Source organism: Pseudomonas sp. 22490, from assembly GCF_052044465.1.
GTDB classification, from domain to species: domain Bacteria; phylum Pseudomonadota; class Gammaproteobacteria; order Pseudomonadales; family Pseudomonadaceae; genus Pseudomonas; species Pseudomonas aeruginosa.
Genome location: NZ_JBQENS010000036.1, coordinates 1 through 57,671, shown reverse-complemented (window position 1 = coordinate 57,671; position 57,671 = coordinate 1). Strand labels below are relative to the sequence as shown.

Genomic DNA, 57,671 nt, shown 5'->3' with positions numbered 1-57,671 from the left:
CGCTTGCAACGGCTGCTCCGTCCATGTCTTGCCGCCATCCTCGGTGGTCAGCACCAACGACCAGAGCCCTACCGCAACGCCCTGCCGGGCATCGAAAAAGTGCACGGCGAACAGCGGCCGGTCTTCTTCGCTCGACAGGTGCTGGACCTGCCAGGATTCCCCGCCGTCGGCGGTGGACAGGATCGCCCCCCAGTGACCCACCGCCCAGCCGTGCCTGGCATCCACGAAGGACACACCCGTCAATGGCGTGGATAGTGGGACCGAGCGTGCCTGGCGCCACTGCCTGCCCTGGTCGTCGGACAACAACACGACACCGTGGTCGCCCACGGCAACCACCCGCTCTCCGGCCCAGCCGGCGGCCAGCATGGTGGCCTGCGTGGCATTGCCCGCCTGCACGGCCGGCACGGCCTGCAACGGCGCGGCCTGGAGAGACATCAGCGGCAATCCTGCTGCGAGCAAGGCCGCGGTGAATGAAACCCTGAACTTCATGCTTCTCTCCTCAGTGCACCAGCGCGCCGATCATGCGCACGGGACGTTTGCGCGGGAACGCCCGCTCCAGCCATACGGCGAAGGCCGGCAGCACGGTCATGGCCATGACCATGTTGACGACGAACATGAAGGCCAGCAGCTTGCCCATGTCGGCCTGGAACTTGAGCTCCGAGAAGGCCCAGGTGGCCACGCCAACGGCCAAGGTGATGGCGGTGAAAATGGTGGCGACGCCCACCTCGAGCAGCGCGTACTCCACCGCCTTGGTGATCGTCTGGCCATGGGCCAGGTGCAGTTGCAGGCGGTTGTAGATGTAGAAGGCGTAATCGACGCCAATGCCCACTGCCAGCACCATCACCGGCAAGGTGGCGATGGTCAGGCCGATCTGCAGCTCCTTCATGAACCAGTAGCCAATGAAGGTGCCGATGGTCAGCGGCAGGCAACACACCAGGACTGCCCGCAAGTCGCGATAGACCACGAACACCAGCAAGGCGATGGCGGCATAGACGTAAAGCAGCATGGGGGTTTCGCTCTTCTCCACCTCTTCGTTGATCGCTGCCAGGACGCCGGCGTTGCCGGAGGCGAGGCGAATCGAAATGCCTGACATCGGATACTCGCTGCGGAAGGCCTTGGCGGCGTCCACCACTCGGTTGATGGTCGTGGCCTTGTGATCGGCCAGGTACAGGTGCACGGCCGACATGCTGCAATCGGTGCGCATCAGCCCGGGGGTTCGCGCAACCTCGGTGGCCAGCGCGGCGTAGTTCATCGGGTCGATGGGCACCGCCGCCATCTTCGGGTTGCCTTCGTTGTAGCCCTCGTTGAACTGACGCATGGTGGTGGAAAAGGACGCGACCGAGAGGACGCCGGGCACCCCCTGCATGGCCCACACGAAACGATCCTGGTACTGGCCCAGGGCAACATCCTCGCAGGCCACCTCGGAAGGAGCCTTGTCGACTTCGAACACCACGCTGAGCCAGTCCAGGCCAATGTCGTAGTTGCTGGCGATGGAGACCGCGTCGCGATTGAAGCGCGAGTCCTCGCGCAACTCCGGCGCACCCGCCTGCAGCGTGCCGACGACGCGGTCATGGCTTTGCCAGATCGCCGCCAGGAACACCGCCAAGGCTGCGCCGAGCACCCACTGCGCCTTGCGTGGCTCGGCGAGCCGGGCCAGGCCCCGCAGCCAACGGCTGCGACGCTGCCGGGAAACCTCCTGGGCGGCTGCGTACTTGTCGTCGACGCGCAGCAACGACGCCATCAACGGCAACATCACCAGGTTGGTGACGATCTTGTAGGCCACGCCAAGCGAAGCCGTGATCGCCAGTTCCCGCACCATCGGGATCGGGATCAACAGCAGCGTCACGAAGGAAACCAGCGCGGTCACCAGCGCCAGCGTCCCGGGAACCAGCAACCCGGTGAAGCTCGAGCGTGCCGCCTCTTCGGCGCTCTTGCCGATGGCGATCTCGCGCACGATGAAGTTGATTTGCTGCACGCCATGGGAAACCCCGATGGCGAACACCAGGAAGGGCACCAGCACTGCCAGCGGATCGAGCCCGTAGCCCAACAGGCGCAGGCTGCCGAACTGCCAGACCAGCGAGGCCAGCGAACAGACCAGTGCCAGCAAGGTGAAACGCAGCGAGTGGCAATACCAGTACACCGCCCCCGCCGTCAGCAGCAACGCCAGCAAACAGAACTCCAGCACGGCTGAAGCTCCGTCGGCGATGTCGCCGATCTGCTTGGCGAAACCGATGATCTGGATTTCGAAATCGCCGTCTTCGAAGCGCTGGCGGATCTCTTTCTCCAGCCGATGGTTGAAGGTTACGTAGTCCAGATGGGCGCCCTGGCTATCGTACTCGTTGAGTTCCACCGTGATCATCGCGCTGCTCTGGTCCCGGGAAACCAGCGTACCGATGAAGCCGCCCTGGGCAGTGGAGTTGGCGATCTTCGCGATGATCCGGTCATCCAGGTGCTCGGGAGAAACCGTTCCGGGTACCAGCGGATCAGCACGAAAACCTTCCTCGGTGATTTCGTTGACGAAGGCGTTGGGCGTCCACAGGGAGCGCACGCTGCTGCGCGATACTCCCGGGAGGAAGGTCACCGCCTGGGTGACGTCATACAGCCGCTTCAGGCCCGGGGCGCTCCAGATATCGCCCTCTCGGGCCTTGACCACGATGGTCAGTCGGTTCGCCCCCAGCAGGTCATTGCGGTAGGCCTCGAATGTCTCGATGTATTCGTGGCCTACTGGCAATTGCTTTTCGAAGCCGGCATCCATGCGCAGCTGTACGGCGAACCAGCCCATGATCAGCGTGAATACCGCCAGGCTCGCCAGCACCAGCCGGCGATGCCTGAACAACACACCTTCGACATATGACAACAGGCCACGTGTCGGGGCCTCAGGTAGCTTTACAGAACCGTTCACGGCAAGCCTCACAAGGTGCGGGAGATCGCGATGCCGACATAATCGCGGTCACGATAAAGCTGGTCGTAGGGCGTCTCACCGCCCATGAACTTCGCGTAGTTGAGGGAAATCTGCCAACTGGCCGGGTTCCGCACGAAGTTCAGGTACAGGTTCATGCTGCTCGCGTCCTCGGTGAAGGTTGCGCTGAGGTTCGGTGTCCGTCCTCCCAGCGACCGTGCATAGAAGACGCCCGGCGTGACCTGCCAGCCCGGCAACAAGGTGCCGTCATAGGTCAGGCTGAAGTCCAGGTTGATCCCTGAAGAGGTCTTGTCGCCACGGGACTTCGGCGCTCTGGCAGGATCCAGCTGCCAGGCATTGAGTCCCGCGGCGAGCGGTTCGCCATTGACCTCGTCATGCAGCCCCGGGTACTTGATGACCACCAGTTCGGTCAGCAAGCTGCCCGTGCTGGCCCCGCTGAAATCCAGAAGCGTCGGGGAATTGGACGGCGTGAAGCTGTACAGGCCTGTCAGGTGCCACTGGAATTTCTTCTCGTCCTTCCAGCATTTGCCGCCGTTGCCGGTACACAGGTCGATGACCGGGTTGAGCATGACCGAGTCCTTCGGCCGGTACGACAGCTCCGTACCGACGGCCCAGTCACCGATCGGCATGTTGGCACTGATGCCGTACATCATCCGGTCTTCCTGGTACTCCCAGGTCGGTGCCGCCGCGAAGGTGTTCGGGTCGAGAATGGCGACACGCAACGATGGCAACTTGTCGTGATAACGCATCACGTAGAAGCCATAGGCGACGTCGCTGTCCTCCGGCTGCCAGCGCAGCGAAAGGCCCCACTGGCCGCTGTCGCGGGCGTCCTTTTCGGAGAATCCGTAGTCCCCCCTGCCCTCACCCAGCGCGTTGGTGGTGGACCAGTAGCTGCCCACCGGCGGCAATTCGCTCTTGTTCCAGCGGAATTGATAGTAGGCCTCGACGTTGACACCCGAGCCCAGGCCCGACGCGACACTGAGCATCGGCGCCGGCAGCACGGCCTCCTTGAGCTGCACGCCGGGGCGCGCCAAGGCCTGGTAATCGTAGGCGTTGGTATTGTTGATGCCACCGGCCACGAACAGGCTTTCGCCCCAGTTGATCACCTGGTTGCCCAGGCGTGCGCGGACCCGCTGCCCGCCCACGTCGAAGCCTTTGCTCACCCACAGGTCCAGCAGGCGGGCCTTGAACGCGAGGTCGTCGCGGGCGTCGTCGCTCAGCCCGTTGCTGCCGACGCTCTCCGGGGTGTTGAACGACAGCGTGCCGGTGGTATCGGTGGCAGCGAAGTCGCGGATCCAGGTGCCGCGCGCCATGAAGGTGATGTCCTCGGGCATCTTCAGCAACAGCTCATGGGTGCCCTTGAGGTAGTTGGTGAACATGTCGCCGCGGTCGTAGTTCAGGTCGCCCTGGTCGGCCACGCCGGAGCTCTGCGCCAGGCAGCCGGAGGGCGCGTTGTGCCCGGTCGGTCCCTGGTTGATCAGGTTGCAGCCCCGTGACTCGGTACGCAGACCCATGCCTGCGGTGATCGTGGAGTCGAAGGAGCCATTGAGGGTTTCGGTTTCGAACGTGAATCCCATTGCCAGTGGGGTTGTGCACGCGATGACAAGGCCTGAGGCTTTCGTAATTATTTTTTTCATGCTGGCTCTCGATCTGGCGTCGGTTAGCGCTCGCTGATGGCTCGCAGATTGTCGGAGGTGAAGAAGTCACGCTTCAGGCGGGGGGAGCCATTGTCTTCGGTGAGCCAGCGAATATCGTTCTTGCCCGCACCGATCGAGGTCATGTCGAAGAGGTAGCGGCCATCCGCCAGGTTGTACTGGACCTGGGCCTGGACGTCGCAGGCGCCTGTCTCGTACACGGGAATCGAGAACCCTTCGCGCACTTTCCAGATCTGCCCTTGCTTGTCGTAGTCCACGGCCAGCAACGGGTTCCAGCTGTCCTCGTCGATGTAGAACATGCGCTTCGGCGCCTGATGGCGCATGCCTTGACGGACATTGGCCTCGACGACCCAGACCCGATGCAGCTCATAGCGACGCGACTGCGGCGCGATCGAGTCGTTGCCGGCAAACGTCTCCACCTTGGCGCCAGTGTCGTAGGCACCGAAATCGTTGTAAGGCACCAGCAACTCCTGCTTGCCGATCAGCTTCCAGTCGAAACGGTCCATGGTGCCGAAGAAGACGTTCGCCTCGTCGACGGTGTACTGGTTATCCAGGCCGATCTGTGGCGCATCGTAGGAGTACGACGGCATTCGCCGCACGCGGCGCTGGCCGGGGAAGTAGTAGAAGGTCGTGGCCTGTTCGCCGGCCACGGCAGTCTGTACCGCGGACTGGCCGGCCAGAGCAGCCGGCTCGAGGTAGTTGAAGAAGGTCGCATTCTCCAGGCGGCCAACTGACGAGAAGAGCGCACTCCCCTTTTTCCCCCAGGGCGTGAAGAAGAAGGTATCTGTCGACTGACGTAACCATTCCCCCCCTTTGCGTGGAGAAATTCCGGAAATGGTCCGGGGAATTTCGACGCCAACGCCGCGGTAGCGCATCTTCATGTTCCACATCACCTCGGCACCGGTACTCGGCATGGGGAACGGGATGCCCGGAACGTGAGCCTCGTCCAGAGCGAGGCCGGCAGCATCGAGCTTGGCGAAACCAACGTTCTGCCGGGTGTTCTCGACCACGAAGTCCGGAGCGCTACAGGTCCGACGGGTCGGATACACATCCATGCGATAGCCGGGAATCCTCTTGAACAGCTCGACCTGTCCGGGGGACAGCTTGCTCGAGTGTTGCGCGAGATTGTTCGCGTCGATGCTGTAGAGCGGCTTGTCGCCCTTGAACTTCCAGTGCTCTCCTCGCACCTGGCCGTAGCTCCATCCCTCGTCCTGCTGTCCAGGCTGCGTCCAGGCAGGAATATCCCCGCTTGCACTCGCTGCGATCTCCCCGCCCAAGGGAGTCAGTTTCGACCCCAGCGCCTCGGGGCCCTGGGGCGCAGCCTGGACCGAACAGAGCACGGTCGATACCGCGAGGGTCATGAACAACTGCTGCTGGAAAACACGACGGGTGGGCGCTTCACCTTCCAGCCGTTCAGTTACATCTTTCATTGGATGGCTCCTCACACAGGGCATGGACCGGTTGCTCGACCTCCCAAGGGGAAGAAGTCGGCTCCTGTCGATAATGATCATTTGACCTGATCAATTGACCATGTCGGACGATCATGAGGCAAACCATATGCCAGTTCTCTTTCATGTTTTTTTAATTGTTATAAATCAGGCGGTTATGGAAAAAGTTCTGTTCCAGGCCCAGTGCCCTGTGCACCACCTTGGGAAGTAAAGAAACATGTGTTACCTGGAGATGCTTGGTAACAGGGCACAAGAGAGCTTGAGGGGAACTTTCGTAGATATCGGCTCGGGCATTTTCAATTGTCGTTTCGCCTCGGGTCAGAGGGAGCGATCGGATATGACCGGTCATGAATCGAGCAACTTTATCCGACAATGCACGCTCCGCGGCGGAGCGGGACTATAGCGGATGTAATGCCTGCAAAAAAAACCGCCCCGAAGGGCGGTAAAAGGCAGGGCCAGGGCCTGCCATGGAGTTACAGCAGAACAGTTCTGCCAGGTTATCGGGTCAGAAAGAAAAACTTGTCGCGCCGTATTGTTTATCGCGGACGAGGAAACGCTTGGCCGTATACCTTGTTCGAACGCTCCAGCGCACCATAGGCATAGTACAACTGCACCATGGAATAGGACCAAGCCAGGAAGGCCATGGTCATGAAGACCATCTTCGTGTCGTCTCCCGGAATCGGGAAGAAGTCATATCTGAGCGCTACTACCAGGCCCGCCAGCCCGCCAGCGATGGTGGCCAGAGTATGGAGGGCTTCGCCTGCACGGGCCAGTTGCAAGGTGAAGTAGCAAAGATACAAGGTATAGGCTGACCACATGAATACATAGAAATAAGGGAGGAATCCCTCGATGATTCCAGACAGGAAATAGACGCCGGTAGCGGCAAAGCCAGCTACAAAAATGAGGATGTCCTTGGCGGGCGACGGTTTGTAATCGTGGGTAACTGCCATTAGCCCGAGCGTAGCGATAACTGGCACTCCCACCCCTCGCGAAAAGGCGTCGAGAAAGATCGCGATGTTGTAGTTGGCTTGCCAGCCGGTGGCTATGAATGTAGTGAAGTTCGATGCCGAGATACCTACGATCAAGAACTCCAGGCCAAGCAAATAGTTTTTCCGCCTGATGAATGCAGCGCCATAAAACAATCCGGAAATCACCAGGAGAATACATGAGAGCAGAGCGAACAAGTCTCTCGGTTCCACGTTAACTGCCCCTTCAGATAGAGTTGTATCGATGCCTTGTGTCTAATCGGTGCAAGGGAGTACGGGCATAACCCCATTAACTCCCCGCATCGTTATCAGCCGTTCAAGGCTTTGTCTTTGCGCACTTTCTTGTCGGTCCATGCATCCAGTAGCCTGGCGGCCGCAAAGGCCGTCTTTATGGCGCACCATTGAAGTGGTTCGGGTAGCATGGATGGCGTCTTGTGTTCCAGCGCCGCTAGCAGCGGAGGCTCTCCACCGCCGATTCGCTCGGCGAAAAGCGCGCCCATGAGCGATTGAGTGGCAAGGCCATGCCCTGAACATCCCGCCGTATAGAAGATGTTCTGCCTGGCCCCTGTCACCCCGACCACGGGGAGGAAGTCGTAGGCCCCGCTGATATACCCGCTCCAGCAATGCCGAATGGCAAGGCCCTGCAAGGAAGGAAAACGCTCGCGCAACACTCTCGACAACGCGGCGTAGGCGGCGTGGTCCGGAACATTGGGTGTCTTCGAGCCGTAGGCATAACCCAATTGCTTCACGGTCAGCAGCAGGGTGTCATGGGCCGTCAGGCGATGACTTTCCATGGTGTAGTGCGGCGTAATGAGGCCTTCACGCTCTTGCCAACCCAGGGACGCCAGTTGCTCCGCCGATAGCGGCTGGGTTTCGATTGCCGAAACCCGGATCGGTGCAACCTTGTTGCGGAGCACTCCCAGCTGAGGCGTGTAGGCGTTGGTCGCCAGAACCATTACAGGGGCGGTGGCGATACCCTGGGCCGTATTGCAGGTAATCACCTGCCCTTCACAGTAGGAAAGCACCGGCGTGCGTTCGTACAATTTCACGCCAGCCTTGATTGCCGCACGACGCAGGCCGTTGACGTACTTTCCCGGATTCAAGGTGCCGCCACGCTGCTCGCTGCCAAACAGGAATGCGGGCGGTATGCCTCGCGCGCGCATCTCGGCGCTATCCACGAAGCGCGTGACAGAGCCCAGCGCGTGGCCAAGCTCCATGTTCGCTCGCAGTCGCTTTTCCTGGCTGGGATGGACGGCGGCCCGGATGATTCCCGAGGGCGTGTAATCGCAATCGATGTCCAGCGCAGCCAAACGCTCTTCCACATAGGTGACGGCCTCGTCATAGAAACCGACGAACTTACGTGCCTGCTCAAGCCCCACTCGCTTGACGAAAACCTCGCATTCTATGCCCATGCTGCCGAGCAGATAGCCGGCATTGCGCCCGCTGGCCCCGAAGCCTGCGAACTGCTGTTCCAGAACGATGACGTTCGCTCCACGCGCCCTTAGTTCCAGCGCCGTTGACAGGCCGGCGAACCCGGCGCCGACCACGACTACGTCTGCGTGCTCGTGGCCTTTCAGCGCCGGCTGCAGGTCGTCTGGCTGCTCCACCCATCCGCCAAGGCTGCGGAATCTCATGGGTTCTGCATTGTTGCGTGCCGCTCCGTTGAAGGCATTCATTCACATCACTCCCGGGTTGCCGGACGTTGTTCCTCTCATGGGCCGATCCATGGCAGTGCCGCTAGAACCCCTTCCCCGCCTCGGAAAAGGAGGGCATGCCCAACAGCTCTTGCGGGTCACGCATCTGACCATCGATCTCCACCCAACCCAGTAGCGTGGAACTGGCACTCCATCCCAGCAGACGCTGCATTTGCGAGGGGAGCTGCCGAACGCGCTCGACGGGTATGGAAAGGAAGTGGTTTTCTTCCAGGCGCAGGAAGGCCAGGTCATAGGCCATGGTCAGGCCTGTGCGAGGAGCGTCGGATCTGTTGGCGCCACCACCGTGATATACCGATCCCAGCCAGAGAAGCGCAGTGCCTGCCTTCATTTCTGCGCCGATGGTTTCTTCCTGGGTGGGCATCCGTTCGTCATCCCATTGATGACTGCCAGGAATGACCCGCGTCGCGCCGTTCTCTTCGGTGAAGTCGGTAATCGCCAGCATGAGCTGCAAGCGAGCCTCGCGACCATACTGCGGATGCCGCCAGAGCGAAGTGGCATCGTCGCGATGCAGGGGTTGAAGACCTTGTCCAGGCCCGATCTGTATCGCCTGGGTCATGCTCAGTTGGATATCGGGCGTGATCTCGACCCGATCGTTCCCTACCCAGACATGGGTGGGAGTCTGCAATACCTGCTTTGCCGTCTCGAGGAACAGGGGGTTCAGTGCCACTTCCACGGCGGAGTCGCTTTTCGCCAGGATCCGCGCGGTACGTCGAGTCTGGGTGCCGGCGAAGTAAGGGTCCATGCCGCAGGGGGTAACGCCCAGATAGCTGTCCAGGTCCTCGGTAAGAGACTTCAAGGTTTCTTCCGAGACGAAGTTGCAAATAGCGACAGCGCCATCACGCCTGATGATTTCCACTACCTGCTCGATCGGGGTGTCGCAGCTGACTGTCGTCAATCTTCGCGTACTCATCTGATGCCTACCTGTGTGGTGTTGTCATTGTTCTGCAGGGCTTCCGCAATCAACCTCAGCCCATGAGCGTTCACTCTCATGCGGTCAGACCGCCCTCTCCTTGCGCCTGGCGAGGAAAGGAGGTTTGATCATACGACATGATCACGTGATCAAGTCAAACGATTAATAATTCTGCGTGGCATCTCGGCGCTCAGGAAAGGCCAGCCGAATCAAGATCCGGCTCTACGCGGGTTCGCGCTGGCGATAGCGGATTGCCCAGGCTCGATCCTGTTCCGCTTCGGCTACGCATCGCCGGCGGTCGGAGCGAAACATCTGGAGAGACAAAGGGTCGCTGCCTCGGTCCTCAAGCGTGTCGACTCATGGATTGGGGGACGGCCATGCGTTAGCATTCGTCCCGGTCGACAGCGGACCAGTCGCCTGGCGGCAACACCGAAGAAGGAGAAGCTGAATGGCTCGAGTGGGCGCCGAAGTGCGCAGGCAAGACTTTATTGAGGCCGCCGTGAAGGTGATCGCGGAATATGGTGTGGCGAATGCCACTACCCGTCGCATCGCGGCCGCGGCGAATTCTCCATTGGCCTCCCTGCACTATGTCTTCCACACCAAGGACGAATTGTTCGACGCGGTCTATGAGTCCCTGATAGACAAGCCACAGCAGTCCTTGCTGCATGTTACGGCGGGAGCCACGGCGGCAGACTCGGTAGCAGAGATATTGCGCCAGTTGGTCGGGTGGTTCACCACGCATCCGGAACTGGCGACTACGCAGTTCGAGCTGTTTTTCTGGAATCTGCGTAACAACCCCGCTATGGCGAGCAAGATCTACACCGATTCCGTCGAAGCGACGAAGCAGGCCATTGAACAGGTCGCTGGCTCGGTGCTGGACCAGGAAGCGCTGGCCACTGTCAGTCGCTTGCTCATCAACCTGTTCGATGGCTTGCTTCTCGCCTGGTCCGCCCATGGTGACCAGGAGCGGCTGAATGCCGAGACCGAAGCCGCCTGCCAGGCTGTGAAGCTGTTGGTGGCCAGCTTCTGATCTTTTCGAAGGCGCATCTCTAGAGAGGGGCATGGTGACACGGTTCGCCGTGCCCCTGCTCTTCGGGCCTCTTGCCAGTTCAGGTGCGGCGCCTCTTCTAGTTCTCCTCTCCCCGCCTCCGCTTCCAGCGGAATCCTGGGCGGCTATCTCGCCGGTCCTTCCCCCTCATAGTCCTGCAAGTTGACTGTGCGCTTCTCGTCCATGCAACAGGCCTTCCGCCATGGCCTGGCGGGAACTGGCTGCGGCACCTAGGTGCAAATAAACCCAAACCGATGGAAACCTGGTGCATTTCGCACCTTGTACCAGCAACTCGCTCGCGCCTATTCTGGTCAAACGATCAAGTCAAAAGATCAAGTCTCTATAACACAACAATAGGAGGCGACATGTCCTCTCACACTGCTCTTCCAATTGAGCCGCTCGATGTTCTGATCATAGGAGCCGGTGTGTCTGGCATCGGCGCTGCGGCTTACCTTCGACGTCACCAGCCGCACAAGGTGTTTGCGATTCTCGAGTCCCGGGAGCGAATGGGCGGCACCTGGGACCTGTTCCGCTATCCCGGCATACGCTCCGACTCGGACCTGTACACCTTCGGCTTCGACTTCAAGCCTTGGACCAAGGCGAAATCTCTGGCGGATGCCGCCGACATTCTCGAATACCTGCGAGAAGCCGTCGCTGAATACCAGTTGGACCCCTTCATCCAGTACCGGCAGAAAGTGGTCTCGGCGAATTGGCAGAGCGACAAAGGGCTGTGGGCAGTATGCGTCGAGGACGGCCACACGGCAGAAACCCGCACCATCGAATGCCGCTGGCTGTTCAGCGCAGGCGGCTACTACCGTTATGACCAAGGCTTCAGCCCACGCTTCGAGGGCGCGGAGCAGTTCAAGGGGCAAATCATCCACCCGCAACACTGGCCCGAGCGCTTGGACTATCGGGGCAAGCATGTGGTGGTCATCGGCAGCGGCGCAACGGCGGTGACCCTGATTCCCGCCATGGCCGACGAGGTCGCCAGCATCACCATGTTGCAGCGGACGCCCTCCTATATCGTCAACCAGCCCGCCAACGATTCCGTTGCCGCTTTTCTTCGCAAGATTCTGCCGGCGCAAACCGCCTACTCACTGACGCGCTACAAGAATGCCAAGATCACCCTGGTCTTCTGGCGATTCTGCCAGCGCTTCCCCGGGCTCGCCCGCAAGCTGCTCATATGGCTGACCCGTAGAGAATTACCGAAGGGCTATCCGGTCGACGTTCATTTCAACCCGCCCTACAAGCCCTGGGACCAACGCTTGTGCTCGGTTCCCGAAGGCGATCTTTTCAAGGCCATCAGTGCAGGTAAAGCCTCGGTCGTTACCGACCATATCGAGCGCTTTACCGAGTCCGGTGTCTTGCTCAAGTCCGGCACGGAACTGAAGGCCGATATCATCATCACGGCCACCGGTCTGAACGTGCAGTTGTTCGGCGGTATCGCCCTGCACAAGGATGGCGAGCCGGTAGTGTTGAGCCAGACGCTGGCGTACAAGGGCACGATGCTTTCCGGCGTACCCAATTTTGCCTTTGCGGTGGGCTATACCAACTCATCCTGGACGCTGAAAGTATGCCTGCTGTGCGACCACTTCTGTCGCTTGCTGGGCTTCATGGACAGCCAGGGCCATAACGTCTGCGAGCCGAAGGCGCCGGATGGTGTCGAAACCCGTCCCCTGCTGGATTTCGGGGCCGGATATGTCCAGCGGGCATTGGATAGCATGCCGCGCCAGGGGCCTCGCGAGCCCTGGGTGATGTCGATGGATTACTTCCGTGACATCAAGCTTTTGCGCCGAGGGAAGGTCGCCGACGAATGCCTCCGGTTCAGCACGGTGCCTGACGCCTACCTGCACAGAAGCGTGGCGCTTCAGACTCAGGGCGGCGGGCGATGACTGCGGATCGGTTCTGCGAGCTACCGGGCAAGCGTAGCCTCTGCTATCGCAGCCACGGTCCGGAAACCGCGCCTGCGGTCATCCTCATCGTCGGCCTGGGGCTGCAATTGATCTACTGGCCTGAAGCGCTCATCGCCGGCCTGGTCGAGCGGGGCCTGCGCGTGATCACGCTGGACAACCGTGACTCGGGCAGGTCTTTCTTCACCGAGGTCACCCCGCCCTCGACCCTGCAACAGTTCTTCCGCAAACCGACTGCGGGGTATGACCTGGGCGACATGGCCGACGATGTGATCGGCCTCATGGATGGCCTGCGCCTGGGTGCGGCGCACGTCGTAGGGATGTCGATGGGCGGCATGATCGCCCAGACACTTGCCGCTCGTTATCCGCAGCGAGTCATGAGCCTGGCGTCCATCTTCTCGACGACAGGATCGCTGCGAGTAGGCCAGCCAGCGTTCAAGACCATCTTGCAGCTTCTCCGGCGTCCTCCCCGGAACCAGCGGGAGAGCGTTCGCGACTATGTGGAGATCATGCGTTCCGTCGGTACGACGCTGGAATGGGACGAGCAGGCCCATCGCGACTACGCCATGCAAGCCTGGGAGCGAGGCGGCGGGGAAGCGAGCAACCTCGGGATGGCGAGGCAGATCGGCGCCATCATCAACTCGGGCGACCGAACGCAGGAACTCCAGCGAATTCGCTGCAACACGCTGGTCATCCATGCTGAGAAAGACCTCATGGTCGCCACCAGCGGAGGCTTCGCCACGGCGGCGGCCATTCCCAGGGCACGCTTGGTGCTGTTGCCGGGAATGGGGCATGACTTCCCCGCCTGCCTGACAGGAACGCTGCTTTCCCTGCTCGCAGGCCAAATGCATTAGTACGGAACATCCCTTCAGGGGCGGGTGGGTGCCGCCCCTCTTTTTACACCTCGGGACTTGCATGGGGCTTTTCGAAGTTCGTGCTTATCCAGGCCCACATAAGACAAAAAGGTTCCCGGTTGATTCTCGACCGCAGAGCCATGCATCACACGCCGGAGCCGTTGGTTCGCCCTGCGCGTGAATTCCTCCACTGCCGTTCAACAACGACAAAAATCGAGCAAGAGGTACGTATGGAATTCAAGTTCTTACTCCCCGCCAAAGTCGTGATGGGACCCGACCTGCGTGAGCGCACCGGCGAATACCTGCGGGAACTCGGCATGGCGCATGTGCTGATCGTGACGGACGCCGGGGTAAAGGCCGCAGGCCTGTTGAATGGCGTGTATGCCAGCCTGAATGAGTGGGAGATCGCGTTCGACGAGATATCGGACGTCAAGGCAAACCCTCGCAGCGAAGACATCAACCAGGCGGCGCAGCTGTATCGCGGCAAAGGTATCCAAGGCCTGCTGGCCATCGGCGGCGGCAGCGCGATGGACGCGGCCAAGGCGATCAGCCTGCTGCTGACCCACGAGGGTCGGATCGAAGACTACGAGGGCTCTTTCACCCTCAGGCACGCCATCCCGCCTATCGTCGCCATCCCGACCACCGCCGGAACCGGCAGCGAAGTGACCTGTTTCTCGGTGATCACCGATACCGCCCGGCATTTCAAGATGAGCGTCCAGGACTACCGGGTGGGCCCCGTTCTGGCATTGCTCGACTCCCGCATTCTCGACACGCTGCCTGCATCGATTGCCGCCGCAACCGGCATGGATGCCCTCACCCACGCCATCGAAGCCTACACCTGCCGTGTGTCGAATCCGATCAGCGACGGGCTGGCGCTGCATGCCATCCGCCTGATCAGCCAATACCTCAGGCCCGCCGTACTGGAGCCGGGCAACCTGCATGCACGCGAGCAAATGCTGGTGGCCAGCCTGATCGCCGGCATGGCCTTCGGTAACGCGGACGTCGGCAGCGTGCACTGCATTTCCGAAGCCATCGGTGGCATGTACGACACGCCACACGGCGTGGGCAACGCGATCTTCCTGCCCTTCGTGTTCGGCCATAACCGCGACGCCGACATCACCCGCCACGCGCAGGTCGCCTACGCATTGGGTATCGACCCCAACCTCTCGCCGGCCGAGGCCGCCGAGGCCGCCGTTGGCTACCTGTTCCAGATGAGCAAGGACCTGGGCATCCCCCGCTTCGCCGAGGTGAAAGGCGTGCGCGAGGAAGACTTCCTGAGCATCGCCGAAAAGTCGAAGAAGAATTTCTCCGACGGCAGCAATGCCAAGCAAATGACGGTGGAGACCTACCGTGAAATCGTCGCCGCCGCTTACCACTACGTAGCGTGAAGGAGGCCCGTCATGAGCGAATCAATCGCCGGCGCTTCATTGAAGCGCACGCTGGGTCCGTTTTCCGTTCTGCTGTTCGGTCTGGCGTTCCTCGCTCCGTTGATCGTGTTCGGCACCTATGGCGTGATCACGCAGGCCAGCGGCAACACCACTGCGATGGCCTACCTGATCGCGGCAATCGGCGTGGTGTTCACGGCCTTGAGCTATGGCCGGCTGGTCAGGGTGTTCCCGGTCGCCGGTTCGGCCTACACCTATACCCGCAAGATGCTGAGCGCGAACCTCGGCTTCATGGTGGGCTGGGCCGCCCTGCTCGATTACTTCTTCATCCCGATGCTGATCTGGCTGCTCGGCGCCAGCTACCTCAACATGGCCTTTCCAGAGGTGCCGCAATGGGTGTGGATCATCGGCTTCATCGTCTCCACCTCGCTGCTTAATATCCTGGGCATCCAGGTCGCCAACCGCTTCAACGTGCTGTTGATGGTCGCGCAACTGGCCATCATCGTCGTGTTCATCAGCCTGTGCGTGCACTACATCGTCGCGGCCAACGGCCCTGGCGGGCTGCTGTCGGCCAAGCCGTTCTTCAACCCGGACGTGTCCTTCGCCACCAGCATGGCCGGCGCCGCCATTGCCGCGTACTCGTTCCTGGGCTTCGACGCGCTGTCCACGCTCAGCGAGGAGACCCGCGACCCGGGCCGGACACTGCCGCGCGCGATCCTGCTGGTCGCATTGATCGGCGGTTCGGTCTACGTCGGCTCGTCGTACTTCATGTACCTGGCGCACCCCTCCCCCGCCTTCGAGCATGTGGACGGCGCCGCCTTCGAGATCGCCCGCATGATCGGCGGCGACCTGTTCTTCGCCGTGGTCCTGGCGGGGATCATCATCGCCCACTTCGCCGCAGGCATGTCGTTCCAGGCCAGCGTGGGCCGGCTGCTGTACGCCCTGGGGCGGGACAACCAACTGCCGCGCAAGCTGTTCGGTGTCCTGCATCCTCGCTACAAGACCCCGGCCTTCAACATTCTGCTCTGCGGCATTTTCGGCTGCGCGGGTTTTGCCCTGACGATCGCCACCGCGACGTCCCTGGTCAATTTCGGCGCGTTTCTCGCCTTCAGCGCAGTCAACCTTTGCGCGTTGCGGCTCTCCTTCGATACCCGCCTCGGAGACGGGGCGGGCTTGTTGCGCGGGGTGCTCTGCCCGCTCGTTGGCCTGGTCACGGCCGGGTGGATGCTGGTCAGCCTGGATAAAGACGCGCTGATCATGGGCTGTAGCTGGCTGGGCCTGGGGGCGGTCTATCTCGCTTGCCGGACCAGCTTCTTCCGCAACCCGGTGCCCGACGCGCTGGCGTAGTGACCACCCTTCTATGGGGTCATGCCGAGATAAAGGAAAATTAGGACATAGTGGTTCTATCCTATTGATATAAATAGAATTTCACTTGGCCTGTTTGTCCCGCCTGCCTCATGCCCGGAAGCGTCTATGCTGATCTATTTGCATGCATAGGGGCTGAGCGATGGCGGCTTTGGAGAGAACGGCATATCCACGACTAGCAACTACCCTCAGTGCGAAGGACTTACACCGCAACTATTCGCTTTCCTCAGGAGAGCTTGACTGGATTTCCAGGACAGCTCGTAGCCCAGCCCTTTCCCTTGGGCTGGCAGTCCAGCTCAAGGTATTCCAAGAGCTCCATTACTTTCCTCCCCTAGACGAGATACCTCCAGAAATCACTGACCACATCAGGAATACACTCGGTTTTGGCCCTCGTATCACTTCCCGCTATACCAACTCGCGTACTTTTTATAGGCATCAGGCGGCCATTCGTGAGTACCTCCAGATCAAGGCTTTCTATGGTAGTGAAGCGCTCACCATAGCTCTCCACCTTGCGCACGAATCTGCCGAGGTACTCGACCAGCGGGCGGATATCATCAATGTGCTGATCGGCGAGTTGCTGCAGCGCAGCTACGAACTCCCAGCCTATTCCACCCTCAATGACGCTGCTGAGGATGCCTTAGTTGCAATGCAGGAGCGGCTATTCAATCTCGTTGTGACCAGGGCGCCAATTGAGGTGGTCTACAAACTGAAAGAACTGCTCGAAACGGATTTCGGGCGACGCCAAAGTGACTTCAACGCCCTCAAGCAGGCACCCAAGAAGCCATCCCGCAAACACTTGGAAGTGCTGATAGATCACATGGCTTGGCTCGAGAGCTTTGGGAATCTAGATGCCATTTTTGATGGAATCGTCGATACCAAAATCCGCCACTTCGCTGCCCAAGCTGCGGCGTCGGACGTCGCCGAGCTTAAGGACTGTTCGCTGCCGAAGCGTTACACGCTGATGCTTGCCTTGATCTATCGGATGCGCGTGCGGACTCGGGATCACCTAGCCGAGATGTTCATCCGGCGAATCTCTACGATTCACAAACGTGCCAAGGAAGAACTAGAGCAAATCCAAGCACGGCAACGTCAGAAGCTGGAGCAGCTGGCGGCCACCCTGGACGGTGTGGTGCAGATTTTGGTTCAGGAACCGGATGACCAAGAGGCAGGTAGCCTGATTCGGGAATACCTCTCCCCCGACGGCAACCTGGAACGGTTACGCGAAACCTGTGCCGAAGTCCAGGCTACCGGCGGTAATAACTACCTGCCGTTGATCTGGAAGCATTTCAGGTCCCATCGCTCGCTGTTGTTCCGTCTCAGCCACCTTCTCCAACTGGAGCCCACGACTCAGGATCGGTCGCTGGTTCAGGCACTTCAACTGATACAGGACAGCGAGAATTTGCACCGCGTGTGGATCGACGAGCACGTCGACTTGTCGTTTGCGTCGGAGCGCTGGGTCAAGGTCGTTCGTCGTCCTGCCAGTGAGGGGCCACCGACCAACCGGCGCTATCTGGAAGTTTGCGTATTCTCCTACCTGGCCAACGAACTGCGATCCGGTGACATGTGCGTACAAGGGTCGGAATCCTTCGCCGACTATCGCAAGCAGTTGCTACCCTGGGACGAATGTCTCCAGCGACTACCAGCCTACTGCGAAAAGATGGAACTGCCTGGCACGGCGAAGGAATTTGTTACCTCCCTCAAGACCCAGTTGGAGGAAACCGCGCAGCAACTGGATGACAAATTCCCCTCTTGCCGAGGGGACGTATCGATCAACGAAGCCGGCGAACCGGTATTGCGCCGAGTGACGGCGCGCGACATCCCGCCATCGGCCATCTCGCTACAGACGGCCCTCATGCAACGCATGCCGGCCAGGCACGTACTCGACATCATGGCCAACATCGAGCACTGGATTCAGTTCACTCGACATTTCGGGCCGATGTCCGGCAACGAGCCAAAGCTCAAAGAACCTGCCGAGCGCTACCTGATGACGATCTTCGCCATGGGTTGCAACCTCGGCCCCAGCCAGGCCGCGCGGCATCTGGCCGGTAATGTCACCCCCCACATGCTTTCCTATACCAATCGCCGTCACCTCTCGCTGGAGAAACTGGACAAGGCTAACCGCGAGCTGGTGGAGCTCTACCTGCAGCTCGATCTGCCCAAACTCTGGGGCGATGGCAAGGCGGTGGCTGCGGACGGCACCCAGTTCGACTTCTATGACGACAACCTGCTGGCCGGCTACCACTTCCGCTACCGCAAGATGGGAGCCGTTGCCTATCGGCATGTGGCCAACAACTACATCGCTGTATTCCAGCACTTCATCCCCCCGGGCATCTGGGAGGCAATTTATGTAATCGAGGGGCTGCTCAAGGCCGATCTCAGCGTCGAAGCTGATACGGTGTATTCCGATACCCAGGGCCAGTCGGCCACGGTGTTCGCCTTCACTCATCTGCTTGGTATCAACCTGATGCCACGCATCCGCAATTGGCGCGACCTGGTGATGTGCCGGCCGGATCGCGGCGCTGCGTATAAGCATATCAACCGCCTGTTCACCGACACCGCCGACTGGCACCTGATTGAAACCCATTGGCAGGATTTGATGCAGGTCGCGCTATCGATCCAGGCGGGCAAAATCTCCTCGCCTATGTTGCTGCGAAAACTCGGTTCCTACAGCCGGCGTAACAAGCTCTACCACGCGGCACAGGCACTGGGCAGCGTGATCCGTACGATCTTCCTGCTCACCTGGATCGGCAGTCGCGAGTTGCGCCAGGAGGTTACCGCGAACACCAACAAGATCGAGTCCTACAACGGATTCTCCAAGTGGTTGTCCTTCGGTGGCGACGTGATCGCCGAGAACGATCCGGACGAGCAACAGAAGCGACTGCGCTACAACGACATGGTGGCCTCGTCGGTGATCCTGCAGAACACTGTGGACATGATGCGGATCCTGCAGAAATTGGCCCGCGAGGGCTGGCAGTTCACCGATGAAGATGTGTCCTTCCTCAGCCCCTACTTGACCAGCAACGTCAAGCGTTTCGGCGAGTTCAACCTCAAGCTCAACCGGCCGCCGGAGCCCTGGATCAAAGACTCGGTGTTCCAGCAGGCAGCCGGGTCCATCCGCACTGGCAAGCTCGGTACTGCGGAAACCGAGGAGATGACCTGATGAACATTCCTCCTGCGTCATTTCGCGTCACGCCCTACGGCGAGGTAGATGCCGAGGCGCTGGAGCGTTTGCATGACGACTACGACACCATCCAGTTGCTGCGTCTAGTCGATGGGCTGGATCTGCTGCTGAAGGAAATGAACAACATCGGCGGCCTCAGGGATGGCCTCCTGCGGGTACATGCCATGGCGAAAACGGTGCTCGATGGTGCGGCACTATCGGTGTCTGTGACGGAAGGCGGCAGTATCTGGGAGGAAGCCGAGTCGCTTGATGAGGATCTGGTGGAACTGGGCAATTGGCTGGCCAGTGTCAGAGTTCAACTGAAACCCTTGATCGAACTCATGCCGGTCGATCCTCATTAACCAGCTAGTCGCCAGCGACACCGAGCAAGCTACTGACTTCTGAACGGCTCGACAATCTGACCCACATAGCCTGTCGGATAGTCCCGGTCACGCAGTCCTACTTCGGCGCTGCTGGGCTTGCTTGCGCTGTCATAGAAGGTTCCAAGCAGTTGATCCCACACCAGCAAGAACTCACCAAAATTGACCTGCGCATCCTCGAAGTCGCGTTTGTGATGCCAGCGGTGTGTTTCTGCAACGCCGATGACGCGCCGTAGCCAGCCCAACGAGTAGTCCAGATTTGAGTGCTGGAAGGCCAAATGTACCGTCAGGATGCCGAACCAGGTGGCCACGAGTGCAGAAGGAGTGCCCATCGCAAAGAGCACGAGCAGCCCAGGCCCTGCCATGATGGCGGCATGCAACGGGTGCCGGCGCTCGCCGTTCATCCAGTAGAGCCGCTCAGCGCTATGATGTGGCTCATGCAAGCGCCACAGCCATGGAACCTGATGGCTGAAGCGGTGCATGGCGTACAAGCTAAGGTCCAGCACGGCGGCGACAATGACTAGCTGAGCTCACAGCGGTAACTCTGTTGGGAAGACACGGAACTCTGCGGGCACCCAATCGCCCAGCCGGGCCAGCACGGTCGCCGTAATCTGGATCACGGACAGGTTCACGACCATATGGATGATATCAGTAAGGGTATCCTGGTGGTCCTCCAACCAGTCGTCACGGAACGGCTGCACGCGTTCCAGCAGCGCCACCAGCAGAATCCCTAGGGCGGCAATGATCGGCGTGCTGGGCCAATACGGAATACCCGTGTAGAGCAACCAGATCATCCAAGCTGCGGCCCCGCCAAAGATTGTTGGGTAGCTGAGCCAGCGGATCATGAACCTGAGTGAATTGCCCATCGTGAAGCCCTCCCTGAGATGACTCCACTTTGTGCCAATCACCTGTGATGGCGCTTGAACAGAAAAGCTGAATTCAGCCTTTCAGACTGACATGACCCAAGGCAGATGAGGGGTCGAGGCCAAACAGGTCGCGGAAGGTGCGGGAAAAGTGGGCAGCGTCAGCGAAGCCGGCAGCGTGGGCGGCCGCAGTCAGGTTGGCGCCGCTGGCGATATGCTGGAGCGCTATGACCAGGCGATTCCATTTCCGGTAGCTGCGCAGCGGCAGACCGGTCTGTTCGACGAACCAATGTGAGAATCGGGTAGGCGACAGATGAACGCGCTTGGCCAACGCCTGCCTGCCATTAATCGGCTCTTTTAACGCAGCGAGGACCGACTGCAGTCGCGGATCGGAGGCCGGCGGAGTCGTAAGGTTGAGAACAAGGCGCACCATTTCCCGAATTTGCTGGGCTGACGGATCGGAGCTGCTCAGCAATTTTCGCAGCGATGCTGTATCGCCCATCTGAATCGGAGTGATGCCCTCCCCGATGTTATCGGGAAGTGCTCGCGCCTCATCGGACAGCGCGTCGAGGTAGATCGACAACACTTCGTCAGCTTCGATCTGATGGGCCACCCCTGCCCTGATGCAGATGGCCCTTGCCGTCACCGACGAGGATGTACACTTCACAGTCAAGCTGCCGTTCAAGCTGACGGTAATTTGATGCGCCATGTGGCTATGCCAATCTTGGCTACCCGCCTGCCCCAGAAAAATGCCCAGCCCGGGTGAAATCCAGGCTCTGCCATGCCAGCCGATACCCTGCGTTGCGTTCATTCAGCGGCACCTCAGGGTTCCACATCCCGCTGCATTTTGTGCACTAATGAGCTTTATAGCTAATTGTGGAGTGATTATAGAATCCTCTTTGGCCTGAACTCTATCGCTTGCTCGATTGAAATCTCACCCGCTACAAAATCAGCTCGCCCTGTGAGACTAGACACTCTATTTGATCCAAATCAACGAAGTGCTGTTATCGTCAAAAGGAGCATTCATGGCTCGGGGGCAATCTGGTATCGTCGGCCTATTGCCCCGACTGGTGAATTGCTGTGCGTCGGATTGGATTGATCCTGCTAATGATTGCTAGCCTCGTGCTGCCGACCTTCGGCGGTGTGGCTTTCAGCATGCCGGCACAACCTTGCCCGATGCAGAGCGCCGATCATCAGGGCCATGCAATGGCCGATGCTCCGTGCTGCGAGCAAATGGACACGTCTGATGGGGTGGCCAATAAGTCCCCCTGCAAATCCGGCCAGGAATGCAAGACCGGAGGACTTCTCCAGACCACCGTGATCAAGAGCATATCCCCTCTCCCCTCACGCCCCGAGATATTGCTGACCCAGTCGGTGATTAAGCGAGAGCCCGCAGGACTCTGGCGCCCTCCTCGTTTCGTCTAATGCCGTGATCATCCCGCGCCTTACAGTCAGGCGCATCGTCGCGACCACGTTTCGTAGCTGCGACCTCGATCAATCGCATTGGAGGCGAAAGCATGTCCGCTTTCCTTTTTCCACGCCGTGGCTATCTCGGCGTGTTGGCTGCCGCATTCTGGGCAGCTCCCTGGCTTGCCGCGCAGGCACAGCCCCTAACCTTCGAACGAGCCCAAGCTCTGGCCGAACAGAGTGCCCCTGAGAACCTCGCGCGCCAGGCGCAGGTGGCATCGGCACAGCAGGCTGTAGGGCCCGCAGACGCCTTGCCCGATCCCAAGCTGATTATAGGCATCGACAACCTGCCGATCGAAGGCCCTGACCGTTACACACTTAATCGTGACTCCATGACCATGCGCCGCATTGGACTCATGCAGGAGGTACCAAACGGCGACAAGCGTCTGGCCCGTCGCCAACTGGCCGAAGCCTCCATGACGCGGGCCGAGGCCGAGCAGCGTGCCATGCAGTTGGAAATCAAGCGCCAGACGGCAGTGAGCTGGCTGGACGTATACTACGCCGAACGCAGTGTTGGCCTCTTCGATCAACTGGACCGTCAGATCGAGATGCTCCGCTCGACCGTGCAATCGCTGATTGCCGGCGGTAGTGCTCAGCCTGGCGAGCTGTTGCAGGCCGACCAGGAAGCTTTGGCGTTACAAGATCGGCGAGATGAACTGAATCGCGATGTGGCAGTAGCTCGTGCCAAGCTGCGCCGCTGGATAGGCAACGAGGCTGACCAGCCTTTGCAAGGAGATGTTCCCAATCTGAACCTGGTGGCACCGCACCTGCAGCAACGCATTGCCTCACACCCTGAGTTGCGCGCTGCCTCCGCCCGAGTCGGCGAGGCTAGCGCCGAGCTGAACGAGGCCATCGCCGAGAAGACCCCCGACTGGGGTGTTGAGTTTGCCTACAACAATCGCGACAACCAGTTCGGCGATATGGTGATGGTGCAATTCACGTTCGACCTGCCGTTGTTCGTAGGCACACGTCAGGGGCCCAAGATCAACGCCAGACAACAAAGCGTGTCGCAGATGGAAGCCGAGCAGGAAGCATTACTGCGCGCCCATCAGGCTGAGCTGGAAGGCGGTATTGCCGAGCTTGAGCAACTGCGCAGGACCTTGTCACGCACCGAAAAAACCTTGATCCCGCTTGCAAGCAAACGTGCCGATCTCGAACTGGCCGCCTACCAAGCCGGTAACAGCCAGCTCACATCCGTTATTACTGCCCAGCGCGACCTGATTGATGCGCAACTGCGGCAGATTGAACAGCAGCGCAAGTTGAGCCAGCTCTCCGCAAGCCTGTACTACGCCTATGTGGAGGGCCTGAAATGAAGATATCGACATTTGGTTTTGCGGTCGCCGTGCTGACCGTGGGCATTGGCGCGGCGGGCGGTGGCTACTGGCTGGCCCAGCGGCAAGCCAAACACGAGCTACTGCCTAGCTCCGCACCGACGGACGAGCGCAAGGTGCTCTATTGGTACGACCCGATGCAGCCTGAGCAGCGCTTCGATAAACCGGGCAAGTCACCTTTCATGGATATGGAGCTTGTCCCTAAATACGCAGGATCCGAGCAAGATCCGTCTGTCCTGAGCGTCCCCGCTCAAGCCGTGCAGAACCTCGGAATGCGAACCTCGACGGTGATCCGCGGTGTACTGCCCTCGGATATCGAGGTGGTCGGCTCCCTGGCCTATAACCAGCGAGAGGTAGCGAACCTCCAGGCCCGCGCTGGCGGATTCGTCGAGCGGGTTTACGGGCGTGCCCCTGGCGATGTACTGCCAGCTGGAACACCCCTGGTCGACCTGCTGATTCCCGAGTGGTCCGCCGCGCAGTTGGAGTTCCTCGCGGTACTGCGTACCGGTGACGCCCGCTTGATCACTGCGGCCCAAGAGCGCCTCCGCCTGCTCGGCATGCCACAAGCGTTGATAGAGCAGGTTCGCCGCAGCGGCAAACCGCGGGCAGTGCAAACCCTCACCACACCTATCAGCGGCGAGCTCCAAGCCTTGCAGGTACGCGCCGGGATGACCGTTGAAGCCGGGCAGGATCTGGCGTTGATCAACGGGCTGTCCAGTGTCTGGCTCGATGCGGCGATACCCGAGGCCATGGCCGGAAGTATCCAGGTCGGGGACGAGATCCGCGCCAACCTGACGGCCTTTCCTGATCGACCGCTGCTGGGCCGCGTCATAGCCTTGCTGCCGAGTGCCGATCCGCAAACGCGCACGCTCACGGTACGCAGCGAGCTACCCAACCCTGCCGGTAAGTTGCGCCCCGGCATGTTCGCCGCCGTACGCCTGAACAGTGCCGTCGAACAATCCACGCTTCTTGTGCCGAGTGAAGCCGTGATTCGCACCGGCAAGCGTGCATTGGTGATGCTGGCCGAAGGCGACGGACGCTACCGCCCCCAGGAAATCACCTTGGGCCGCGAGGCCGATGGGCGTCTGGAGGTGTTGTCCGGTCTCGAGGAAGGTCAGGCGGTCGTTACCTCCGGCCAGTTCCTCATCGATTCGGAAGCCAGCCTGCAGGGCATCCTGGCCGGCAATGCAGAACAGGACAGCACGGAGGGGCTGCATGTGTCTCACGGTGTGATTCGTGCTCTGGACGCGGAGTCAGTCACCCTGGAGCACGGGCCCTTCGAGAGCCTGAATATGCCAGGTATGACCATGGCTTTTCCATTGGTCAGCTCAGAAGTAGCTGTGGGACTTAAGCCAGGAGATCACGTACGTATCGGCGCCCGCCAGAAAAACTCCGGCCTGATGATCGAGCAGCTCAGCAAGGAAGGAGACCAGCCATGATCGCACGCCTGATCCACTGGTCTATCGGCAATCGCTTTCTGGTGCTGCTGGCGACCCTGTTCATCACCGCCCTGGGCATCTGGTCGCTGCGCAACACGCCGTTGGATGCACTGCCGGACCTATCTGACACCCAGGTCATCATCAGAACCAGCTTTCCCGGACAGGCACCGCAGATCGTCGAGAACCAGGTGACCTACCCACTGGCCACAACCATGCTCTCGGTACCGGGGGCGAAGACGGTGCGCGGCTACTCGTTCTTCGGCGACTCCTTCGTCTACGTGCTGTTCGAGGACGACACCGACCTCTACTGGGCGCGCTCGCGGGTGCTGGAGTACCTCAACCAGGCGCAGGAACGCCTGCCCGAGGGTGTTACCACCACCCTTGGGCCGGATGCCACCGGCGTGGGCTGGATCTACCAGTACGCCTTGGTCGACCGCAGCGGCCAGCATGATCTTGCCCAGCTGCGGGCACTGCAGGACTGGTTCCTCAAGTACGAACTCAAGAGCCTGCCCAACGTAGCCGAAGTGGCCACCCTCGGCGGCATGGTCAAGCAATACCAAGTGCTGCTCGATCCGCAGAAGCTGGTGGCTTATGGGGTAACTCAGCAGGAGGTCGAAGCGGCGCTGAAGAGCGCCAATCAGGAAACCGGCGGCGCCATCCTGGAGCTGGCAGAGCGCGAGTACATGGTGCGGGCTTCAGGCTATCTAGAGAGCCTGGCGGATTTCCGCAATGTGCCGCTGCGGGCTTCGGCCAGCGGAGTTCCGGTGCTGCTGGGTCAGGTGGCCACCATTCAGCTGGGGCCAGAGATGCGTCGTGGCATTGCCGAGCTGGATGGCCAGGGTGAAGTGGTAGGCGGCGTGGTCATCTTGCGCTCCGGAAAGAATGCCCGCGATGCCATCGCCGCGGTGAAGACCAAGCTGGACAGCCTGAAGGGCAGCTTGCCGGCCGGCGTCGAGGTGGTCACCACCTATGACCGTTCGCAATTGATCGACCGCGCCATCGATAACCTCAGCTACAAGCTGCTGGAAGAGTTCGCGGTGGTTGCCCTGGTTTGCCTGATCTTCCTCTGGCACCTGCGCTCGTCGCTGGTCGCGATCATCACCCTGCCCCTGGGCATCCTGATGGCCTTCATCGTCATGCGCTACCAGGGCGTCAATGCCAACATCATGTCGCTGGGCGGGATCGCAATCGCCATCGGCGCCATGGTCGATGCCGCCGTGGTGATGATCGAGAACGCGCACAAGCACATCGAGGCCTGGAAGGCTCGACACCCCGGTGAACCGCTTCAGGGCGAGGCGCACTGGCGGGTGATCGGCGAAGCTGCGGCCGAGGTCGGGCCGGCGCTGTTCTTCAGCCTTTTGATCATCACCCTGTCTTTCCTCCCGGTCTTCACCCTGGAGGCCCAGGAGGGTCGCCTGTTTGGCCCGCTGGCATTCACCAAGACCTATGCCATGGCTGCCGCTGCTGGCCTCTCGATCACCTTGGTACCGGTGCTGATGGGCTACTGGATTCGTGGGCATATCCCCAGCGAACAACAGAACCCCTTGAATCGTTGGCTGATCGGTGCATACCGGCCGGTGCTGGAGTGGGTGCTGGCTTGGCCTAAGGTGACCCTAGCGCTGGCCTTGCTAGTGTTTTTGTCCAGTCTCTGGCCCCTCAGCAGACTCGGAGGAGAGTTTCTGCCGCCGATGGACGAGGGCGACTTGTTGTACATGCCATCAGCCCTGCCCGGCTTGCCGGCCAGCAAGGCCACCCAGCTGCTGCAGCAAACCAACCGGATGATCCTCACGGTGCCCGAAGTGGCACGGGTATTCGGCAAGGCCGGGCGAGCAGAGACCGCCACCGATCCAGCACCGCTGGAAATGTTCGAGACCACGGTGCAGTTCAAACCACGCGATCAATGGCGCGCGGGGATGACACCCGAAAAGCTGATCGAGGAACTGGATCGCGCGGTAAAAGTTCCGGGGCTGTCCAATATCTGGGTGCCGCCCATCCGCAACCGCATCGACATGCTGGCGACGGGGATCAAGAGCCCCATTGGGGTGAAAGTGTCCGGAACCTCCTTGGTCGACATCGAGCGCATAACGCGCGATATCGAGGCCGTGGCCAAAGAGGTGCCTGGGGTGAGTTCGGCCTTGGCAGAACGCCTTACTGGCGGCCGTTACGTGGACATCCAGATCGATCGACTGGCCGCGGCGCGCTATGGCCTGAGCATCGCCGATGTGCAGGCGGTGGTATCGGGCGCCATCGGCGGCAGCAATATTGGTGAGACGGTTGAAGGACTGGCCCGCTTCCCGATCAACCTGCGCTATCCCAAGGAGTGGCGAGATAGTCCGCAGGCACTACGGCGTATGCCGATCCTCACGCAAGCCGGCCAGCAGATCACCTTGGGCACCGTCGCCCAGGTTAGTCTGACCGAAGGGCCACCAATGCTGCGCAGCGAGAACGGGCGTCTGTCCGGTTGGGTGTATGTCGATGTACGTGGGCGCGACCTGGCATCGACCGTGCGCGAGTTGCAGCAACGCGTCGCCGAGCGGGTACAACTCGACGCCGGCATGACCGTCTCCTACTCCGGTCAGTTCGAATTCCTCGAGCGCGCCAATGCGCGGCTGGCCTGGGTGGTGCCGGCGACTCTGTTGATTATCTTCGTGCTGCTCTACCTGACTTTCAGCCGCTTCGGCGAGGCCCTGCTGATCATGGCCACCCTGCCCTTTGCCCTGTCGGGCGGCATCTGGCTGCTCTACTGGTTCGGCTTCAACCTGTCGGTGGCCACCGGCGTGGGCTTCATCGCCCTGGCCGGCGTCTCGGCCGAGTTCGGGGTGATCATGCTGCTGTACCTGAAGAACGCCTGGCATGCGCGTGTGGATACCGGGCGCAGCGGTGATCCGGCCCTACTGGAGGCAATTCGTGAAGGCGCGGTGCTGCGTGTGCGGCCCAAGGTGATGACGGTGGCCGTGATCATCGCCGGCCTGTTGCCAATCCTCTGGGGCGGAGGTGCCGGATCTGAGGTGATGAAGCGCATCGCCGCGCCCATGGTCGGCGGCATGATTACCGCGCCGCTGATGTCCATGTTGGTTTTGCCGGCCGCGTACTGGCTGATGCGAAGGCAGCGTACACAGAAGGTTCGCGCACCGCAGGAGCTATAGCTTTACAAACCCGGGCAAGCCACGCGCCAAGCTGACTCGCCCGGGTAACGCGGCAGGAAGCATTACGGCGATGTAACTTTGACTTCATTTTTATGACAGGTTGAGCGGATATATTTTAATCACCACCTTGAAGGGGTCATGCCGAGATAAGGGGAAAATTCATTCATTTGGAATGTAAGCCATTGCTCTGAAAGGCTTTCTATCCGGCAAGCGCTGGCTTGCACCTCATGGTCTATCTTTTCCGTCTGGTTCAAGGAAAGGAGTGACACATGGCATCCCTCGAACGTACCGCCTACCCTGTATTGTCGCGCTCCTATTCGAGGGCCGAGCTTCAGCGTGAATTCAGCTTCTCCGAGGAAGAAGTCACGTGGGTCAAAAGTCGCTCTAATGCAGCATTCCGACTGAATCTCGCTGTTCTGTTCAAGACTTTTCAGGTACTCCGATACTTTCCAGAAATCGCTGAAGTGCCGGAGCCAGTTGTCGATTTCATCCGCACACAAATAGGTCTACGCAGCAAGGTTGCGCTATCACCCTACAAGTGGATGCAGCTTTACCGCCATATGAGTGCCGTTCGGGAAAAACTTGGGGTTCGACCGTTCTACGGCTCGGATGGTCAAGACATAGCATCCACGCATGCACAGTTGATGGCTCCCCTCCTCGAACAGCGCGCTGACATTATTAATGCGATCATTGACGAGTTGCTGCGCCAAAACTACGAGCTGCCCGCCTATTCGACCTTGAATGACCTAGCAGAAGCCGCTCGTGCAGAAGCACAAGAGAAAATCTTCAACCTTGTGGTAGCCAGAGCTCCAATCAAGGTGATCTATAAGCTAAGGGATCTTCTCGACACGGACTTCGGGCGTCGGCAGAGTGACTTCAACACACTCAAACAGGCACCCAAGAAACCCTCGCGCAAGCATCTGGAGGTACTGATCGACCACCTAGCCTGGCTAGAGAGTTTCGGGAAACTGGATGCCATTTTTGATGGGATCGTCGATACGAAAATTCGCCACTTTGCTGCCCAAGCTGCGGCGTCGGATGTATCTGAACTGAAGGACTGCTCGCTGCCGAAGCGTTACACGCTGATGCTTGCTTTGATCTACCGTATGCGGGTGCGAACCCGAGATCACCTGGCCGAGATGTTCATCCGAAGAATCTCCACGATCCACAAACGCGCCAAGGAGGAGCTGGAGCAAATCCAGGCACGTCAACGTCAGAAGTTGGAACAACTGGCGGCCACCCTGGACGGCGTGGTGCAGATTCTGGTTCAAGAGCCGGATGACCAGGAGGCTGGTAGCCTGATTCGAGAATACCTCTCCCCCGATGGCAACATGGATCGGTTGCGAGAGGTTTGTGCTGAAGTTCAGGCCACAGGAGGTAATAACTACTTGCCGCTGATCTGGAGGCACTTCAAGTCCCATCGTTCACTGCTGTTTCGCCTCAGCCACCTTCTCCAGTTGGAGCCCACCACCCAGGATCGCTCACTTATCCAGGCGCTTCAGCTCATTCAGGACAGTGAGAATCTGCACCGTGAATGGATCGATGAGCATGTCGACTTGTCGTTTGCATCAGATCGCTGGGTGAAGATCGTGCGTCGCCCTACCAGTGAAGGGCCGCCTACCAACCGACGTTATCTGGAGGTCTGCGTGTTCTCCTACCTGGCCAGTGAACTGCGCTCGGGTGATCTGTGCGTGCAGGGATCGGAATCCTTCGCCGACTACCGTAAACAGTTGCTGCCTTGGGAAGAGTGTCTCCAGCGGCTACCGGCATACTGCGAGAAGGTGGGCCTTCCTACCACAGCGAAGGAGTTTGTCGCCTCGCTCAAGAGCCAGTTGGAGGAAACCGCGCAACAGTTAGATGACAAGTTCCCTTCCTGTCGAGGGGATGTGTCGATCAACGATGCAGGCGAGCCGGTACTGCGGCGGGTGATGGCGCGGGACATCCCGCCTTCAGCCATCTCGCTACAGACGGCGCTTATGCAGCGTATGCCAGCCAGGCACGTGCTGGACATTATGGCCAACATTGAGCACTGGATTCAGTTCACGCGGCATTTCGGACCGATGTCCGGCAACGAGCCAAAGCTCAAAGAGCCGGCCGAGCGCTACCTGATGACGATCTTCGCCATGGGCTGCAATCTCGGTCCCAGCCAGGCCGCGCGGCATCTGGCCGGTAATGTCACACCGCATATGCTGTCCTATACCAATCGCCGCCACCTCTCGCTGGAGAAACTGGACAAGGCTAATCGCGAGTTGGTGGAGCTCTATCTGCAACTTGACCTGCCCAAGCTTTGGGGCGATGGCAAAGCAGTGGCCGCAGACGGTACCCAGTTCGACTTCTATGACGACAACCTACTGGCCGGCTACCACTTCCGCTATCGCAAGATGGGGGCCGTGGCGTACCGACACGTGGCCAACAACTACATTGCAGTGTTCCAGCACTTCATCCCGCCAGGCATCTGGGAGGCGATCTATGTGATAGAGGGACTGCTCAAAGTCAGCCTTAGCGTCGAGCCCGATACGGTCTACTCCGACACCCAGGGCCAGTCGGCCACAGTATTCGCCTTCACTCATCTCCTGGGTATCAATCTGATGCCGCGTATCCGCAACTGGCGCGACCTAGTGATGTGCCGACCGGATCGAGGCGTATCGTACAAGCACATAAACCGACTGTTCACCGACACTGCCGACTGGCACCTGATCGAAACTCACTGGCAGGATCTGATGCAGATTGCGCTGTCGATCCAGGCCGGCAAGATTTCCTCGCCCATGCTGCTACGTAAACTTGGCTCTTACAGCCGGCGCAACAAGCTCTACCTCGCAGCACAGACGCTGGGCAGTGTTATCCGCACGATTTTCCTGCTCAATTGGATTGGCAGCCGAGAGCTGCGCCAGGAGGTCACTGCGAACACCAACAAGATCGAGTCCTACAACGGCTTCTCCAAGTGGCTCTCTTTCGGCGGCGATGTAATTGCCGAAAACGATCCGGACGAGCAGCAGAAACGTCTGCGTTACAACGACATGGTGGCTTCGTCGGTGATTCTGCAGAACACCGTGGACATGATGCGCATCTTGCAGAAACTAGCCCGCGAAGGGTGGCAGTTTACCGATGAGGACGTGTCCTTTCTTAGCCCCTACCTGACCAGTAACGTCAAGCGTTTCGGCGAGTTCAACCTTAAGCTCAACCGACCGCCGGAGCCCTGGATCAAGGATTCGGTATTCCAACAGGCTGCCGGCTCGTTGCGAGTCAACTCGACCAGTAAGGCCGCGGCCGAGGAGGCAATATGATCGAGATTGCGTCAGCGTCTTTTCGAGTCACACCCTACGGTGAGGTGGACATCGCAGCACTGGACAGAATGCGAGCCGGATTCGATACATCCCAACTTCTACGGCTAGTTGAAGGTCTGGATGCATGCCTCTCGGAAATGGGTGGTATCACCGCCTTGCGTGACGAACTGCTGAAATTGCACGCAATGGCACTGACTATCGTCGAGGGGACTGCCCCGGCTGCACCCACCGAGAACGCGTGTATCTGGGCTGAAGCAGAATCTGTGCAGTTGGGCCTAGAAGCGCTGGCGACGTGGATTCGCTCCGCTCAGGGCTTCCTAACTCCCTTGACCAGTCTTGAGCCTGAGCATCAGCAGTAGCTCGTTAAACCGTATCAAGCCGAGCCGGAATCAGCCCGGCTTGATCAGTGACCTAGCGATTCGGTAGCCGCTGAGCGATCACGACAAAGAAACGCCGGCATTGCCCGAACGTCGACCAGTTCAGCAGCCAATTTGACAAGGGGCTGCGTAATCATAGGTACCACTCAAAATGTATATCTTTACTTGAGACTATGACTCATCATAACGAATCGCTCGCGAAATTCGAAACCTGACTTCTTATAAAAGCTTACTGCTTTAGGATTATTTTCGTCCACTTCTAGATGAACTATTGCGGCACCTTGAGACTTCAAGAAGGACTTGACCTTTTCTAGAATCTCACTGCCAAATCCCTGTCCTCGGCACTGTTCATCGATATAAAATTCATCAATCCAGACCTCAATCCCCCTGAACTCGATACTGTAGCAATTGCAAGTAGCAATATATCCAATCTGCTTGCTGCCAAGACAAATAATCCAAACGTTGCCCTTTTCTGAAGATGACAAGAGAGGGCGAAGTGCAGCCAGCCTGTCTTCGTCAGTCATCTCAATACCATCGTATAGGTGGTATTTTTTCATTAGCTCCACGAGTAAGAGCTCATCATCTATTGAGGCTGAGATCAACTTGATATTTGAATTTTTGCTCATGGCATCTTCAGATCTTGGTCATCATTATTACGCCGGCAACGATTACGACTATGGCGCTCATGCGCTTATATGCGTCCGACGAGCTAAAGTTTTCGCTGAGTATCTTTGGGTTAACTATTGCTAGCCAATGACTTAAGGCTAGCACATATACCGGGTGAAGACTGACCAAAACCGAGACCACCGCAACGTTTCCACCAGCAGATAATGCGCCAATAAAAAGCGCGTATCCACCGGCGTCGAAGAGATTGCTCAGCGCATACACCGCCCAGCCCTTTGGTGGCATTTCGGAGACATCCTTTGCGATGGAATGGCGCCATTTCGGAACCAGCAGCATCAGAGTCCCGCCAAGACCGTAGCCTGCATAGTTAAACATAAGAACCGAGGGCAGGCTGTGACTCAGGAGCAGGTGATCGTATAGTAGCGTAGCCACCGCCCCAAAAACTGCTGAACCTATTAGAAGCAATACTGCTGATAAACTTATCGAGCCTGGTCTCCCTTTGCCGATTGCCACAGCAAAGTAAACCCCGACAAAAACCAAGGCAATGCCGAGCAGCTCAATCCCTGTTGGCGAATAACCAAGCAAGAGGATCGATACGACAAGCACCAGCAAAGGAGTTAACTGATGAAGCGCAATCGCAGTAGAGATATCGACCGACTTCAGCGGCATTGCGTATAGGAAATACATTCCAAAAATGCATAATCCTGACAGCAGGTTCAGAAGCGCTGAGGTTGTGTCAAAGTCAGATGGTGTAAAGAGAAGAAAAATCAGCGCAGAATAAAGAAGATTTCCAATGCTCAGGAGAAATATAAATGTAGTCCAGTGATTCGCATGATGGATCACTGCCAGCTTGTCCAGGATATTTGAAAGGCTCCACAGCAGTGGAGCCATAAGTGCCATAACTAACCAGGTCATTTTCCTCGAAGTACCTCTAATATGGTATCGCGACTATCCTTCAATAAAACATGAGAAAAGTCGTCGGTGTCATGGTCAAATATAAAGGTTCGCTGATAGTCGAAGCTCTCTGAAGTTTCGAATTCCACAATCTTGTCTAGAATCGCCTCAACCTCATCAAAGCGATGAGAGTGATTAAGGCGAAGAATTTTCATTGCATTACCGTAATGGGCTGCCTCATCACGGGCAGCATATCTAATCCAGGTTGAAAGAGACTCGTTTTCAAACGAGTCAAAGAAGCTTACATCTTGCTTGTAGGCTCTTGTGCTGGTCACTTCATCAAATGCGATAGAGAGAAGAATTGTGAATTCATCCTTCATGAAGTCTTCGATATGAGAAAAGTCCGGAGAGTTCGATCTAATCTCGCGATCAATCATGTCTTCCGGCATGGAGTAAAGTACGCTATTAATCTTTCTCAGTCCGCGATAATGATTTTGCTCATCGAGATGCCACAGGCATACGAACTCGATAAATTCATTGCTAAATTGAATGTCGCGACGGCCAAACAAGTAGCGCAAGAAGTTTATTGAATCAAATTCAGAGCTCATGTCATGCCAAAAGAAAGGCCGACGCTCCTCGAGCTTTGAGGGATTCGACTTTATCTGTTCAATTGACAAACCCTTCAGCAACTCCAGGGATGACCATTCGTAGCTTTTAAGACCAATACCCGACTTAACATTTGACACTTGAACGCTCCTTGTTCAGAGGACAAAATTTGAGAACAGCCAGGGAGAGTCGCTATCTATGGCCGAAAAGGTGCCTGGGTTGTTTTTGGTAGGATTCCAGTCCGAATAAACCCCTTTTAGTTCGCCTAGATACTGTGAAATATAAGATAGTGCCACTTCATGATCCATGTCTTCGGCTTCAATTATTCCTGCCGACGGATGGCTCAGGATCCATAAGTAACCGGAAAGAACTCCGGCTGCTACCTGTAACGTTGTTGCAGTGTTGAGAGTGGCAAGTTCCTTGGCCTTTTCGATGCTTAAGATAGATCCATACCAATAACTAGATTTTTCGTGCCCCATAAGAAGAACACCGAGGTAATCAGAACCCGACAAGATATCACCAGGACGAAGTACTTTTGTCTTTTCTGGAGTCATGCAATCATTGCCGAACCATTCATGTACAGAGAGAATTGCTTCATCGCTTGGGCGATAGGCATAATGGACAGTTGGTCTATATGTCTCATCGGCAGTTCTGAGCGTCAAAAAGTCAGCAATTGAAATTGCCTCGTGATGAGTTACCAAATAACCTAAGCTAGGGCCGTTAAATGGCGTCCATGTCTTAACTCTAACAGAGGCCCCTGGCTTCTCAATATAGATTGCTGCTCCGCATCCATCTGTATGCATTGACGCATCCGTGGGTAGACTTCGCTCGTGACTTCCCCAGCCCAACTCTGCCGGTTGTTGCGACTCACTTATGAACCCATGCACTGACCAAGTATTTACGAACTCACCCCTCTCCCTAGATTTCTGAGAAATTTGCGAGTCGTACTCTGCGACATGGATTACTTTGACACCCAATCTTTGGCTTAGGATAGCCCACTGCTCTTTATTAGAGGGCTTTTTACAATCACCCAATATCTCTTCCGCTAAATCTAAAAGAGCACGTTTAACGAAGTGGGATACCAACCCAGGATTCGCGCCATGCGCCACGAGAGCCGTCACCCCTGAGCCTAGCCTCTTTTTCAGAGACAGCATTTGTTCTCTTAAGTGATAGTTAGTTCGCTTATGCAGTGGTATGGTTGGGTCATCATATCCGCCCTTCCACGGCTCAATGCATGTGTCTAAATAAAGAGCCCCTGCGGAGCGGCATAATTCTATCAGGGCAAGACTTGAGACATCGGTTGATAGATTTATTAGAACCGTCCCTTCACCAAGAATCGGCACAAGAATGTCGCGATAGTTGATTTGATCAATTGCAGAGTTGATAAATTTTAAGCCAAAACTGTTAGCAAAGTACTCAATAAGCGGTGGTGTTTTTGGATCGATCGCGTAGATTTCTAAAGTAGATAAGTCGTGAACCTTAGAAAGGAGAGGAAGGAAGGACTGGGCAATCGTTCCTAGTCCCACAAAGACAATTCGCTGGGGGGGATTAATTGAAAAATCCATTCAAGCATCCTTACTGTCTATTATGAAAATCTGTTTCCCTATGCCTGCATGTCTACTTTGAACTTGGCTGGCATGTCAAATTATTTTTCTGGATCGCCTATATTTTCTTTTTAAATCAAATACTTAATCGATAGTTAACTTCGGGGAGGGAGGTGCCAACTGGGCAGGTTTTAGTCAGCTCCGTGGCAAGTGACAATGATTTTCACTTGCACATCACGCACTATGCAGTTTTTGGGCTTGCCCGCTTGAAACTCCCTTCTTATCGCCGCACTCGTTGGAGCTTGCAATCAAGACTGGCAGCCAGGCCCAGAGAAGGGGCCAGGCCTTAACCGCAGTGGAGCGCTTGACCAGCGTTTCGGTCGACAAGGCCAGGATCAGATCTAACACTGTTGGCGGCAGCGGTGTTGATGGTCATGTGTCCCTGGACGTCTTCTTCTGTTGGGGAAAGAAGAAAAACGTCTTCTGCGGCGGCGCGATCAGGATATCGGTGGACTTGATGCTCGTGCCTTTGCGCCGCCTGCTCTTGCCTTCCTTGTCCACTGCCTGGATATCGCCGTTGGCCACCGCGACATCCAGGGCCAGCTTCACGCGACTTTCGTCTGCCATGGTGAAGTTGGTGAGCTCCGTCATGAGCTGGATGAAGGGACGACGCTCGACTTCGAATACCTGTTTGGGTAGCAGCTCGGACAGTTCCCCACGAATCCGGGTATCAGTCACTTGGTCGAACTGGTGTTCTCCTTCGCAGAGTAGGTCCGGCTGGCCGGTCACCCCCACATCCCGGTTAGCGTCGTAACCAAAGAAGCAGGACGGTGATAACAGGTGGGAGAAATTGTTGCCGTACTTCCAGTGTATGGCTTTCATCACGTCGTTGGCGCGGTAGCTGTTCGCCAGGTGGATGAACCAGTAGGCCATGGGGTTGGTGCCGTGTGGGCGAATGAAGAACACCGTCATGAACTGCGCGCCGCTTTCCTGCTTGATCCCGTCCGACAGATAGCGCTGGATCAGGTACTGCCAATCCTGGGAGCTATGTGCTTTTAAGTGCCGTAGCTGTTCCCAGGGGACATACTGTTCTAGACCGATACTGGCAATAGCCTTGCGGTTGGCGTGGCGGTCCGCTAAGTACGTGATTAGAAAGTCGACATTGAAGGTCAGCAGGACCTCAGCATTGCTGAGGTGCTGGAAGATCCATTTGATCTGGCCGAATGGCACGTCGCCGTAGCCGTACTGATCGAGCAGAAACAGAACGCGCTCGCTTTTTCCAAAGGCCTTGAGGCTTTGCGCAATGGCCGGAAGAGCTTTGGTGAACTCGGCGGTATGCAGGTGAATGTCCTGTCCAATGCGGGCCTGATGTCCGCGGCTGGCCAGGACGGCGTGCAAGCAAGCAGTATTCTTCGGCTTCACATCCACAAAGTGATGCTGCGAGCAGATCGGTCGATGCTTGATGCGCCCCACGTTGTTGCGCACTTCCGACTCCTGGATTGCTTCCAGGGCGATCACCGGGGAGCCGAAGTGGTGACCGCCTGCGCTGTCGTTATATATACCTCCACCGCTGAAGCCATCGACAATTGATAGGCCAAGCAGTGGCATTTGCTGATTCCGCATCAGGACATCGATGTAGGCCTGGATGTAGTCGTCGATGATCTGGTGCTTGATCTTGCTGTGTGGATCGATGGTGGGAAAGGTTTGGGTTGCCCAGTCCCAGCGGTACTTCTCGTCATCCTTGGCCATCGGGTCGTCCTTGTTTTGGTATCAGGCGAGGGTCAGCAGCGGAATTTCATCCCAGGTCTGGCCCTTCAGCAGCCGGCCATTAGCTTTCTTTGAACGCTTCACGCCATCGGAGCCCCAGCCGCCCCATTGTTTGAAAAAGAAAGCAGCGCCAAAGGCATCGCACTGGCGGTGGATGTTATCCACCCACTCCTGCTTCATTGGCCGGGCCTTGGCGCCGGACTCGCCGCCGACGATGACCCAATGGATGTCAGTCAGGTTCAGTTCACCCAAGTCTTCTAGTAAGGGTTCCGCGGAGAGGAAACGGATCGCGGCGTTGATGCCACGCAGGCAGTCGATTCTGGGCACGCCGTACTCCCGGTCCTCGACCGAGACCCCCAGCCAAGCGTTGGCCGGCGGTGTGCGCTGGCTGAAATAGTCGGCCAGGCGCTCGGCCCGCTTAGTGAGGATCTGGAAGGTGTGCTGTGAGGCCTGGTGGATAACCGCGAACACCTGGTCGATGTAGGTGTCCGGCACCTGCTCATGGAACAGGTCAGACATGGAATTGACAAAGTAGATGGTCGGCTTCTTGCGCTGCAGAGGCTCCTGCAGTTTCTCTGGGCGCAGGCTGAGGCGAAAGCCGTTCTCGTAGCCGGGCGTGCCCATGGCCTGCAAGCGACGCGCCATGTTCTCGGCATAGCAGTGTTTGCAGCCCGGCGACACCTTGGTGCAACCCACCACCGGGTTCCAGGTCATTTCCGTCCATTCGATGCTGGTCTGCGTACTCATTGCACCGTCACTCCTGTCGTGCGTCGATGTTAGTGAGAAGCTGGCACTTGAGTCAAAGTGCTGGCATTTAGTTCGAGAGCAGGCCTCGCAGCGAGGCCGCCAAAGGAGATGGCAGGGTCGATGTAGCGCATCGCCGATTTGATGTCCTTCCACCCCACGTAGGTCATTAACGCCTTAATGTCCCAGCCATTGGCCGTGGCCCAGGTGGCGAAGCCTCGACGCAATGAGTGGCTGGTATAAAGGTCAGCCTGGATCCCCGCACGCTGGAGTATCTGCCGCAGTAGGACGATCAGACTGCCAGGATTCAAGCCAGCCTCGTTCAAGTTGCCCCAACGGTCCAGCCGACGAAAAACCATCCCTCGAGCAATCCCTGCTGCACCGATCCAGTCGAGATAGGCCTGTACTGGGCACAGCCGCCTCAGCGCAGGTACGTAGTGAGTGGTGCCAAGGTTGTCCCGGTCACCCTTGCTCCAAGGCAAAAACAGCGTCATGCCAGCACCGGCTTCGGCTTGAATGTGCTCCACCTGCAAGCGGCACAGTTCATCGCTACGAAAGCCTCGCCAGAAGCCGATTAGTAGCAATGCCGTATCCCGCCGACAGCGCAAATATCCCGCCAGGTCTTCGGCTTGAAACAGACACATAGCCTCCTGCTCCAACCACTCAACCGCATGCTCCAGATGCTGTAATTGCAGCGGCGCGGCCTGCTTTGTCTGGCTCGGGTGCAGGGTGCGAATTCCCTTCAGTACCTGGTGTACGGTCGGGGTCTTGGTGGGATCGGGGAAGCCGTGCCTGATATGCCACTGCGCGAGGGCGGCGAGGCGCTGCTTTAGCGTGTTGAGGCTCAGCGTGTCGGCGTAGTCCACCAGGTAACGCACGATGGAGTCACTCGTGGCCGGCAAGAAGCCGCCCCAGGTCACCTCGAAATGTTCGACGGCCGACTGGTAGCTACGCCGGGTGTTTTCCCGCGTGCCGGCTTGCAGGTAGCGCTCGACGTCCTTCATCGCCCGTGCGTGCCCTTTGTGTACTGGGAAACGACCGCGAAGCAGCCGTTTTTGCCAATCATATTGAATAATTCATGATTACCCAATTCTAGATTATTGGTAGAAAATAAGGGAAATTCTTGATAAAGTGCTATGTATCTACATGGTATGTACCACAGAACGAAATCGTTAGGAGGCTCCGTCATGGCCCGTGGTGGAATCAACAAAGCTGTCGTGCAGAAAGCCAGGCATGCCCTCCTCGCCCGCGGCGCCCACCCCAGTATTGATGCGGTGCGCATCGAGCTGGGCAACACCGGTTCAAAGACCACCATTCACCGCTACCTGAAAGAGCTCGAAGACGCCGAGCGCGGCCGGGATGCGGCTTCGATCCCGCTCAGCGAACAGCTGGCCAATCTGGTCAGCCAACTGGCAGATCAGCTAGAGGAGGAGGCGCAGGCCGCGGTGGCCCTGGAGCGCGAACAACTGACCCGCGAACGGCTCGATTACCAGCATCGGTTTCGACAGGCCGAAAGCCGCATCCAACAACTGGAAGGCCAGACCGCGCTCGACGCGGAACGGCTTCAGACCACTCATCACGAGTTGCAGCAGGCACGCGAGCAACGGCAACAGGCCGAGATCGAGAACGCCCGCCTACAGCAGGCTAATCGTGACCTCGAGGAGCGGCACAAGGATCGCGACGCACAGATCCACTCGCTGGAGGAAAAACACCGACATGCGCGCGACACCCTGGAGCACTACCGACAGGCCAGCAAGGAACAGCGTGAGCAGGAACAACGCCGACACGAGTCGCAGGTACAACAACTGCAACTAGAACTGCGGCAACTGCAGCAGACCTTGATAATCAAGCAGGACGAGCTGACGCAACTGAACCGCGACAATGCACGCTTGCTCACCGAGGCGCGGCAGTTGCAAAAAGAGCGACATGCACAGCAACAGCTAGTGGCGCAGAAAACTCAGGCCCTGGAGGCTCTGCAGAGCACGCTGGCCGGCTCCGAACGCACGAATGAAGCCCTTGATCAGCGTTGTCGCACATTGCAGGAGGAGGTGTCCCGGCTGAGCGAAGCCTCCGCGCTTCAGGCGCAGCAGACGCAGGGCCTGCAGAAGCGCTTGGTCGAAGCCACTACACAGCTGAAGCTACTCGGGGCACCGCTTGCGAACAGCGATGGCGCATGTAGCACATGAACCGGCACACTGAGCCTATGCGCTGAGCGGAGGTGAAGATGACACTACTTGAGACTACCAATGAGGGGGCTGCGGAACCTGTCCGTTTGACTACGCCACTGGGCCAGGCCATTGGTAATCTGTTCGCCCGGGCCTTGCCGCTACTGGATGGCAATCCGCCAGGCTCGCTCAAAGTCTTCGTCTTCGGCGGCTGCGCGGTGCACCTGCTCACCCATGCGCGTGGTAGTGCGGACATCGATGCGGAGATCGAGGCGGCCCGCGTGCTGCGTAAGGACGAGATCATGGCCGTCTACACACCGCCAGAGGGTTATGAGGACGGCGACGGCCGCGACTTGCAGGTGTACCTGGACCAGAACTACACCAATGCCCTCGGGCCACTGCACGAGGACTACCGCGAGCGCGCCATCCCGATGGAGGGTTTCGAGGGTGAGCAGCCGCTGCATATCTTCGTTGCCGCCGGCGTGGATCTGGCCATCTCCAAGCTCGGCCGCTTTACGGAAAACGATCAATATGATATCGAACAGCTCATCGAATGTGGCCGTGTCGATGTCGGCCAGTTTGTTACACTGGCAACAGAGGCAATCGATTATGCCGTGGGCAACCGAAGCGCAATGCTAGGCTGCCTGAAACTGGTCATAGCGAAGTACCTGGAGGATGGGCGAGATGCCACGTCTGGATCGTAAACAAAGCTTTGGCACGCTCCTGGAGACTGTCACCCAGCAGCGTCTTAGCCAAGTTGCGTCCGATGCTCTTGTGGAGCTTGCCAAGCAGTTGTGGTACGAAGAGCGCGACCTCGTGCCAGTACTGCAGCGTGAAGTGGCAAGCAAGCTGCGCGAGCCTGAACAGAAGCTGCGTGCCCTCTATCTCGTCGACCTGCTGCGTCGCTTTCCCTGTGTATCAACGGACAAAGCCGCGCGCCTAAAAGGCTTTGTCAGCAGTTGGTCGAACCTGAAACCAGCAGAACGCTCACCTCGTGCGACCCAGCTTGTCTCTCGCTACCAACTCGACAAGCTGGCCTATGAATGGGGGCTTGAAGAGGACGTCAGCAAGCAGATGCAGGATGTCCTGGCTTTCCAAACCCGCCATTACGCCGCCACCCAGGGCGTGAAGACGGGCTATTCAGAGCCAACGCCCGTAAGCTAGCAGCAGGGCACGGCAAAATGGACGCGGAATGGCCAACTCAACAAATGACGACCAACGACTCGCTGATCTAACACGCGAGGCATTAGCCGACGTGAGCGAGGGTTTGGTGATCGATCACGCATTGGTCGAGACCTGGGCTCAGAGCCTTGATACCGACACCCCGGTGCCTTTGCCAACTCCAGATCGGCCTACTTAATTCGCAGCAGGCCGAACTGATCCTCAGCGGTATCAGGCTGAAGCCATTGCGCTAAGCGCGCCTTCGCTTGAGCAGGACTTCCATTCTGTTCGTTTAAATACAGCAAGTTACAGAACGAATGCACTAATTTTTGCCTCATCTCGGCATACCCCTGATTCCCCCCTTACCTCGGCATAACTTCAATCAGGCGTTCAGAGCCGATTCTATAATTGACTATAAAATCCTATAAAGCCCATCCTGAGTAACTTAGCGACGCTAGAAAGATATTTAAATACAATCAGTTGCAGCGCGTATGTCCTAATTTTCCTTTATCTCGGCATGACCCCTCTATCGAACGCTCTGACAACAACCACAAGGCCGGCTTCGAGCCTGCCCTTCAATGGCGAGAATCGATATGCAAACCAAACTTCTGATCAATGGTGCCCTGGTGGCCGGCGAAGGCGAGAGCCACGCGGTGTACAACCCGTCCCAGGGCAACGTCCTGGTGCGAATTACCGAGGCCAGCGGCGCCCAGGTCCATGCCGCGGTGCAGAGCGCGGATGCGGCCTTCGACGCCTGGTCGCAAACGCCGCCCAAGGATCGCGCGGCCCTGCTGCTCAAGCTTGCCGAGCGCATCGATGCCCAGGCGCACGTGTTCGCTCGCCTGGAGGCGGACAACTGCGGCAAGCCTTTCAACGCCGTGCTGCTGGACGAACTGCCCGCCGTGTCGGACGTGTTCCGTTTCTTCGCCGGCGCCGTGCGCTGCCTGCAGGGCTCGGCGGCGGGAGAGTACGTCGCGGGGCATACCTCGATGATCCGCCGCGACGCGGTGGGCGTGGTCGCCTCCATCGCGCCGTGGAACTATCCGTTGTTGATGGCAGCGTGGAAACTCGGCCCGGCATTGGCCGGCGGCAACACCGTGGTGCTGAAACCGTCGGAGCACACGCCGCTGAGTACCTTGAAACTGGGCGAGCTGCTTGCCGAGATCTTCCCCGCCGGCGTGGTCAACATCGTCCACGGTCGAGGTGCCTCGGTGGGTGAGCCGCTGACCAGCCATGCCCAGGTGCGCATGGTGTCGCTGACCGGCTCCGTGCGCACCGGCAGCCGGATCATCGAAGGTACGGCCGAGAGCGTGAAACGCATGCACATGGAGTTGGGGGGCAAGGCTCCTGTACTGATCTTCGACGATGCCGACATCGACGCCGCCGTCGAAGGCATCCGCACCTTCGGCTTCTACAACGCCGGCCAGGACTGTACCGCCGCGTGCCGCCTCTATGTGCAGAAAGGGGTCTACCAGGAGTTCGTTCGCAAGCTCGGCGAGGCCGTATCCAGCATCCGGTGCGGGCTGCCGGACGATCCGGCGACCGAGATGGGACCGCTGATCACCAAGGAGCATCTGGAGCGTGTCGAGGGGTTCGTGAACCGGGCCAGGGAGTTGCCGCACATCGAAGTGGTCACCGGCGGCAAGCGCGCCGAGGGTGCCGGCTTCTTCTTCGAGCCGACGGTCCTGGCCGGCGCTACGCAGGAGGATGAGGTGGTGCGCCGCGAGATCTTCGGCCCGGTGGTGACCGTCTCGCCGTTCGAGGATGAAGCCCAGGCGCTGGCTTGGGCGAACGACTCCGATTACGGCCTGGCGTCTTCGGTATGGACCGCCGATGTGGGGCGCGCTCATCGCCTGGCCGCCCGCCTGCAATACGGCTGCACCTGGGTCAACACCCACTTCATGCTGGTCAGCGAAATGCCCCACGGCGGGGTCAAGCTGTCCGGCTACGGCAAGGACCTGTCGATGTACGGCCTGGAAGACTACACCGTGGTGCGCCACGTGATGTTCAAGCACTGACCGCCCACACCCCGGACTACCCAGATCATTTTTCAAGAGGTTTGCATGAACAACATCGAGACGTTCGAAAGGCTCGAGTCCAACGTGCGGATGTACTGCCGCGACTTGCCCCTGGTGTTCGATACCGCCCAAGGCAGCAGGATCCGCGGCGAAGATGGCCGCGAATACCTGGACTTCTTCGCCGGCGCCGGCGCCCTGAACTATGGCCACAACGACCCGCGCATGCGCGATGCGCTGATCGCGTATCTGTCGGCCAACGGCGTGACCCACGCCCTCGACCTGCACACCACCACCAAGCGCCAGTTCCTGGAAGCGATCGAGCGCGACCTGTTCAAGCCACGCGGCTGGGACTACAAGGTCCAGTTCACCGGCCCGACCGGTGCCGACGCCGTCGAGGCGGCGTTGAAGCTGGCGCGCAAGGCGACCGGGCGTACCAAGGTCGTATCGTTCTACGGGGCTTACCACGGCATGACCGCCGGCGCCCTGGCCGTCACCGGCAACCGCACTCGCCGTGGCCCCGGGCTTTCCACCGACGTGGTGTTCGTGCCCTACGAAGACAGCCCCTATGGCGAATTCGACAGCATTGGCTTCCTCGAGCGCCTGGCCAACGACCAGGGCAGCGGCTCGGAGCTGCCGGCGGCGGTGATCGTCGAGTCGGTGCAGATCCAGGCCGGCGTCTACCCGGCTTCCAACCAATGGCTGCAACGCTTGCGCAAGTGGACCACCGACCACGGCGTGCTGCTTATCTGCGACGAGATCCAGGCCGGTTGCGGCCGCACCGGCGACTTCTTCGGCTTCGAGCGCTCCGGGGTGGTGCCGGACCTGATCACCTGCGCCAAATCGATCGGCGGCTTCGGCCTGCCGATGGCGATCGTGTTGCTTCGTGCCGGGCTGGATGTATGGCAACCGGGCGATCACATCGGCACCTTCCGCGGCAACCAGTTGGCGTTCCTGACCGCCCGCATCGCGCTCAGCTATTGGCACGATGAGCAGTTCCTGAAATTGCTGGCCGACAACTGCGCGGCCATGGAGCGCGCAGTTGCCGGCTTTGCGGAAATTCCAGGCGTCGCGTCCGCGCGTTGTCGCGGCATGATCGCCGGCATCGATTTCGGCCGCGGCAACGTCGAGGTCGCCAAGGACGCCCAGCAGCGCGTGCTGCAAGCGGGCGTGCTGGTCGACCGCTGCGGCCCGAATGGCGAAATCATCAAGCTGATGCCACCGCTGAACACTCCGACCGACCAACTCGAAGACGGCCTCAGGGCCTTCGGCGAATCGGTCGCGGCAGCGCTGGGAGAATAGCTGCCAGGGTCACCCTTCGGCCTGTGTTGAAGCGCAGGCCGGAGACCTGTTGGACATCAGCCAGAACAATAATCAGGAGACCTCGAGCGTGCGTGAACACAATGATGAAAGCTTCGAGTTCGAAGTGTCCGTGATCGGGCTCGGAGCCATGGGAACCATCATGGCCCAAGCGTTGCTCAGGCAAGGCAGGCGCGTGGCGATCTGGAACCGCTCACCCGGCAAGGCCGCGGCGCTCGTCGCCGCTGGCGCTCACCTGTGCGAGAGCGCCGAAGCCGCGCTGGCTGCAAGCCCGGCCACGATCTTCGTGCTCCTGGACAACCAGGCGACCCACGAGGTGCTCGGGATGCCAGGTGTGATGCAGGCGCTGGCCAACCGTACGATCGTCGATTACACGACCAACGCCCGGGACGAGGGCCTGGCGCTTCAGAGTCTCGTCAACCGCGCGGGCGGCCATTACGTCAAAGGGATGATCGTGGCCTACCCGCGCAACGTTGGTCGTCGCGAAAGCCACAGCATTCATACCGGTGATCCTGAGGCCTTCGAACGGCATCGGGCGCTGCTTGAGGGGCTTGCCGGCCATACGACGTTCCTCCCCTGGGACGAAGCATTGGCCTTCGCCACCGTGCTCCACGCGCATGCGTTTGCCGCGATGGTGGCTTTCTTCGAGGCCGTGGGGGCTGGTGTCCACTTCGGCCTGCCGCCTTCGAAGACCGCTCGGCTCATGCTCGACACGTCGCGCTTTTTCGTCGCCGATGCACTCGAGGAAGCGGTCCGTCGGCTGGAAGCGCAGGATTTCGCAGGCGATCAGGCGAGGCTCGATGTGCATGCCCAGGCCTTCGCCCATATCGCCGGAGCCCTGCACGCACAAGGGGCCTGGACGCCGGTCTTCGACGCGCTGTGCCAGGCCGTGCAACGCGCGGCAGCCATGGGCTATGGCGACCAGGACATCGTAGCCGTCACCCACCTGTTCGCCCGCGAATGCGACACCGCAAGCGCGGCGGGACAGTGACTGCGCTGCGCTTCTAAGGTCCGCATGGATAGCGCCCGAAGACAACAACTATAAAAAATCGCTGGAGAATCATATGCGCCGATTCGGTTTTCTACTGGCTGTCCTTGTACTGGTCATCTTCCTGAGTGCACTGTTTTCGAAGCCTTCCGTCGTCAACCGCGGGACGGCTCAGCGCATGGAGCACTACCCCACCGTCGGTATCGGAGACATCTTCCGGGGGCACTAGCCAGGCCTCGGGCGACAGACAGCCTCGAAGCCTGCCACCCGTTCGACAGCGATCGTGTGCGCCTCAGTGGTCTATGGCTCCGCTGGCGCCAAGGCCGGTCTGGCCTCGTACGTACTGGTCGGCGAAGGCTGCCCTTTCCGCCATGGCCCGCTTGGTCCGGTCCAGGCGGGAAACGCCATACGCCACCAGGAACGCCAACGGCATGGAGAACAGCGCAGGCTGGGTATAGGGGAACAGCGGCTCGGCGAAGTGCAACACATCCACCCACACCAGCCTGGAGAAAACCACGAAGCCCATGGCGCTGAACAACCCGACGTAGCCACCGGCCAACGCGCCACGGGTGGTCAGCCCCGACCAGAACATCGACAGGAACAGCACCGGGAAGTTGGCCGAAGCGGCGATGCCAAAGGCCAGGGCGACCATGAAGGCCACGTTGATGTTCTCGAACACGATGCCCAGGGCTATCGCCACCAAGCCAAGGCCCAGGGTTGCCAGCTTGGTTACCCGCAGCTCCTGCGCCTCGCTGGCCGCGCCCTTCATGATCACCCGCGCATACAGGTCATGGGCGATGGCGGACGCCCCGGCCAGGGCCAGGCCTGACACCACGGCCAGGATGGTGGCGAAGGTCACGGCGGAGAGGAAGCCCAGCAGCAGGTTGCCTCCCACTGCCTGGGCCAGGTGCATGACCACCATGTTGCCCCCGCCCAGCAGCTTGCCTCCCGCTTCCCCGCCCTCGAAGAACCGGGGCTGCTGGCTGACGATCACGATCGACGCCAGGCCCAGCAGGAAAATGACATTGAAGAAGTAGCCGATGAACCCGGTGGCGTAGAGCACCGACTTGCGCGCCTCCCGGGCATCGCCGACGGTGAAGAAACGCATCAGGATGTGCGGCAGCCCGGCGGTGCCGAACACCAGCCCCAGGCTCAGCGATAGCGCGGTCAACGGGTCGGCCAGCAAGCCACCAGGGGCCAGCAGGCGTTCGCCCAGGGCATGGCTATCCATCGCCTGGCTGACCAGCCTGTCATAGCTGAAGTCGAATTCGCGCATCGCCAGGAACAGCACCAGCGAGCCGCCGACCAGCAGCAGGAATGCCTTGACGATTTGCACCCAGGTGGTTGCCACCATACCGCCGAAGGTCACATACAGCATCATCAGCGCACCGACGATCACCAGGGCGATCTGGTAGTCCAGGCCGAACAGCAGCCTGATCAACTGCCCGGCCCCGACCATCTGCGCCACCAGGTAGAAACACACCACGGTCAGCGATCCGATGGCGGCCATGGTGCGCACCTTGCCCTGGTCGAGACGGTACGAGGTGATGTCGGCGAAGGTGAAGCGGCCCAGGTTGCGCAGCCGCTCGGTCATCAATAGCAGCAGTACCGGCCAGCCCGCGAAGAAGGCGATGAGATAGATGTAGCCATCCATCCCGGAGCTGTAGATGAGCGCGGTGATTCCCAGCAGCGTGGAGGCGGACATGTAGTCGCCGGCCAGCGCCAGGCCGTTCTGCCAGCCCCGGATACCGCCACCGGCGCTATAGAAATCCGCCGTCGAATGGGTCCGTCGCGCCGCCCACCAGGTGATGCACAGGGTGAACAGCACGAACACCATGAACATGCCGATGGCATGCAGGTTGAGCGGCTGGCGCTGGCCAGCGTCCAACGCGGGCGAGGCCAACAGCAGGCCGGAGTGCAGCGACAACGCCAGGGGAAGGAGCTTCTTCATGCGCCCTGCTCCTCTTCCAGCCCAGCGACCAGAGCCTGGGTCAGGCGATCGAATTCGCCGTTGGCGCGGTACACATAGAGCGCCGACAAGGCACAGAAAAACACGAACAGGAACACGCCGGCCGCGACGCCGAAGGTCATGTTCGAGCCCTGCGCCAGACGCCTGGCAATCAGCTCGGGGCAGAACGATACCAGCGCGATGTAGCCGTGGAACGTGGCCAGGATCAGCAGGAGCAGGCTCAGGGTGAAACGGTTTCGGCGCGCCACCAGTTGCTGGAACCGGGCACTGGCGCGGATACGCGCGTATAGCAGGCTGGACATGGGACACCTCGGGCAACCTAGTTATTGTTATGGAATATGCGGGTGCGGCAGCGCCATCAGCGGCCGGCGTCGCCGGCCTCCTCCTCCTGCCGGGCCCACTCGCGCAGGACGAACTTCTGGATCTTGCCGGTGGCGGTCTTGGGCAGTTCGGTAAGCGTCACATGCCGCGGTGCCTTGAAGTGCGCCAGGCGCTCGCGGCACCAGCGGACCAGATCGTCACCCGTGGTTCTGGGTAAGGCATCCGCCCGCAAGGCGACGAACGCGTGGGGTGTCTCGCCCCAGCGCGAATCCGGGCGCGCCACCACCGCGGCCTCGACCACCTCGGGGTGCTGGTAGAGCACTTCCTCGATCTCCAGTGAACTGATGTTCTCGCCGCCGGAAATGATGATGTCCTTGGCCCGGTCCTTGATTTCCACGTAGCCGTCCGGGTGCAGCACGGCCAGGTCGCCGGTGTGCAGCCAGCCGTCGGCCAACGCGGCACGGGTGGCCTCGGGGTTGTGCAGGTAGCCTTTCATCACGGTGTTGCCCCGCACTACCAGTTCGCCAAGGGTGCGGCCGTCGGCCGGGACCGGACGGCCGGTGTCGGTATCCAGCACCGTGGCCTCCTCGAGCATCGGGTGGGCGACGCCCTGGCGGCTCATGAACTGGGCCCGGGCCTCCAGCGGCAATTCGTCGACCCCCGGCTGCCACAGGCACAGGGTGCTGGGGCCGTAGCTTTCGGTCATGCCGTAGGCGTGGGTGATGCTGAAGCCGCGTGCTTCCATGGCGGCGATGACCGCGCTGGGCGGCGCGGCGCCGCCGGTGATCACCGATACCGGCACGGCAGGGACGCTGGCATGCTCGGCATGGATCAGCATCGACATCACCACCGGCGCGGCGCTCAGGTGGGTCACCGCATGCTCGGCAATCGCAGCGTGGATCGCATCTGGCTGGACCTTGCGCAGGCACACGTGCGTGCCACCGGACAGCGTCACCGCCCAGGTATGGCTCCAGCCGTTGCAGTGGAACATCGGCAAGGTCCACAGGTAGACGCTGCGCGGCCCCAACTGGAAGATCAGCGCGCCGGCGCAGGCGTTGAGGTAGGCGCCGCGGTGATGCAGGACCACGCCCTTGGGATCCCCCGTGGTGCCGGAGGTGTAGTTGATGGCGATCGACTGCCATTCGTTCTGCGGCGCACTCAGCGGCCGCCCCGGGTCGCCCTGGGCCAGAAACGCCTCATAGTCCAGGTCGTGGGCGAGGTCGGCTCGCTCGGCCTGATCATCGTCGATGCCCACCAGCAAGGGCGGCGCATCGAGCATGGCCAGCGCCTGCTGGGCCACGGCACCGAACTCACGGTCGCAGATCAGCACCCTGGCCGCGCAGTGGCGCAGGATGAAGGCGATGCTGCGTGCCTCCAGGCGAATGTTGATGCATACCAGCACCGCCCCGGCACCGGGTACGCCATAGTGGGCCTCGAGCATTTCCGGGATATTCGGCGCCAGTATCGCCACCCGCTCGCCCGCTTGTACGCCGACCCGCTCCAGGGCACTGGCCAGGGCGCAACTGCGCTCGTGCAACTGGCGGTAGCTGTAGCGCCTTGCGCCATAGACCACCGCATCGCGCTGCGGGTACACCTGCGCGGCACGCTTGAGGAACGACAGCGGCGACAGCGGGACATGGTTGGCTTCGTTGGGAGCAAGCTCGTGCTCGAGGGTCGGAACCATCATGGCAGCCACCTCATCGACACATTGCTCGGGTCTTGCACGCACATACATACCTCCTGTTCTTGTTGTTATTGCGCCAGGGCGCGTTACAGGCTGCTGCACAGGTGGCCGCCATCGACCACGATCTCGGCGCCGCTCATGGCCCGCCCGGCATCGCTGGCGAGCAGCAGCAAGGCGCCGTCCAGGTCCGCCGGCACGCTGAAGCGGCGGCTGGGGATACGCGAGCGCAACTTGTCGCCGGCCTCGCTGGCCAGGAAGACCTCGTTCAGGTCGGTCATCACGTAGCCGGGCGCCAGGGCGTTCACCCGGATGCCATGGCGCGCCAACTCCAGCGCCATGGCGCGGGTCAGGTGGGCCAGGCCGGCCTTGGCCGCCAGGTAGGGGCCGACGGCGCCGGCCACACGGCTGGCGAGGATCGAAGTGACATTGATCAGGCTGCCGCCCTTCCCCGCCGCGACCATGCGCCTGGCGCTTTCCTGGGCCACCGCCCAGGCGCCCTTGAGGTTGGTGTCGAGCACGCGGTCCCAGCTTTGATCGTCGCAGGCCAGCAAGGGCTGGCTGTCGCTCACCCCCGCATTGTTGACCAGCACATCCAGCGGGCCGGCGGCATCGAGCACCCGGCAGATATCCTCACGGCAGGTCACATCGAGGGCAAAGGCCTGCGCCCGCCCTCCCGCCACCTCGATGGCCTCCACCAGTGCCTGCAGCGGCGCCTGGCGCCTGGCAGTCACCACCACCTCGGCGCCTGCGGCGGCCAGGGTCATGGCGAAGTGGCGGCCCAGGCCGCTGGAGGCTCCGGTCACCAGGGCGCGGCGCCCGTCGAGGGCGAACAGTCGGGTCAGGTTCGGCTGCATCAGCGGGCCTCCAGGCGCTGGTCGAGCAGTTTCTTCGCCAGGCTCATGCGGTGCACCTCGCTCGGGCCGTCATAGATGCGGAACGGGCGAATGTCGCGGAAGATCCGCTCCACCACGGTGTCTCCGGTCACCCCGCGCCCGCCCAGTACCTGGACGCAACGATCGACCACCCGCCACAACGCCTCGGCGCTGATCACCTTGGCCATGCTGGAGTCGACATTGGCCCGCCGGCCCTGGTCGAGCACCCAGGCGCAGTGCCACACCGCCAGGCGCACCACGTGCAGGTCCATCATGTTGTCGGCCAGCATGAAGCCCACACCCTGGTGCTCGCCCAGCGGCTTGCCGAAGGCGTCGCGGGTGCGCGCATAGTCGCAGGCGATGTCGTGGGCGCGACGCGCGGCGCCCAGCCAGCGCATGCAGTGGGTGAGCCGCGCCGGCGCCAGGCGCACCTGGGCATACCGGAACCCCTTGCCGATCTCGCCGAGCACATCGCTCGCCGGAATACGCAGGTTGTCGAAACGCAGCTGCCCGTGGCCACCGGTGAAGCAGCTGTCCAGCGAGTCCAGCTGACGCTCATGGATGATGCCGTCGCGTTTCATGTCGGTCAGGAACATGGTCGCCGTACCATCCTCCATGCGCGCCATGACGATGCCGAAGTCGGCGCCTTCTGCGCCGGTGATCAGCCACTTGCGGCCATTGATCAGGTAGTCGTCGCCATCGCGGGTGGCGGTGGTGCGCAGCATCGAGGGGTCCGAGCCGGAGCCTGGCGCAGGCTCGGTCATGGCGAAGCAGGAACGGGCATGGCCCTGGACCAGCGGGCGCAACCAGCGGTCTTTCTGCGCCTCGGTGGCGACCACGTCCATCAGGTGGATGTTGCCTTCGTCCGGGGCATGGATGTTCAGCGCCACCGGGCCCAGCGGCGAGTAGCCGGCCTCTTCGAAGACGATCGCCTTGGCCACGTGGCTCAGCGCCAGGCCACCCATTTCGCGGCTGGCGTGGGGCGTCAGCAAGCCGGCCGCGCGGGCGCGGGCCACCAGGTCCTGGCGCAGGGCGTCGCTGGGGCCGTGGCTGTCCTGGCGGGGGTCGTTCTCGAGCGGGATGACCTGTTCGGCGATGAAGTCTCGGGTCTTGGCCTGCAAGGCGAGCAGTTCGTCCGGGAGGGTGAAGTTCATGGTTGTCCTTCTGGGTGCTTGTCTGTCGGGAATGAGATGGCTGACGCCGTTCAGGGCAAGGCCTTGGGATTGCTGATGGCCAATCGGGCGAGGGTGACCTGGCGCAATGTCTCGACCAGGGTTCTATGGTTTTGCGGGGCGTCATGGCTGCCCAGGCGAATGGCCCGTGCCAGTTGGCGGCGCAGGTCGGGCAAGGCTGCGGGCGCCTCGTCGACCAAGGCGGCCAGACGTGTCCGCTCCTGGTCCTCGGCCAGAGCCCCCAGGCGGCTTTCGCGGGCTGCGATGGCCATGGCATTGGCGATCATCAGGGCCGGGTAACGCAGCTCGCCGGGCAGCGCTGGCAGCAGTTGCTCCAGAAGCGTCGAGCGAGCGATGTCGAGCAGTTCATGGGCATCGGGCTGGGTCATGGCGCTTCGGCTCCGGTCATGTGCAGGATGTCGAGCTCAAGCTCCGGCAGCAGTCGTGCGGTCAGTGCCAGCTCAATGGACGGCTCTTCGCCGGACAGGTGGCGCTGGCCTTGCTGCAGGGCGATCACCGCCCAGCGCAGGGTGGCCATGACCTGCCAGTAGTGCAGTTGGCTGCGCTCGATACGCAGCGGAGACACCTCGTGGTAGCCCCCCAGGAAGTCCTCCAGTTGGCCGATACCGCCGGCCTCGAGGTCTGGGCGGGTGAAGCGCCAGCAGCGGGCGGTGAACCAGCCGAGGTCCTCGCACGGGTCGCCCCAGCCGGTGAACTCCCAGTCGAGTACGGCTTCGAGTCCCTGTTCGCTGGCCAGGTAGTTGCCGGTGCGGTAGTCACGGTGCAACAGACACAGGATGCTGTTGCGCGGTGCGTGCAGCTCGCACCAGCGCAGGCCCCACTCCAGCACCGGATAGGCATCGGCGAGGGTGTCGAGGTAGTGGCGATAGGCGTCGATGGTCGCCAAGGCCGGTGAGCGGGTTGGCATCGGCAGGAAATCCAGCGCGGCGCACGGCGGGCGAACCTGATGCAGGCGCGCCAGGTTGGCGCCAAGCTGCGCCGCCAGCTGCGCCCGGCCCTGGGTGCCGGCGCCGGCGCTGAGCAAGCGACCGGCGGCGACACCCGGCACGTACTCCATCAGGAAGAACACCCGCCCATGCACGCGCATATCGCGGCACAGCCACAGCGGGCGCGGTACTTTCACACCGGCCTGATGAACCACTTGCAGCACCGCGAACTCCTGTTCGCGGTCCAGGCTGGCGGGTAGCGCGGAAAGCGCATCGCTGCGCAGCACCCAACGCCGGGCGCCAGCCCAGGGGCCGCCTTCGATCAGCAGGTCCAGCAGCCAGTTTTCCTGGATGGCGCCGCCGCTCAGGCGCTGGCGTGCCTGGATGACCACCCGCTTCGCTGCGGCGTGCTCGCGGATGAACTCGACCAGTGGCTGGTCGTCCGGGGCCACGAATGTCTCGCCGTCCCGTACGGTCGTAGGAGGAGTGCTCATGGGGTTGTAGGGCCTGCCTGTAGTCATGTTGTCAGACAGCTTTAGCAACGCCTGGGCCAATTTTCGGGATATGCCTGTAACCCGCGCGCTCTCTGGCGCCAGGCTTTTCCATGGCGCTCGACGAAGCAATCCGGGTTTCACTTTTGCAACGAACTGATTCAGTATCGAAACAATTCAATCCTGAACAGGTCTCGACATGCGTCCTCCCCTTTCCCAGGTCGTCGTGCTGGTCAGTCACCTTCAACGACCTCGGCAGCGCAGTCGCCTCGCCAGCCTGGTGGCCGGCCTGGCGGCGGGCTACCCGGACGTCCATATCGAGGTGCTCGACACCTCGGTATCCGAAGCCCTGCAAACCGCCCGCGATCTCGAACAGCGCGGCAAGGCCGACGTGTTCGTCTGCGCTGGCGCCACTGCCGCCTACCTGCGTAGACACCTGGCACGTCCGGTTCTGACGATGCGCGTTGGCGGCGGAGACCTGTTGCGTGCGCTGGAGCAAGCCCGCGAACACTCCTCCCATGTCGCCCTGCTCAGCTACAACCGCATCGACCGGGACCTGCAAGCCATGCGAACGCTGTTCACGGTGCAGGTTCACCAGGTTGCCTACACCACCCTGGAAGAGGCTCGCCAGGCTGTCCTGGAGGTAGCCCGGCTGGGTTGCCGCAGTATCATCGGTTCGTCGACGGTGGTGGAGCTGGCGGAACAGGCAGGCCTGCACGGCGTGCTGTCGCTGAGCGAAGACACTGCGCGCAAGGCGCTCGAGGAAGCCATGGGAGTCCTCGACAGCCAGCGCCTGGAGATCGCCAAGCGGCGGCATCTGGACGCGGTGCTGCAACACATTCCAAGCGGTGTGGCAGCGGTCGACAACCAGGGTGTGGTGCAATCGCTCAACCCTGCCCTTGCCCAGTTGCTGGAGTTGCCGGTCAGCTCGGCTCTGGGTCGACCGTTACAGCAGCTATGCCCGGAGCTTGACCTGCAACAGGCGCTAGAGGATGGCGGTGGCGAGGAAAACCGGGTGATCCGGCTGGGCTCGCACGCCGTGGTCAGCAATCTCCTGCCGATCCTGGAGAATGGCGAGCGTACCGGCCTGGTGCTCACCTGCCAGGACATCACCGCCGTGCAGCGCGCGGATCAACGCATCCGCTCCACTCGCCGTCCAGGTGCCTTCACCGCGCGTTACCGGCTCGAACAACTCAACGGCGCGAGCAAGGCCAACCGTGAGATGTTGCAGCTGGCCAAGCGCTTTGCCGCCAGCCATTCGACCATCCTGATCACTGGCGAAAGCGGCACCGGCAAGGAACTGCTCGCCCAAGGGATCCATAACGAGAGCCCTCGCCGGCACGGGCCTTTCGTCGCCATCAACTGCGCGGCGTTTCCCGAGTCGCTACTGGAAAGCGAACTGTTCGGCTACGAGGAAGGCGCCTTCAGCGGTTCGCGCAAAGGCGGCAAGCCCGGCCTGTTCGAGGCGGCTCACCGTGGCACGCTGTTCCTCGACGAGATCGGCGACATGCCTGTGTCGCTGCAGACTCGCCTCCTTCGTGTATTGCAGGAGCGAGAGGTCTTGCGCCTGGGCGGCACCGAGCCGATCTCCATCGACGTGCGCATCATCGCCGCCACCCACAAGGACCTGGGGGCCGCCATGAAGGATCGCGAGTTTCGCACCGACCTGTATTACCGGCTGAATATCCTGCGCTTGCAGACCACTCCCCTGCGCGAGCGGCCCGAGGACATTCCTCTGATTTGCCAGGGAATCAGCCAGCGCCTGCTGGTCCAGGGCCAGCCACCGGGTGCCGCAGGCATAACGACGCTCCTGCTACCCTACCTCGTCCGCCATTCCTGGCCCGGAAACGTCAGGGAACTGGAGAATGTCATCGAACGGGCGATGCTCTCCGCCAGCGAAATCTTCCATGAGCACGGCGTGGATGAGCATTACCTGGCTCGCGTGCTGCCCGAGCTATTCGAAGGCCAGCCTCAGCCCAGGTCCCGGAAAGAGCCATCGCGCACAAAGGATTTGCACGCCATCGGCAAAACCGCGCAGTTGCGCTACATACAGGAGACGCTGGACAGCTGCCAGGGCAGCCTTGACGAGGCTGCGCGTCGGCTCGGGATCAGCCGGACCACGCTGTGGCGGCGGCTTCGCTCGGCACGCTGAGCAAAACGATGCGCCTGGGCGATGCGGAACTCGCCCAGGCATGGACGCGGCCGGTGCCGTGAAACTCAATTGATCAGCGGAACCTGCTTGCCGATCTGCAACGCCTCCAGCGCGTCCAGTTGCGCTTCGATCTGCAGGAAGCGCATGGCCCGCCGAGGTGACATCTTCTCGGCCACTTCCTGCACGTACCGGTGCAGCACGGCCAGCTGTTTCTCCTGCAATCCCCGATAGAGGTCGACCATCCTCGAAGCTTCTGCGTCGGTAATGCTGCCGGAACCATAGGCGCGGGCATATTCGAGCAGGAGCTGGAATGTCTCCTTGTGCAGGCTGTCCGTCTCGCCTCGGTAGCGTGAATAGATCGGCCAGAACGTCTCGGCTTCGGTGCCGTCCAGCGCCATGTTTGCCTCGACCATCCGTTTGCGCTTGTAGTTGATGGTTTCCAGCTGGTTCCTGATCTTTTCCTTGTGCTCGTTCATCACCTGCTCGACCGATGGCAGGGGTTCGTCGGCATGAGCGGCAAGGGAAAGGGTCGCGACCAGGGTGGCCACGAAAAGCAAGCGCCTGGACATCGGCGTTCTCCTTCTGGGTTGATCGAATGGATTCATGCTGCCGCGGTGCGATGCGACATCAACGGGCCCCGCTCCTCAGGGCGATCCTGGGCGCCCACTCCAGCCATTCGTCATTGGCCGAATCGAACAGGGCGAAGGTCTGCCCCGGCTTGGCGGGCTCGCCCATCTGCGCATTGTTCGGGGTGGCGAAGGCAATGCCGCCCTCCATCAGCGCCTCCATCGACTCGGTGCGTAGCGACAGGCCCTTGAACAGGCTGGCGTCGACGCCGAAGCCGCTGGCATTCCAGAAACGGCTGCCGGTACGCACCAGCGGTACGTAGCGCGGTTCGATGAGGATGCTGATCAGCACCCGGTCGGCCTGTTCGCCCAAGGCCAGGTCGACGACCTTGCCCACCGGGATCTGCCGGTAGGTCACCAGGTTGCCCGGCTTGATCGAGCCCTTGCGCGGCGCACTGAGGGTCAGCCGCAGGCCGTTTTCCCGACCCAGCAGGTTGGGTGCTTCGGCGAGAGTCTGGAAGCGTGCCTGGCGCTCGCCCGGCGTGCTCGACGGCAGCGCCTCGATATAGGGGCCGCTGACCAGGGTTCCGAGGTTCTCGGTACGCAGCAGGCCGAGCGCCGGACGCACCACCCAGAAGCGGGTTCCGCTGCGGGCGACGCGCTCGCCGGCGGAAGTCAGGCGGGCCTTCATCAGTACCCCGGAGAGGTCCGGGTTCAGCTCGACGCTTTCGATCTTGCCGATGTCCAGGCCCTTGAAGCGGATCGGCGTGCCTTCGCGCAGGCCGTCGGCATTGTCGATGCTCAGCTGGATTTCCACGCCACGGGCCATCGCCGCCTCCTCGCTGTCGAAGAGGGTGAAGCGACGCACCTTGGTCACGGTCGGCGCCTTCGGATCGAGGGTGTCGAAGGAAATCCCGCCGGTGATCAGGGTCTGCAGCGACTCGCTCTTCACCTGCACGCCGCTGAGGTTGCCGGTCAGGGTGATCCCGCTGGAGTTCCAGAAGCGCGTCGAGGTATTCACCAGGTGCGCGTACTCCGGCTCGATGTGCACACCCACCACCACTCGCTGGCGGTCGCGCGACAGCTGGTAGCTCTGCACGCTGCCGACGCGGACCTGGCGGTAGAGGATCGGCGCGCCGATATCGATCGAGCCGAGCTTGTCGCTGGTCAGCACCAGGTGCAGGCCGGGCGCGTCGGTGTTCAGCGGCGGCGCTTTCGGGCGGATGGTGAACTCGCGACTCGGCGCGCCGCTCTTGGCGAAGCGCACGTCGATATAGTTACCTTTCACCAGAGCCTCGAGGCCGGTGATGCCGGCCAGGGAGATGCTTGGCTTGACGGTCCAGAATTCGGTGCCTTCCAGCAGCATGTCCTCGACCCGCGGATCCATCGCCAGGTCGGCAGTGGCGCTGCTGTAGTCCTTGCCCATGTCGATCGACTTGACCAGGCCGACCTGCACGCCGTTGAACATCACCGGGGTGCGGCCCGGATCGATACCACTGACGTCGTTCATCTTCAGCTTCACGCGCAGACCGGCCTGGGCCGCGTCGTAGTCGTCGTACAGGCGGAACGGCTTGCTCGGATCGGTCGGCGGGCTGTCGGTGCGGTTCTCCGGGGTAGAGAAGGCGATACCGCCGGCGACCAGGGTCAGCAGCGACTCGCTGTGCACCTTGAAGCCGGACAGGCCGCCGGAAATGGAGATGCCGCTGGCGTTCCAGAATCGCGTGTGCTTGCGCACCAGGTCGGCGTAGGCCGGCTCGATGTGCACCTTGATCTCGATGGTCCTCTGGTCATCGCCCAGCTGGAAGCTCTTCACCTGGCCGACCTGGATCTGCCGGTAGAACACCGGGCTGCCCTGCTCCAGGGAGCCCAGGCGATCGGCCTTGAGGGTCAGGTGCAGGCCGGGCAGCTTGTCGGAAAGGGGTGGCGGCTCCTTCAACGCGGTGAAGTAGCGTTCTTCCTTCTCGCCCTTCACCGGATCGACCGCGATGTAGACGCCGGAGACCAGGGTTTCCAGGCCGGTGACGCC

45 protein-coding genes (1 of these 45 running past the window's edge) are annotated in these 57,671 nt (G+C 60.4%); 19 read left to right on the top strand and 26 right to left on the bottom strand.

Annotated elements, in window-relative coordinates; all coding sequences use genetic code 11:
• The 7 genes from ACTJJX_RS29260 to ACTJJX_RS29230 all read right to left on the bottom strand — a co-directional run.
• Nucleotides 1-489: the 5' portion of a WD40/YVTN/BNR-like repeat-containing protein gene (locus ACTJJX_RS29260; RefSeq protein WP_016851644.1), read on the bottom strand. Its footprint begins 474 nt before the window's first position; the window shows 489 of its 963 coding nt (coding positions 1-489); its start codon is at nucleotides 487-489; its stop codon lies off the left edge, out of view.
• Nucleotides 490-499: 10 nt separating this feature from the next.
• On the bottom strand, nucleotides 500-2,902 hold the full coding sequence (locus tag ACTJJX_RS29255; protein ID WP_023082917.1) for an efflux RND transporter permease subunit: 2,403 nt from the start codon (nucleotides 2,900-2,902) through the stop codon (nucleotides 500-502).
• A gap of 8 nt (nucleotides 2,903-2,910) precedes the next feature.
• On the bottom strand, nucleotides 2,911-4,557 hold the full coding sequence (locus ACTJJX_RS29250) for a DUF1302 domain-containing protein (protein ID WP_003089183.1): 1,647 nt from the start codon (nucleotides 4,555-4,557) through the stop codon (nucleotides 2,911-2,913).
• 23 nt (nucleotides 4,558-4,580) lie between these two features.
• Nucleotides 4,581-6,005 (bottom strand): DUF1329 domain-containing protein, encoded by a 1,425-nt coding sequence (locus tag ACTJJX_RS29245; RefSeq protein ID WP_003089182.1) that lies wholly within the window; start codon nucleotides 6,003-6,005, stop codon nucleotides 4,581-4,583.
• A gap of 554 nt (nucleotides 6,006-6,559) precedes the next feature.
• Nucleotides 6,560-7,207, bottom strand: a complete 648-nt coding sequence (locus ACTJJX_RS29240) for a hypothetical protein (RefSeq protein ID WP_003122770.1) — start codon at nucleotides 7,205-7,207, stop codon at nucleotides 6,560-6,562.
• 110 nt (nucleotides 7,208-7,317) lie between these two features.
• On the bottom strand, nucleotides 7,318-8,685 hold the full coding sequence (locus ACTJJX_RS29235) for an NAD(P)/FAD-dependent oxidoreductase (RefSeq protein WP_003122771.1): 1,368 nt from the start codon (nucleotides 8,683-8,685) through the stop codon (nucleotides 7,318-7,320).
• 61 nt (nucleotides 8,686-8,746) lie between these two features.
• A complete protein-coding gene (locus tag ACTJJX_RS29230; RefSeq protein ID WP_003158799.1) occupies nucleotides 8,747-9,634 on the bottom strand; it encodes a phytanoyl-CoA dioxygenase family protein in 888 nt (295 codons plus the stop codon).
• Nucleotides 9,635-10,082: 448 nt separating this feature from the next.
• Between ACTJJX_RS29230 and ACTJJX_RS29225 the strand changes: the two genes are divergently transcribed.
• The 7 genes from ACTJJX_RS29225 to tnpC (ACTJJX_RS29195) all read left to right on the top strand — a co-directional run bounded on the left by ACTJJX_RS29225 (nucleotide 10,083) and on the right by tnpC (ACTJJX_RS29195) (nucleotide 19,718).
• Nucleotides 10,083-10,664: a TetR/AcrR family transcriptional regulator gene (locus ACTJJX_RS29225; protein ID WP_003122773.1), complete on the top strand. Its 582-nt coding sequence runs from the start codon at nucleotides 10,083-10,085 to the stop codon at nucleotides 10,662-10,664.
• A 383-nt stretch (nucleotides 10,665-11,047) separates the two neighbouring features.
• Nucleotides 11,048-12,574: a flavin-containing monooxygenase gene (locus tag ACTJJX_RS29220; RefSeq protein WP_004349748.1), complete on the top strand. Its 1,527-nt coding sequence runs from the start codon at nucleotides 11,048-11,050 to the stop codon at nucleotides 12,572-12,574.
• On the top strand, nucleotides 12,571-13,446 hold the full coding sequence (locus tag ACTJJX_RS29215) for an alpha/beta fold hydrolase (RefSeq protein WP_004349746.1): 876 nt from the start codon (nucleotides 12,571-12,573) through the stop codon (nucleotides 13,444-13,446). Before ACTJJX_RS29220 ends, ACTJJX_RS29215 begins: the two co-directional genes overlap by 4 nt.
• A gap of 230 nt (nucleotides 13,447-13,676) precedes the next feature.
• Nucleotides 13,677-14,834, top strand: a complete 1,158-nt coding sequence (locus ACTJJX_RS29210) for an iron-containing alcohol dehydrogenase (RefSeq protein ID WP_003158800.1) — start codon at nucleotides 13,677-13,679, stop codon at nucleotides 14,832-14,834.
• Nucleotides 14,835-14,846: 12 nt separating this feature from the next.
• On the top strand, nucleotides 14,847-16,178 hold the full coding sequence (locus ACTJJX_RS29205; protein ID WP_016851645.1) for an APC family permease: 1,332 nt from the start codon (nucleotides 14,847-14,849) through the stop codon (nucleotides 16,176-16,178).
• Between the two features lie 160 nt (nucleotides 16,179-16,338).
• Nucleotides 16,339-19,356 carry a Tn3-like element ISPa42 family transposase gene (locus ACTJJX_RS29200; RefSeq protein ID WP_003117278.1) on the top strand — a complete coding sequence of 1,006 codons (3,018 nt, stop codon included), beginning with the start codon at nucleotides 16,339-16,341 and terminating at the stop codon, nucleotides 19,354-19,356.
• The gene (tnpC, locus tag ACTJJX_RS29195; RefSeq protein ID WP_003117279.1) at nucleotides 19,356-19,718 is read left to right on the top strand and encodes a Tn3 family transposase post-transcriptional regulator TnpC; all 363 of its coding nucleotides are present in this window, start codon (nucleotides 19,356-19,358) and stop codon (nucleotides 19,716-19,718) included. Before ACTJJX_RS29200 ends, tnpC (ACTJJX_RS29195) begins: the two co-directional genes overlap by 1 nt.
• A gap of 29 nt (nucleotides 19,719-19,747) precedes the next feature.
• Here tnpC (ACTJJX_RS29195) and ACTJJX_RS29190 read toward each other — a convergent pair whose 3' ends face one another.
• The 3 genes from ACTJJX_RS29190 to ACTJJX_RS29180 all read right to left on the bottom strand — a co-directional run bounded on the left by ACTJJX_RS29190 (nucleotide 19,748) and on the right by ACTJJX_RS29180 (nucleotide 21,410).
• Nucleotides 19,748-20,254 (bottom strand): sterol desaturase family protein, encoded by a 507-nt coding sequence (locus tag ACTJJX_RS29190; protein WP_254916413.1) that lies wholly within the window; start codon nucleotides 20,252-20,254, stop codon nucleotides 19,748-19,750.
• Nucleotides 20,255-20,266: 12 nt separating this feature from the next.
• Entirely contained in the window at nucleotides 20,267-20,602 is a 336-nt protein-coding gene (locus ACTJJX_RS29185) for a hypothetical protein (protein WP_003151159.1), read from the bottom strand.
• 73 nt (nucleotides 20,603-20,675) lie between these two features.
• The gene (locus ACTJJX_RS29180) at nucleotides 20,676-21,410 is read right to left on the bottom strand and encodes a helix-turn-helix domain-containing protein (protein ID WP_003117280.1); all 735 of its coding nucleotides are present in this window, start codon (nucleotides 21,408-21,410) and stop codon (nucleotides 20,676-20,678) included.
• Nucleotides 21,411-22,116: 706 nt separating this feature from the next.
• Here ACTJJX_RS29180 and ACTJJX_RS29175 point away from each other — a divergent pair.
• The 5 genes from ACTJJX_RS29175 (at nucleotide 22,117) to tnpC (ACTJJX_RS29155) (ending at nucleotide 31,625) form a co-directional block, all read left to right on the top strand.
• A complete protein-coding gene (locus ACTJJX_RS29175) occupies nucleotides 22,117-23,379 on the top strand; it encodes a TolC family protein (protein WP_003117281.1) in 1,263 nt (420 codons plus the stop codon).
• Nucleotides 23,376-24,836: an efflux RND transporter periplasmic adaptor subunit gene (locus ACTJJX_RS29170; RefSeq protein WP_003117282.1), complete on the top strand. Its 1,461-nt coding sequence runs from the start codon at nucleotides 23,376-23,378 to the stop codon at nucleotides 24,834-24,836. The genes ACTJJX_RS29175 and ACTJJX_RS29170 overlap by 4 nt, the downstream gene beginning before the upstream one ends.
• Complete coding sequence (locus ACTJJX_RS29165) at nucleotides 24,833-27,982, top strand: efflux RND transporter permease subunit (protein WP_003117283.1); 3,150 nt, start codon at nucleotides 24,833-24,835, stop codon at nucleotides 27,980-27,982. Before ACTJJX_RS29170 ends, ACTJJX_RS29165 begins: the two co-directional genes overlap by 4 nt.
• A 269-nt stretch (nucleotides 27,983-28,251) precedes the next feature.
• Nucleotides 28,252-31,266 carry a Tn3 family transposase gene (locus ACTJJX_RS29160; RefSeq protein ID WP_003111042.1) on the top strand — a complete coding sequence of 1,005 codons (3,015 nt, stop codon included), beginning with the start codon at nucleotides 28,252-28,254 and terminating at the stop codon, nucleotides 31,264-31,266.
• Nucleotides 31,263-31,625, top strand: a complete 363-nt coding sequence (tnpC, locus tag ACTJJX_RS29155; protein ID WP_003111043.1) for a Tn3 family transposase post-transcriptional regulator TnpC — start codon at nucleotides 31,263-31,265, stop codon at nucleotides 31,623-31,625. The genes ACTJJX_RS29160 and tnpC (ACTJJX_RS29155) overlap by 4 nt, the downstream gene beginning before the upstream one ends.
• Before the next feature lie 179 nt (nucleotides 31,626-31,804).
• Here tnpC (ACTJJX_RS29155) and ACTJJX_RS29150 read toward each other — a convergent pair whose 3' ends face one another.
• From ACTJJX_RS29150 to ACTJJX_RS29120, 7 genes are all read right to left on the bottom strand, one after another.
• Nucleotides 31,805-32,269 (bottom strand): GNAT family N-acetyltransferase, encoded by a 465-nt coding sequence (locus tag ACTJJX_RS29150; protein ID WP_003111044.1) that lies wholly within the window; start codon nucleotides 32,267-32,269, stop codon nucleotides 31,805-31,807.
• A 7-nt stretch (nucleotides 32,270-32,276) separates the two neighbouring features.
• On the bottom strand, nucleotides 32,277-33,182 hold the full coding sequence (locus tag ACTJJX_RS29145; RefSeq protein ID WP_003111045.1) for an EamA family transporter: 906 nt from the start codon (nucleotides 33,180-33,182) through the stop codon (nucleotides 32,277-32,279).
• The gene (locus ACTJJX_RS29140; RefSeq protein ID WP_003111046.1) at nucleotides 33,179-33,907 is read right to left on the bottom strand and encodes a hypothetical protein; all 729 of its coding nucleotides are present in this window, start codon (nucleotides 33,905-33,907) and stop codon (nucleotides 33,179-33,181) included. Before ACTJJX_RS29140 ends, ACTJJX_RS29145 begins: the two co-directional genes overlap by 4 nt.
• 15 nt (nucleotides 33,908-33,922) lie before the next feature.
• Nucleotides 33,923-35,332, bottom strand: coding sequence for a saccharopine dehydrogenase NADP-binding domain-containing protein (locus ACTJJX_RS29135; protein WP_003111047.1), 1,410 nt, complete (start codon nucleotides 35,330-35,332; stop codon nucleotides 33,923-33,925).
• A gap of 411 nt (nucleotides 35,333-35,743) precedes the next feature.
• Nucleotides 35,744-37,060: a three-Cys-motif partner protein TcmP gene (locus tag ACTJJX_RS29130; protein ID WP_003111048.1), complete on the bottom strand. Its 1,317-nt coding sequence runs from the start codon at nucleotides 37,058-37,060 to the stop codon at nucleotides 35,744-35,746.
• 21 nt (nucleotides 37,061-37,081) lie between these two features.
• Nucleotides 37,082-37,825: a DUF5131 family protein gene (locus ACTJJX_RS29125; protein ID WP_003111049.1), complete on the bottom strand. Its 744-nt coding sequence runs from the start codon at nucleotides 37,823-37,825 to the stop codon at nucleotides 37,082-37,084.
• 29 nt (nucleotides 37,826-37,854) lie between these two features.
• Nucleotides 37,855-38,826 carry a site-specific integrase gene (locus tag ACTJJX_RS29120; protein ID WP_003111050.1) on the bottom strand — a complete coding sequence of 324 codons (972 nt, stop codon included), beginning with the start codon at nucleotides 38,824-38,826 and terminating at the stop codon, nucleotides 37,855-37,857.
• Between the two features lie 183 nt (nucleotides 38,827-39,009).
• On the opposite strand from ACTJJX_RS29120, the gene ACTJJX_RS29115 reads away from it, so the two are divergent.
• From ACTJJX_RS29115 to ACTJJX_RS29090, 6 genes are all read left to right on the top strand, one after another.
• Nucleotides 39,010-40,008, top strand: coding sequence for a DNA-binding protein (locus ACTJJX_RS29115; RefSeq protein WP_003117288.1), 999 nt, complete (start codon nucleotides 39,010-39,012; stop codon nucleotides 40,006-40,008).
• Between the two features lie 38 nt (nucleotides 40,009-40,046).
• Entirely contained in the window at nucleotides 40,047-40,691 is a 645-nt protein-coding gene (locus ACTJJX_RS29110; RefSeq protein WP_003117289.1) for a DUF6036 family nucleotidyltransferase, read from the top strand.
• Nucleotides 40,672-41,151, top strand: a complete 480-nt coding sequence (locus ACTJJX_RS29105; RefSeq protein ID WP_003117290.1) for a hypothetical protein — start codon at nucleotides 40,672-40,674, stop codon at nucleotides 41,149-41,151. The genes ACTJJX_RS29110 and ACTJJX_RS29105 overlap by 20 nt, the downstream gene beginning before the upstream one ends.
• 590 nt (nucleotides 41,152-41,741) lie before the next feature.
• A complete protein-coding gene (locus ACTJJX_RS29100; protein ID WP_003160242.1) occupies nucleotides 41,742-43,166 on the top strand; it encodes a gamma-aminobutyraldehyde dehydrogenase in 1,425 nt (474 codons plus the stop codon).
• Between the two features lie 45 nt (nucleotides 43,167-43,211).
• Nucleotides 43,212-44,465 carry an aspartate aminotransferase family protein gene (locus ACTJJX_RS29095; protein WP_003089166.1) on the top strand — a complete coding sequence of 418 codons (1,254 nt, stop codon included), beginning with the start codon at nucleotides 43,212-43,214 and terminating at the stop codon, nucleotides 44,463-44,465.
• An 88-nt stretch (nucleotides 44,466-44,553) separates the two neighbouring features.
• The gene (locus ACTJJX_RS29090) at nucleotides 44,554-45,474 is read left to right on the top strand and encodes an NAD(P)-binding domain-containing protein (RefSeq protein WP_043884910.1); all 921 of its coding nucleotides are present in this window, start codon (nucleotides 44,554-44,556) and stop codon (nucleotides 45,472-45,474) included.
• Between the two features lie 289 nt (nucleotides 45,475-45,763).
• On the opposite strand, the gene ACTJJX_RS29085 is transcribed toward ACTJJX_RS29090, so the two are convergent.
• The 7 genes from ACTJJX_RS29085 to ACTJJX_RS29055 all read right to left on the bottom strand — a co-directional run bounded on the left by ACTJJX_RS29085 (nucleotide 45,764) and on the right by ACTJJX_RS29055 (nucleotide 52,930).
• Entirely contained in the window at nucleotides 45,764-47,422 is a 1,659-nt protein-coding gene (locus tag ACTJJX_RS29085) for a cation acetate symporter (protein WP_003158805.1), read from the bottom strand.
• Nucleotides 47,419-47,742 (bottom strand): DUF485 domain-containing protein, encoded by a 324-nt coding sequence (locus ACTJJX_RS29080; protein WP_003089157.1) that lies wholly within the window; start codon nucleotides 47,740-47,742, stop codon nucleotides 47,419-47,421. The genes ACTJJX_RS29085 and ACTJJX_RS29080 overlap by 4 nt, the downstream gene beginning before the upstream one ends.
• Nucleotides 47,743-47,798: 56 nt before the next feature.
• Nucleotides 47,799-49,445 carry an acyl-CoA synthetase gene (locus ACTJJX_RS29075; RefSeq protein WP_011666659.1) on the bottom strand — a complete coding sequence of 549 codons (1,647 nt, stop codon included), beginning with the start codon at nucleotides 49,443-49,445 and terminating at the stop codon, nucleotides 47,799-47,801.
• Nucleotides 49,446-49,531: 86 nt separating this feature from the next.
• Nucleotides 49,532-50,299: an SDR family NAD(P)-dependent oxidoreductase gene (locus ACTJJX_RS29070; protein ID WP_016851646.1), complete on the bottom strand. Its 768-nt coding sequence runs from the start codon at nucleotides 50,297-50,299 to the stop codon at nucleotides 49,532-49,534.
• Complete coding sequence (locus ACTJJX_RS29065; protein ID WP_003123439.1) at nucleotides 50,299-51,471, bottom strand: acyl-CoA dehydrogenase family protein; 1,173 nt, start codon at nucleotides 51,469-51,471, stop codon at nucleotides 50,299-50,301. The genes ACTJJX_RS29070 and ACTJJX_RS29065 overlap by 1 nt, the downstream gene beginning before the upstream one ends.
• A gap of 50 nt (nucleotides 51,472-51,521) precedes the next feature.
• Entirely contained in the window at nucleotides 51,522-51,878 is a 357-nt protein-coding gene (locus tag ACTJJX_RS29060; RefSeq protein ID WP_003089151.1) for a DUF6285 domain-containing protein, read from the bottom strand.
• Nucleotides 51,875-52,930 (bottom strand): phosphotransferase family protein, encoded by a 1,056-nt coding sequence (locus tag ACTJJX_RS29055; protein WP_016253453.1) that lies wholly within the window; start codon nucleotides 52,928-52,930, stop codon nucleotides 51,875-51,877. The genes ACTJJX_RS29060 and ACTJJX_RS29055 overlap by 4 nt, the downstream gene beginning before the upstream one ends.
• Nucleotides 52,931-53,126: 196 nt before the next feature.
• On the opposite strand from ACTJJX_RS29055, the gene ACTJJX_RS29050 reads away from it, so the two are divergent.
• On the top strand, nucleotides 53,127-55,079 hold the full coding sequence (locus ACTJJX_RS29050) for a sigma-54-dependent Fis family transcriptional regulator (protein WP_016851647.1): 1,953 nt from the start codon (nucleotides 53,127-53,129) through the stop codon (nucleotides 55,077-55,079).
• 65 nt (nucleotides 55,080-55,144) lie between these two features.
• Here ACTJJX_RS29050 and ACTJJX_RS29045 read toward each other — a convergent pair whose 3' ends face one another.
• Entirely contained in the window at nucleotides 55,145-55,627 is a 483-nt protein-coding gene (locus tag ACTJJX_RS29045) for a transcriptional regulator (RefSeq protein ID WP_223309047.1), read from the bottom strand.
• A 79-nt stretch (nucleotides 55,628-55,706) separates the two neighbouring features.
• Nucleotides 55,707-57,671: MlaD family protein (locus ACTJJX_RS29040; RefSeq protein ID WP_440782045.1), on the bottom strand; the 1,965-nt coding region annotated here is incomplete at its 5' end.

Excerpts from the sequence above, each read along its gene's own strand:
- ACTJJX_RS29120 (WP_003111050.1), bottom strand. The coding sequence starts at position 38,826 with ATGAAGGACGTCGAGCGCTACCTGCAAGCCGGCACGCGGGAAAACACC.
- ACTJJX_RS29145 (WP_003111045.1), bottom strand. The coding sequence starts at position 33,182 with ATGACCTGGTTAGTTATGGCACTTATGGCTCCACTGCTGTGGAGCCTT.
- ACTJJX_RS29250 (WP_003089183.1), bottom strand. The coding sequence starts at position 4,557 with ATGAAAAAAATAATTACGAAAGCCTCAGGCCTTGTCATCGCGTGCACA.
- ACTJJX_RS29130 (WP_003111048.1), bottom strand. The coding sequence starts at position 37,060 with ATGGCCAAGGATGACGAGAAGTACCGCTGGGACTGGGCAACCCAAACC.
- ACTJJX_RS29235 (WP_003122771.1), bottom strand. The coding sequence starts at position 8,685 with ATGAATGCCTTCAACGGAGCGGCACGCAACAATGCAGAACCCATGAGA.
- ACTJJX_RS29095 (WP_003089166.1), top strand. The coding sequence starts at position 43,212 with ATGAACAACATCGAGACGTTCGAAAGGCTCGAGTCCAACGTGCGGATG.
- ACTJJX_RS29205 (WP_016851645.1), top strand. The coding sequence starts at position 14,847 with ATGAGCGAATCAATCGCCGGCGCTTCATTGAAGCGCACGCTGGGTCCG.
- ACTJJX_RS29220 (WP_004349748.1), top strand. The coding sequence starts at position 11,048 with ATGTCCTCTCACACTGCTCTTCCAATTGAGCCGCTCGATGTTCTGATC.
- ACTJJX_RS29160 (WP_003111042.1), top strand. The coding sequence starts at position 28,252 with ATGGCATCCCTCGAACGTACCGCCTACCCTGTATTGTCGCGCTCCTAT.
- tnpC (WP_003111043.1), top strand. The coding sequence starts at position 31,263 with ATGATCGAGATTGCGTCAGCGTCTTTTCGAGTCACACCCTACGGTGAG.
- ACTJJX_RS29230 (WP_003158799.1), bottom strand. The coding sequence starts at position 9,634 with ATGAGTACGCGAAGATTGACGACAGTCAGCTGCGACACCCCGATCGAG.
- ACTJJX_RS29135 (WP_003111047.1), bottom strand. The coding sequence starts at position 35,332 with ATGGATTTTTCAATTAATCCCCCCCAGCGAATTGTCTTTGTGGGACTA.
- tnpC (WP_003117279.1), top strand. The coding sequence starts at position 19,356 with ATGAACATTCCTCCTGCGTCATTTCGCGTCACGCCCTACGGCGAGGTA.
- ACTJJX_RS29080 (WP_003089157.1), bottom strand. The coding sequence starts at position 47,742 with ATGTCCAGCCTGCTATACGCGCGTATCCGCGCCAGTGCCCGGTTCCAG.
- ACTJJX_RS29245 (WP_003089182.1), bottom strand. The coding sequence starts at position 6,005 with ATGAAAGATGTAACTGAACGGCTGGAAGGTGAAGCGCCCACCCGTCGT.
- ACTJJX_RS29215 (WP_004349746.1), top strand. The coding sequence starts at position 12,571 with ATGACTGCGGATCGGTTCTGCGAGCTACCGGGCAAGCGTAGCCTCTGC.
- ACTJJX_RS29070 (WP_016851646.1), bottom strand. The coding sequence starts at position 50,299 with ATGCAGCCGAACCTGACCCGACTGTTCGCCCTCGACGGGCGCCGCGCC.
- ACTJJX_RS29065 (WP_003123439.1), bottom strand. The coding sequence starts at position 51,471 with ATGAACTTCACCCTCCCGGACGAACTGCTCGCCTTGCAGGCCAAGACC.
- ACTJJX_RS29210 (WP_003158800.1), top strand. The coding sequence starts at position 13,677 with ATGGAATTCAAGTTCTTACTCCCCGCCAAAGTCGTGATGGGACCCGAC.
- ACTJJX_RS29060 (WP_003089151.1), bottom strand. The coding sequence starts at position 51,878 with ATGACCCAGCCCGATGCCCATGAACTGCTCGACATCGCTCGCTCGACG.
- ACTJJX_RS29115 (WP_003117288.1), top strand. The coding sequence starts at position 39,010 with ATGGCCCGTGGTGGAATCAACAAAGCTGTCGTGCAGAAAGCCAGGCAT.
- ACTJJX_RS29225 (WP_003122773.1), top strand. The coding sequence starts at position 10,083 with ATGGCTCGAGTGGGCGCCGAAGTGCGCAGGCAAGACTTTATTGAGGCC.
- ACTJJX_RS29075 (WP_011666659.1), bottom strand. The coding sequence starts at position 49,445 with ATGGTTCCGACCCTCGAGCACGAGCTTGCTCCCAACGAAGCCAACCAT.
- ACTJJX_RS29170 (WP_003117282.1), top strand. The coding sequence starts at position 23,376 with ATGAAGATATCGACATTTGGTTTTGCGGTCGCCGTGCTGACCGTGGGC.
- ACTJJX_RS29100 (WP_003160242.1), top strand. The coding sequence starts at position 41,742 with ATGCAAACCAAACTTCTGATCAATGGTGCCCTGGTGGCCGGCGAAGGC.
- ACTJJX_RS29050 (WP_016851647.1), top strand. The coding sequence starts at position 53,127 with ATGCGTCCTCCCCTTTCCCAGGTCGTCGTGCTGGTCAGTCACCTTCAA.
- ACTJJX_RS29175 (WP_003117281.1), top strand. The coding sequence starts at position 22,117 with ATGTCCGCTTTCCTTTTTCCACGCCGTGGCTATCTCGGCGTGTTGGCT.
- ACTJJX_RS29085 (WP_003158805.1), bottom strand. The coding sequence starts at position 47,422 with ATGAAGAAGCTCCTTCCCCTGGCGTTGTCGCTGCACTCCGGCCTGCTG.
- ACTJJX_RS29200 (WP_003117278.1), top strand. The coding sequence starts at position 16,339 with ATGGCGGCTTTGGAGAGAACGGCATATCCACGACTAGCAACTACCCTC.
- ACTJJX_RS29165 (WP_003117283.1), top strand. The coding sequence starts at position 24,833 with ATGATCGCACGCCTGATCCACTGGTCTATCGGCAATCGCTTTCTGGTG.
- ACTJJX_RS29185 (WP_003151159.1), bottom strand. The coding sequence starts at position 20,602 with ATGGGCAATTCACTCAGGTTCATGATCCGCTGGCTCAGCTACCCAACA.
- ACTJJX_RS29150 (WP_003111044.1), bottom strand. The coding sequence starts at position 32,269 with ATGAGCAAAAATTCAAATATCAAGTTGATCTCAGCCTCAATAGATGAT.
- ACTJJX_RS29110 (WP_003117289.1), top strand. The coding sequence starts at position 40,047 with ATGACACTACTTGAGACTACCAATGAGGGGGCTGCGGAACCTGTCCGT.
- ACTJJX_RS29055 (WP_016253453.1), bottom strand. The coding sequence starts at position 52,930 with ATGAGCACTCCTCCTACGACCGTACGGGACGGCGAGACATTCGTGGCC.
- ACTJJX_RS29180 (WP_003117280.1), bottom strand. The coding sequence starts at position 21,410 with ATGAACGCAACGCAGGGTATCGGCTGGCATGGCAGAGCCTGGATTTCA.
- ACTJJX_RS29125 (WP_003111049.1), bottom strand. The coding sequence starts at position 37,825 with ATGAGTACGCAGACCAGCATCGAATGGACGGAAATGACCTGGAACCCG.
- ACTJJX_RS29105 (WP_003117290.1), top strand. The coding sequence starts at position 40,672 with ATGCCACGTCTGGATCGTAAACAAAGCTTTGGCACGCTCCTGGAGACT.